The following is a 57,671-nucleotide window of genomic DNA, read 5'->3' as shown; positions in this document are numbered from 1 at the left end:
TCAAAGTGTTGGGCGTGGAATGATGAAAAATTTTAAAGGGGATAGCAATTTTGGCCCAGGTATGATGGGAAACTTTAATAGTAATAGTAATTATAGCTCAGGAATGATGGGTAATTTTAATGGATTATCACAGAAATAGAAATGCTAAGCTATTATCCGAAGAGAATCCTAATTTGAAAAATAAAGAAGTTTTATATTGTAGGAGGTATAAATATGTTTGGATGTGGAATAGGATCAGGATGGTCATCATGGATGATAATACCCATGATGTTTAGATTTCTAATAATAATAGCGGTGATATACTTTGGAGTGAAACTATTTAGAAGTCACTTTACTAATAATAACTATGCTATAAAATTATTAGATGAAAAGTTTGCTATAGGAGAAATCAATGAAGAAGAATATGTAAAAAGAAAAAGTATTTTACGTAGATAATATGAGGTAGTAAAGTAGCTAGAGAGTTATCTCTAGCTACTTTAATGTAATAAAGAACATACTAGTTAACAGATATAAGGTTAATTATTTTCGTTGTATAATGATTAAAAAGAAAATAATTTTAAAAGATATATGAGGACTTAATTAATTGCAATTAAGTTATGAACACAAAGCAAATCGAAGGGAACTTAATTTGTAAATATGAAAAATTCCTATGTAATAATTTGGAGGAAACTATGAAAGAAAAGTTTAAAATATTAATTGTTGATGATGAGGAAAGAATATTGGAGGTTGTAAGGGCCTATCTCGAAAAAGAAAATTATGAAGTGACAACAGCATCAGATGGCGAAGAAGCTCTTAGAGTGTTTAAGATAGATACATTTCATTTAGTAATATTAGATTTGATGCTTCCCAAAATATCGGGAGAACAAGTTTGTTTTAAAATAAGAGAAACTTCACATGTGCCAATTATTATGCTTACAGCAAAAGTGGAGGAAGAGGATAAGCTAGAAGGGTTAGCAATTGGCGCTGATGATTACCTAACAAAGCCTTTTAGTGCAAGAGAACTTGTAGGAAGGGTAAAAGCACTTCTTAGAAGAGCATATAGGGAAGAAAGTCCTTTAGCTGAGCACTTAGTCTTCAATGATGGTGACTTAGAAGTAGATGTTCCCAAAATGAGGGTATTTAAAAAGGGAAATGAGGTTACTCTAACTCCTTATGAATTTAAGGTCTTAATATCATTATTAACTAATCCAGGACAAGTGTTCTCTAGGGAGCGGTTGGTGGAAAGGGCTTTTGGATATGATTATGAAGGTTTTGATAGGACTATAGATACCTATGTAAAAAACATAAGACAAAAAATTGAAAACAATCCCAAATGTCCTGATTATATCACCACTGTATATGGAGTTGGATATAGATTTGGAGGAAAACATTAATGAACATGTCTTTAAAGAGAAAACTTTCTTTAGGATTTTTAGCTGTAGTTATTTGTTCTTTAATAATTACAAGTTTAATTTCTAATTTAATGATAACTAAGAGATTTAACGAATATTTAGTTGAAGAGCATAGGGTGAAAATAAATGAAGTTGTAGCAGCAATTGAAGACATGTATTCTAAGAAAAATAAGTTTCAAGGATTTAAATATGATGAAATCAGAAGGTACGCTGAATTAAATGAATTATATATTGAAATAGTAGATATTAATGATAATAAAGTATATACCTCTGGAGATGCTCATCTGAGGCACAGGAATATGATGGAAACTATGATGGGTAGAGGAATGGGTCAGATGATGGGGAATATGGGGAGTTTAAACTTAGGAGACTATAAAGAAGAAAAGTTGATTATAAAAAAAGATAATGAAGCTTTTGGAAAAGTTACCATCGGATACTTTGGAACTTCTTACTTAAGTAATGCCGCTATAACTTTTAAAATGACACTAGGTCAATCCTTTATTGTATCAATGGTAATAACTCTTATTTTAGGTCTGGCAGTGAGCTTCGTTTTATCTAGACAGATATCAAAACCATTAGTGAAAATTAAAGAAATAGCAAATACCATGAGAACAGGAAATTTAACAGTGAGATCTAGCGTAAACACTAATACAACAGAGATACAAGAACTATCAAGTTCTATAAATTATCTTGCAGAAACCCTGCAGCAGCAGGAAGCACTTCGAAAAAGATTAACCTCAGATATGGCACATGAAATCAGAACGCCGCTTACTACTTTAAAAACGCATGTGGAGGCATTAATTGATGGTGTATGGGAGCCAACTAAAGAAAGGTTAGAGGTATTTTATGAGGAATTAGAAAGACTAACAAAGCTTGTTGATAATTTAAGAAACCTCTCTAAATTAGAAAAGCCAGAAATTACTATAAATAAAACAAGGCAAAATATTACTAAGGAAATAACGAAAGTTGTAGAAACCTTTATCCCTTTATATGAAAAGAATGAATTTCAAATTATAACCAATCTTCAAAATGACGTATATGCTTTAATGGATGTAGATAAATTCAAACAAATTCTTTATAATCTTTTATCTAATGCTTTTAAGTATCTTAGTATAGGAGGGCTAGTAAAAATTTCTCTATCAAAAATTAAAAATAAAGTAATTATTGTAGTAGAAGACAATGGAGAAGGCATTCCTGAAAAAGATTTACCTCATATATTTGAAAGATTTTATAGAAGTGATGTATCAAGAAATAAAACTACAGGTGGAACAGGTCTAGGGCTTACTATAACAAAGAACTTAGTGGAGGCTCATGGTGGTAATATTAGAGTTGAAAGTAAGGTTGGAACTTTTACCCGATTTATTATTGAGCTTCCAACATAAAGGTAATATTTTTAAAAAGCTAAAAAGTAGTCAAATTTATCATCTGACTACTCCTTAACACAATGTGAATTATTATTAACTTAGTGAAATGTTAACCAATTTTGGGATGGGGTATTGATTAACTTTACTATACTTATATTGTAATACAAACATATGTAGATGCTATGAAGATGAAGTGAATTATAATATATTTCTTTACTAAATTTAATATTTTCAGAAAAGTCTATAGAAAATGAAATTAAAAGGAATCTGGTTGGCTTACAGATTCCTTTTAATTATAAATATGAAAGTTTTATTTAATATATGTTTTACGGATTTCCTCTAAGTCAGCATTGTCTAGGTTATCTACCACTTGTATTATACCTAAAATAGAATCATCTTTAACTATCATATAAAATCCAGACTTATTAGGACTAAGTTCTATTTCATTAATACCTTTTTTCCCATCAAAAGAAGTAACTTCTTCAGTTGTAGTACCATCTAAAATATTAAATTCACTTTCTGCCTCATCAAAGTTACTTAAAACAAAGGTAACCTTTGTTTTTAAATTGCTCTCAGTGACAGCTATTAATGGCTGAAATTCATAACCAATACCATTGAATTTTGCAACTTGAGACTCATTAGCTTTAACAGCTTTATTTACTAAAAGTTCAGTTTTAGCTTTACTAATATCAGTGCCATAAATGCTTCGTTTTACTTCAGAGCCTGAGTTTGAACTAGAGGATGATTCTACACTGTCTAGGTTGTCTACAACTTTTATTTTTCCTCTTATCATTCCCATCCAACAGCTAAAGTTTATGTCTTTATCTCCCGGAGTAAACTCAATTATATTTTCACCACTCTTTAGTTTTTTTTCAACTTTTATAGATTGAGCTACAATAGCATTGTTACAAGAATTTATTTGTTGTCCATCAATTACCCATTTAACTGGAACTCCCTTTTGTACATATAATACGTTAGGGGTATAACCTCTGTTGCTAGCTGTCATATTAAGGGTTTGAACTCCATCTTTTATAATAGCCTTAGAACCATTATCACTAGGTGATTTGGTAGAATTACTTGAGCTGCTAGCATTGCTTGAAGTTCTGCTAGATAATCCTTCTGTTATATTTTCAACGGCTGTTAAGGGATTAAGGTTTATCCCTGCTAAGGTAAAGCCTCTGTTTCCCATAATAAGACCAAGGACTATAATTAAAACTCCACTAAACTTAAGAACTTTCTTTGTGTAACCTTTACTTAAAAGCCCCGATACTGCACCAAAAGTTAACATGAGAGGTACTGTTCCTAGGGAGAACATAAACATTGATAAAGCACCTTTTGTAGCACTGCCTGTCCCTAAAGCGAATAATTGCATGGTTTGAAGCGGACCACAAGGCATTAGTCCATTTAATAAACCTACTAAGAATGGGGTTCTAGGTTTATTTTTCACCTTACAAGAAGAAAAAGGTAACTTAATATTAAGTTTTCTAAAAGCACTAAAGCCAGTCATATTAAGGCCCATTATAATCATAAATGCACCAGCAAATATTTGTAGAGCAGATTGGGTGGCAATTGAAAGAGAGAATACTGAGCCAAGAGCACCAATTATTCCTCCCAAGACTGTGTAGGATACAACTCTACCTAAGTTATACATAAGTGCCGGTTCTATAGCTTCAAATTTATTCTTGCTTACTTTTGTTAAACTTTGAGAAAGCATTATTCCACCACACATGCCTACACAGTGAATGGAGGTGAGAACTCCAACTAGGAATAAAACAGCATATGATGCATTGGCAAGTTTAGCCTCCATATCAAATCCACTAGTTTTCATTCCAAGTAATACTATAGCAGCTACAACAATGAGTATTCCCATAAATTTGTAGTCATTTGAGTCTTCTGTATTATATCCAGCTTTTTTAACCGATGCTTTAATTTTGTCTAATTTACATTTGGTATCATCATACTCTATAACTGCATATTGGCCACTGTAACTAGCCTTAGCATAAATTACACCATCAATATGCTTAATGGCTTTTTCAACTCTGCTTTCGCATGAGTTACAGGTCATGTCGTAGACTTTAATTTTCTCTTTTTTAATACTCATAAATTCCCTCCTAGAAAGATATTTACACAGATAAAAACACTTTTTTACCTATGTGAATAAAAATAACTTGCTTTTTTATAAACTTTATAATGAGTGCTATATGGATTTTAATCTGCATTATTCAAAGGTTAAGTATTACTTTCCTTTTTATAGCACTTGACTAGTTGATCATCATTTTTTCAGAATTTAACTTAATAATAATGAAAGTATACAAAAATAATATGTTGATTATATGAAGAAATAAAAATAATTGAAATTTATGGAAGAGTTTTAGGTGATGATTTTCATTAGGGAATTTTAGACTTAGATAAAAAGGCATACTTCAACTGCGATTTACAATTTAATTAACAGGTACATTATCAACTACTTTCATATAAAAAATGTGCCCACATGGGATACTTTAAGTTAAAACCCAGCTAAGGTTTTAAGGAACAAGACTAAACTTCTTAACATAGTATATATTAGGGAGTAAAATCTCTAATAAAAATAAAAGGTGACAAATATGAAGAGTTTAAATTCTATTAAGAGCACTTCAAAAGATTATTTTCAAGGCAGGCAAGAAAAAATACAAGCTTTAACTGTTAACACTTGCACAGGTAATGAAACTGTGCTATTAATTCAAGATAATCCTTCTTGGGGATACAATTCTGTGACTAATGAACTTCAAGCACAAGGAGTAAATTTTTGCACCATAAGCTCAGACCAAATTGGCTCTATTAATTTATCTAGATTTAAAGAAATAATAATTCCATCTGCACAATTTGATAACTACTATGCGAATATAATGCCAAATGGAGTAATTCTAGCTTCTATTGAGGATTTTGTAAGAAATGGTGGTGTATTATCTGCAAATTTAGCTTGGGCTGAGTCTAGTGCTGCAGGTGCTACCTTTGTAGGGGGACTTAGGTATCAAGGAGATTACACTGATTACAACAATATAGCTAATAGCTCCCACCCTATAATTACCGCTGCACTTCCTTGCTTTGGTGGTAATTGTGGACAAATCCTAGATCAGGGTTACAGAAATGATTTAGATGGATGGAACTCATCATCCCACGGATATTTTACTAACTTGCCAGCAGGAACTGGAGTAATTCTTGTTGATGGGCAGAATAGACCAGTTATGATAGAATATCCTTACGGTAAAGGGACGGTTGTTGTAACCTTTTCAACTGTTGAGTGGCAATATGGATATGGTGGAAGAAAACTATTAGCAAATGAACTTGCTTATCAAAGTTATCTAGTAAGAAGATCATCTAGAGGACTCCTTGTTGAAGTAGAATAGAGTGTGATGCTATAGAGTATTAATTTAGAAAATCAACGTCTGGCTAATACAGACGTTGATTTTGATTATATAGGACATTCAACTTTTTTGCCTAAAAAAGTATCTGGGATGCCTTGTAATTGCTAGGTATTTAAAAGAACGTGTAAAAACAGGCATTTGTTGTTTAATTAACCTAAGGGTAATTAACAAATTATGGGAATAGCCTATTTTCTATCGTGAGTTTTTTTAGTTACATGTTTAGTAAAGTAATTTGAAGCAATTAGAGGTTCAAAGTATTGTTCAAATAGGGTAAGCTTGTATTAAAAATAAAATTGATAAACAGACTTTAATAGATATAATGCTAAAGGATCAATGAACCTTATGCTTCACAGTTTAGATAACCCAAATGTTAGATAAATGGATGCTCAATCAAAGATGTATGAAGAAGAAAATAAATATACCCTAATCCTTGTTAATCCTCCTTGATATTATATGATGTCACAAGAAGTTGTTGATTTAGTTGGAAATAAGTATGTATCAGTTGTAGCATTAAAAAGAGTTATTTTAAATCGGATAATACAAATTCCAGTAATGATACCGCCATTAGACATTCAATATCAATTTGCTTTTTTTGTAAACAACTCGATAAATTGAAATTTGAAATGGAAAAGAGCCTTCAAGAAATACAGAATAACTTTAATCCACTAATGCAAAAAGCTTTATTAGCTGTAAATAAAGAGCTTTTAATCCTATATTGGAATATAGGAAATATAGTACTAAAATATCAAGATAAAAAAGGTTGGGGAGCTAATGTAATTGATAATATTGCAAAAGAAATAAAAGCTGAGTTTCCAGACCAGAAAGGGTTTTCATCTAGAAACTTAAAGTATATGAGAAAGATTTCAGAGCAATATAAGGATATCAAATTTGTGCAAGAGTTACTTGCACAAATTACGTGGTATCACAACATTACTTTGCTTGAGTAAGTTAAAATATAGATAAGAGACTATGGTATATTGAAAAAACTATGAAGAATGGTTGGAGCAGAAATACTTTAGCACATCAGATTGAAAGTAATTTTTTTGAGAGACAAAATAATGACATAAAGATAATTAATTTTATGGAAAAGCTAGAAACACCCTATAACGTGGGAAGAAATAAGGGAGTTGTAAAGGTAATTATGCTGATAGGGGTGTTTAGCATTTAAAAGATTGATATAAAATTTATAATATATATGTAAAATATGGAAAGTAAAAAGGTATATTGAAATGAGAGCGTATCAAAAATATTGATGTCCTTGTTGTTGCTACTATACAGTTAAAGAACGTAAAGGGAAATTAACTAGTGAAACAAAGGATATGTTTGATATAGATTTGTTTTTTAGGATTATAGAAAAGGTAACTGTGTTTGATTTACATAAGATTGAAGTAACTTTGATTGATAGAACAGAGATTGAATGCGAAATTAAATAGTAATATGGATGCTGGCTAGGGTAATTATATATTACTTTTAACCAGCTTTATTTTATATTTTAAAAACACAAATTTATTGGTGATGAAATTGTTTTGAAATTTGGTAGTGCCAATACTTAGATACTAATTTCTTATATTAAATTTGAAAAGTTAAGTGTAGTTTGACATGAATACATTATTTATGATAAAATGATATAAATTTGTTGAATTGAAGGAGGACATATATCTATGTATTCAGTACGTTTAAGATAAGCAGGCAATAAAAAAGTGTTAAAAACATCCACAATGGTGGGCTTTTTTTGTTGTGTTTATTTTACGTATTATGACATGGATAGGGGGGAGTGTAGCTATTTGATGCTATGCGTTTTTTCTCTATGTCTTTTTAACGTTGGTATGCAGACTAAAGATTCCATTGCGGATTTTAGTCTGCATTTTTTATTGCCTAAAACTAATATGAAACCAACAATAAAAATGCAAGGAGAAATTTGATATGATAAAAGAAAATTTAAAATGGAAACGGTATTTTTTTACTATATGGACAGGACAGGTGATTTCACTTATTACTAGTGCTATCCTGCAAATGGCTATAATTTTTTACCTTACAGAAAAAACAGGATCAGCCATGGTACGTCAATTGCTTCATTAGTAGGGTTTTTGCCTTATGCAGTATTTGGTACTGTGATAGGTGTATTAGTGGATCGTTATGATAGAAAAAAGATAATGATTGGTGCTGATTTAATTATTGCTGCAGCTGGAGCAGTACTGGCTATTATTGCTTTGTATATGGAGATACCAGTTTGGATGGTTATGGTAGTATTATTTATCCGCAGTATTGGAACGGCTTTTCATTCCCCAGCGCTAAGTGCAGTTACTCCTCTTTTAGTACCAGAAGAACAACTAACTAAATGTGCTGGTTACAGTAAATCCCTGCAGTCTATAAGCTATATTATTAGTCCTGTTGCTGCGGCATTTTTATATTCTGTTTGGGAATTAAATGCAATTATAGCTGTTGACGTCTTGGGTGCTGTTATAGCATGTGTTATGGTTGCAATTGTACGCATTCCCAAGCTAAGTATAGAGCAGCAAAGTTTGAATCTAAATATTATCAAAGATATGAAAGAAGGATTTGCTGTTTTGAAAGAAAACAAAGGATTATTTGCATTACTACTTATAGGCACACTATATATGTTTGTTTATATGCCAATCAATGCGCTTTATCCTTTAATCACCATGGAATATTTTTCTGGAACACCTATGCATGTATCTATTACCGAAATTGCCTATGCCTCCGGGATGCTGGCAGGTAGCTTGTTGTTGGGGTTAATTGGTAAATTTAAAAAGAGAATCATATTAATGACTGCATCTGTTTTTATGATGGGAGCGAGTTTGACCATTTCGGGGTTACTACCCTCAAATGGATTTGTGTTTTTTGTTGTGTGCTGTGCAATCATGGGGCTTTCAGTTCCATTTTATAGCGGTGTTCAAACGGCTCTTTTTCAAGAAAAAATTAAACCTGAATATTTAGGACGTGTATTCTCTCTGACAGGAAGCATTATATCTTTAGCTATGCCACTTGGTTTAATCCTCTCTGGATTGTTTGCTGATAGAGTGGGTGTAAACCATTGGTTTCTAATATCAGGTGTTTTAATAATAGTTATTGCTATAATTTATTCTCTGGTGACTGATATTAAGAAATTAGATTAAATAGAAAATGAAAAATTTTGACGAGGTGGAACATTTATGTATTATATTTTCATATAGTCCTTCCTGCTTAAATCGCAGGATTTTCCCTGCGAACCAGTAAATGGAAATATACGATTTTAGACAGGAGGAAAAAAGATTTTGCACTTATGGAAAAACTTGGTGTTAATTAATTAGATGTGCAGACCATGAGCGGTGGTGAAGAAACAAGACTGTAAAATACTAACAGTTCGTTGCAGAACGCGAACCATTAGATCAGGCTGCTGAGGAAAAGCGAAAACAAGCACAAAAAATAAATCAGAAAGCTAAAGGTGCTGTTAAGAAAAACAATTCTGAATCTTGATAATGTGGCTGATATAATTTATGAAATCAAAGATAAGGGATTGAACTTAGTCTAATAATCATTGCATACTTTGTGTTTATAGACCAAAGGTATGACTGTGAAAGAGATTATTAGTTTTGTCTAACCTACTAAGTAGGTTAGACTCCTAATGTGAAAAATGAGGCCTTCAAGATAAACTTTGAAGGCTCATTTCCAGAGGGATAATGTAAAACATAAGTAATATATTGCAAAAATGCATAACCCGACATAAAATGTAGCTTTTGATATTGAAAAAAGGAGTGTGTTCGTATGGTAGATAATATTATTCAATTAGTAATAGAGAAAGTATCCTCTTTGCCTTGTATAGAAGGTATTGTCTTAGGGGGATCACGGGCAAGAGGCACCAATACAGAGGATTCAGATATAGATATCGGAATCTATTACAATTCAGAATCATTTGACCTAACTACTATCAATCAACTTGCTACAGAGTTGGATGATGAGCATAGAAGTAACCTTGTTGTACCTCTCGGAGAATGGGGTGATTGGGTTAATGGCGGTGGATGGTTAGTCATAAATGGGTATCATGTTGACTTAATTTTACGTGATAAAAAACGGGTGGAAAAAATAATTAAAGATACAGAGCAAGGAATTGTTACTGCCAATTATCAGACAGGGCATCCTCATGGATATATTAGCGCCATGTATCGTGGAGAATTGGCAATCAGCAGGGTGCAATACACTAATGATGAAAACTTTTATCAATTAAAAAAGCAAGCAGAACGTTATCCAACCGCTTTGCAGAAAGGGTTAGCCGAATTCTTTATGTTTGAAGCAGATTTCTCCTTAATGTTTGCTGAGAACAATATAGATAAAGACGATGTATCCTATGTTTGCGGGCATTGCTTTCGAAGCATATCTTCACTTAATCAAGTCTTATTTGCAGTAAACAGAGAATACTGCATAAATGAGAAAAAGGCGGTTAAGATGATTGAAGATTTTAAGATCAAACCAAACGATTACAAGGGAAGGGTCGATAAGGTTATTTCCTTAATATCAACAGATGTAGATTGTACAAGAAAAGGAATAGAGATTCTTCAAAGACTAGTAAATGAGGTTGAACATCTGAAAGGAGCCAATATTCAATAACGGGACCAGATAAAAAAAGCTATATCCAAATGAAAATATAAAGACGGTTTGCGATATAAGTAACCTGCCTAAAAGACCTAATGTTGAGATTGGCGAATACACTTATTATAGTGATAATAAGAAATCTCCAGAAAAGTTTTATGATAACTTAGAGCACCACTACGAATTTCTAGGGGATAAACTGATAATAGGCAAGTTTTGTGCAATTGCAAAGGGTTTTAAGCTTATCACGAATGGAGCAAACCACAGAATGGACAGTAGCTGTTTTACTAATGAAATAGGCTTAGAGATAAGAATTTTATGATTTTTGGAGTGAGATATATGGCAGTTAAAACAAATGTAATGAGATTATTAGATAAGGCGAAAGTTGAATATAAAAGTCATTGTTATGCAAATACAGATGCTGTTAGTGGCATTGAGGTAGCAAATATTTTGAATCAGAATCCTAAGCAAGTGTTTAAAACACTTGTAACTGTAGGTGAGACTAATAAATACTATGTATTTCTAGTTCCTGTAGCGGATGAATTAGATTTTAAAAAAGCTGCTAATAGTGTTAAGGAGAAAGCAGTTAGAATGATTAAATCAAAGGATTTACTGGAGGTTACAGGATATATACATGGGGGATGCTCACCCATTGGCATGAAAAAGAGTTTTGTAACTATCATTGATGAATCAGCAGGTAACTTTGATACTATCATATTTAGTGCTGGGAAAATTGGATATCAAGTGGAAGTAAGTCTTGAAGAATTGAGAAAGGTTACTACATTCAGTTTAACAGACATTATTCGATGAGAATAAAGAATAATGTTCATAAAATGTAAAGAATTTCATTAATTCATATAAGGAGTTAACTAAAAATTTAGTTAACCCATGGTAAAATATAATTAACTGAAAAGACGTAGGTATAAATAATTATAAACGAGTAATGAGGTTTTCAAATTAGTAAAAAAGTGGAGGTATTTGTATGTGGGTTAATTGTTTAGATAGAAATATCTTTATAAAAAGTTTATATAGTGAAGTACCTCATTTGAGTAATGCACAAATTAAGGCATTGTGTATCAGTGATGAAGGGAATAGAGTGACATTAGGCTTTGACATGCCTTATTATGCAGAGTTTCCACCTCAAAAGTGGTTAGGGCTAGGGTAAACTCGATTTTTGTTGAAGTAGATTTGTTTGGAATTAAGGAATTAGTAGTTAAGTCCTCTAAGAATACATTTTGAGGAGACATTTCAATTGAGAAAGATAATAACAATATACTGAATGTTAAAATCGAAGGATCTGTAAACGCAACAATACAAGCTGAGTGCGGACTTATTCAAAGAGTCAGTGCTTATTTAAAGTGAAACTAAGCTTAAGATATAATAGTTTAATCAAAAGTAATTTTAAAGTTACTTAGGTGGAGGAGAAGGGTGAGTTTTTCCAAGGACTTTATTATAATACTCTGTTATAGCTTCATCCAAAATTGTACTTAGATAAACATTTACATCTTCATGAGTAGCTTTAAGTTCATTAAGTTTTCTTATTGTAGATTTTCGGAAAGCATAAGTTCTCTTCAAATCAAAGGCATCCCCATTTATAGGAGGGGTTATGCCATTTGGGACAGCCTTACCTTTTCGGTTATCAGTAATACTTTGTAATTAACTTAGAAATAAAAAGATTATGTTTTAAAACTAGTATAATAATATAAATAGTAACAAAGCTTTTTATAGTTAATTCTAGCAAATCCAATACCACCCCCTAACTATAATGATGTATTCACCAATAGTCCAAGGGGGATAAAACGCTCAAGACCCCCGTAGCCATCCACTACGGAATTTTAATTTGAACTTTAGAATTATACCATAATTATGTAGAATATATACACAAGAATAAAATGGAAAAATCTCATTTGGAGTAGTTAAGGAGAACCGCGCACTATAAGGTACGTCGACTTTGGGTAGATAAGTGATAAGTGTCGGGGGTGACATTTGATAACTTTTGTAACTTAGATTCTCGGAATTTATGTAAAAAACAATTAGGAATTGTTTTTTACATATTTAATAATTTTTTGGCATGCTATAATTTATTATGAAATGTAAATTCAATTGGGGGGATAGAAATGAACAAGTGTAAATTCAAATCAATTACAGTTGATGATATACCTGCAATGGCTGACTTGCTAATAGAAAGACAAAATTTTGAGAGTAAGTTATATTCATTTCTTAAAAATAGCTGTCTTAACATAAAGTATATTACAGATATGTTTGAGGATTTGTTCGTTAATAGTAAAGTGATAGGGATAGGGGCATTTTCTAATGGGGAACTAGTAGGTTATATAATAGGAGAGATAAAGATTGATAGTAGAAGAGGTAGGTATGCATGGGTGCCCTATGAGGGAATGGCAATTAGAAGGGGTCAATCATCTGAACTTATAAGGAATCTCTATGCAAAGGTTTCAGTTATTTGGCTTGAACAAGGTTGTTTCAATCAATATACTTTAGTACCCCTTGGAAGTCAAGAGTACTATGAGGCCTTCCTGAGATTAAGCTTCTCTATTCAGCAAGTACACTCCATAATGAACATGGAGGAGTACAAGCCTTTTGAAAATGTAGCTGATATAGATATTAGACTTGCCAATAAAATGGATAGTGAGGCTATGGGCAGGATGTCCCAAATAATCCAGTACTATCAAAGTTCGTCACCAACTTTTGAACCTTTATTACCTGAAGTTGTAGCACAAATAAAAGCTGGGTATAGGGGTATAGTAGAGGATGATGATGCAACGGTTGTCATTGCGACAAAGGACATGAAAGAAGTAGGATTTCAAGTATATGGGACTATTAATTCAGATTTGATGTCACCCGATGATGGAGTAGAGCTAAGTATTGCGGGCACTTATTCTTCCGAAATGAGAAGTGGTATCGGTAAGAAATTAATGAATGAAGGCTATAAGATTATGAAAGAAAAGGGATATAACAATATAATTACAGATTGGAGAATAACTAATCTTGCTTCTTCAACATTTTGGCCCAAATGTGGATTTAAACCTATAGCTTACAGAATGTTTAGATGTATAGACAGGAATGTAGCATGGGCAAACATTTACAACCCAAGTATTAAACAGTTGTAGTGAATTCAGTTAAGGAATTTTATCATTTGTCGCTGTTACCCAGAGCTATGGATGACAGTGATATCAGTTAGATTGTAATGGTCTTATGTATACTGGGATATTCCTTGGGAGGGACTAAAAGAACTCCATCTAACCACAAGGTTTACGGTTCCACTATGCTACACCCAAATTCATTGGGCAAGGGTTAGTAGATTTTAAACCCTAAGCTTATTAGAAAATTTAAGCAGCCACTAAGAAAATTCTCCAAGGAACTAGTATCCTTTGGAGTAATGTTCTCAGTGGCTGTTTTTCTGTGTCTTAAAATTAAAATTCAATTAATAGGTAGACAAATTACAGCTAAAGTTTTCAAGATTTTTTAGTCTTAATTGTAAATTGCTTTTGTTTAAATTGTAGGAAGATTACGGAAAGTTACAGGTATATTATTACAGTAATTACATGGTAGAAAGGAATTAATTAGATTGTAAGTTATAGTAAAATCGGACATACTAATCAATTGTCAGCTAGATAAATATTATTCTATATCAAGAGCTGGAATACAGGTAAGAATAAGATATCTATAAGTTAAATAGTAAAAAACATTAATTCCATAATAAAACTATAAAACTGGTAGAAGTAGCTAAACACAAAGTTAGTTAACATCATATAATATAACGTGGAAAATTATTATGGAGAATGAATATGAAACAAAATGAAATAACTTTAAATAACTCTACAAATTACAATACAATTGAAGATAATTTTAGACATGGACATCATGGCTGGTATTCTTATCGACATCCATTTTTATATGAATATTGCTATCATATAAATGATGAAATGATACAAGAACCTTATTATAAATCTCGAAGTAATAAGTTACACCTTGTTATAAATTCTGATAATGCAAAAAAGTTACCTGACAACTTTCGCAATACTATTGATTTAGCTAATTTTAAAGATAATAAAGTTATAAACTTAAATGGATTAGCTAATTTAAACGCATCTGCTAGTTCTCAATTTTCTGAAAGTGGCCTTGCATTTGTTAAACAATCCATAGGCCATGCTATGCCAATAATTATAGTTGATTTAAGGCAAGAATCACATGGATTCATCAACGGTGTAGCGATAAGTTGGGCAGATAACCATAACAAGGCCAATAAAGGCTTGACTAAAGAAGCAGTTTTAACTGATGAAAATACAAGATTACATGGCATCTTATTAAACAAGCCAATATATATTGGTGATATAACATTAATACCTAAAAAACTTGAAAATGAAAAAAGCTTAGTTCAAAGCTATGATATGTCATATATGCGTATACCTGTAACAGATAATGAAATGCCTAATAATGGAATGGTTGATTATTTTATAAAATTCGTTAATTCATTGCTTCCAAATACCTGGCTACATTTTCATTGCAAAGCTGGGTTAGGAAGAACAACTACTTTTATTGTAATGTATGATATGATGAAAAACGCTAAAAATGTCAGTCTCCAAGATATAATGAATAGGCAGGTCTTACTAGGCGGAAAGAACCTACTTAGGGATGAGCAGCTCTTGATGAATCGCTCCGAACAAAGAGTTAAATTAATAAAGAGATTTTATAGGTATTGTGTTGAAAATAATGACAATTTTAAAACTACATGGTCTCAATGGATTAGACAACATAGAAATTAAACATTACCATATAAAGTTTTAAAACATATAAATGAATATAAATAAATGTGACTGAACTAAATTACCTTTGATTCAAACTTTAGGAAGATTACGGAAAGTTACAGGTATATTATTACAGTAACTTTGTGGTAAAGTTAATTTGATAGAGTTATATAAGGATTTAATCTAAAGTGAAACTAGTAATTAAATGTGTAGGACAAAATTAGTTATTTTAAGAGGAGGAATGTAAATGGATTTATTGCATTTCTTAGATTTATTTTTTAATCATTCATTTATTGGATTGCTGTTATTAATTTTGGGTATAGTATATAAACTTTTTCCACCTAAGAATGTAAATTCATTTTATGGCTTTAGGACTGGAAAATCACAAAAAAGTAAGGAAGTATGGGATAAAGCAAATATATACTGTGCAAAAAAAATTATAGAAATAGGAATCTTTTTAACTATATTAGGTGCTATTAATTTAATAGTACTTCCTAATATGTACTCATTATTTTCAATCATTACTGTAGGTCCGCTACTAATATGGGTAATAGTGAAAACAGACAAACACATAAGCTAAAAAGAGTATTCTCTTAAATCCTATATAACATTACAGGAGTCAAATAAATCAAAATTCATTGAAGGTATCCAAGCAACTATATTGAGCTATGGTAATAAAATTGTGCTTCTTGCTGATATAACCTTGTATTTACCAAAGAAACTATAGCTTCATAATAGTTATAAAATATACCTTAACCAAAGAATTATGATTAATGTAAATCCGAAAGGTAGTAAGATTATATAGTTTGTGTATGGACTTTTTAACAATAAATAGAGCATCTTTAAGTCTTCAATATAAGCTTAAAGATTTACTCTATTAATCTAAGAGAGTAATAAAGAAATCATATAGTTAAAGATAAATAGGAATTCAAATCGTGGGTTATTTGCATAAAATTATGTTAAGGCATTAGAAGTGGAGAGTGAACAAAATGAAAAATGTTAAATTAGAAAAAATGACACTGGAAGATTATAACGACTACATTTATCCTGCTGTAACCAACTATGAAGATCAACTTCTACTAAGCGGACGTTTTGATAATAAGCAGGAGGCACATGAATTTGCAGTATGGGAATATAACGATATATTCAAAGATGGATTTTATACCCCTGAAACATATTTATATAATATTACTGTAAATGAACAAAAGGTTGGAATAATTTGGTTTATAAATGAGGATAATCAGGGTGTTCCAGGTGAGGCTTTTATTGGTGATTTCTTAATTTACGAAGCTTATAGAAATCAAGGATATGGTTATAAAGCATTGCGTATAGTAGAAGATGTAGCAAAAGCTCAAGGTCTCACTGAAATAAGGCTAGGGGTATTGAATCACAATGCAAGTGCTAAAAAGCTTTATATAAGTGTTGGTTATACCGTTTTTAAAGAAAGAGAAAATGACTGTATTATGCGTAAGCTTTTGTTTTAATATTGATTATGACTACTTTGCCTGTTTCTTGGTTAGTAAGTTAGAAGAAGTTTACTATAAAGATAATATGGATATACGATTCTTTGGCTCAAAAATGTACTCAATATGGCAGTGTTACCGTCTGAAATTCAAAATAAAGAACCATTTTGCATATCTTTAGATAGCTATAAATTAGAGAGTAAAAAAATCTATGAAATAGGTGGAAGAAAATTTGTTAGAGGTATATGGAGGAAGTAAATATAATTTAAATGGACTAACAAATTCCAGTTTATAGAGTTGAAGTTACATAGCTTTAGTTTTGGAATTTTGCATTTTTCAAATATCTATTTGCTTACATAGCATAACATAAAGAGCTTAATATATACTCTAAGTTTATAAAAGGTTTAAGTAGATACTAAAAAGATTATTGAAGGAGATAGTATCCTCTGGAGTAATTTTCTTAGTATCTTATTTTTATGCGTCTTTAAATCAAAATTCAACTAGTAGGTAGACGCTTTACAGCTAAAGATTTCAAGAGTTTCAAGTCTTAGATGTAAATTACCTTTGATTTAAATTTTACGAAGGTAATGAAAAGGTACAGGTATATTATTACAGTAATTATATGGTAGAATAAGTATTGTAGTTCGTTGTAGTAAACAAGGCTGAGGGAATGGAAAGGGGTTAAGAAATGATTCTAGCAGAGAATAAAAGTGGACAACAGTTATTTGAGTACATAGAAGTATCCGAAAAAGATTTACTAGAAAGTGATATATTTAAACCTGTTACAGGTTCATTTGCATTTATAAAATGTAGAGATAGGTATTTGATTGCATATAACAAATGGAGAAGACAGTGGGAATTTCCTGCTGGAAAAATTGAAAAAGGTGAAACATATAAAGAATGTGCAATTAGAGAATTATTTGAAGAGACAAATCAGAATGTTACTAATCTTGAATATAGAGGTCTATTTAAAATATATGATAAAAATAAAAGTCAAGTAAGATATAGAACAGTGTATTTTGCAGAAATTGATAAAATTACTGGATTCAAAGAGAATAATGAAATGACTGAAATTATGCTATGGGATTTGGAAAGCGATATAGGGTATTTCGATGAAGTAGACAAAAAAATGCTACAGCTATGTGTTAGATAAAAGGTGACATATTAAAAAATCAAGACGCACTTTTCTTAAATTCATCTTAATAATAGAATTGTGATTATTTTATTATATAGAAAATTCAACTGTTTTTTGCCTAATAAAGGTACATGAAGGCTTTGAGATTAGTGCCTTTGAGAGTTTATGTAGAAAACGCTATAAACATTTAAGATAAAGTTTTGTAGAATTTGTTTAAAAAGCAAGGTTAATATCCTAAGGTAATACTAAAATAAAGGCTAATAAAAAATAATTACTGAATGAGTTCCATTCAGTGAGATATGAGATTTATTTAATAAGGAGAACACTTATGAAAGTAGGAAGAGTAACAAGAGTCTTAATTGATAAAGATAGAACAGAAAGCTTTTTATCAATTAATGAAAAAGGGAAAATAGTTATCAGTATATTCTACCAAGCAGATCATGAGTTTAATACATCAGAAAAACCATATTACAAGGGCTTATATGAACCAAATAGTGAAGAGTTTATTAAGAGATTTGGAGACAATAATGAAGAGAAAAAGGAATACTTAAGAAATATAAAGATAAATACATTTAATAATGCTCCAATTACAAAAGAAGACAAAAAGTTTCCAGTTATCTTATTTTCAGGTGGACTAGGTATGGGAAGAGACTTTTATATGTTTAATATTGAAGAGATGGTAGCGAAAGGGTATATAGTGGTAACAATTGGACATATTTATGATACAGAATTTACTATTTTGCCTGATGGAACAATAGTTGAACAAGATGAAGCTGTTAAAGATCATACTAAAGCAGCAAGAGAAAAATTAATTAGTATTAGGAAGAAAGATGTTTTATTTATTTTAGATGAACTTAGTAATTTAAATATAGAAGATGAAATAATTAAAAATAAAATGAATTTGAATAAAATAGGTGCTGTTGGTCATTCCATCGGTGCATATACATTATTTGAGAGTTTTAAAGAAGATAAAAGAATTAAAGTTTTAGTTATGCTAGATGGAAGCTTACAGTATATTAATTTAAACAAAGAAATAGCAGAAGGTAAAAAACTTAATAAACCATTACTTAACTTTAGGAAGGGATTAAATAAATATGATGAAAGAATGAAATCCTTTATTGAAAAAAATAAGGACAAGTTTGATGGTGAATTATTTAAAGATTTTTTATTAAGAGAGCACTATACTATAATAAATCAAGAAGAAGGACAAGAACAGTTAATGAAATATTTAGATAAGTACCAATCATCAATTAAATTATGTAACACAGAGCATATGACTTTTTCAGATTGGTTTATAGTTAAAAAAGAATTAAAAAATAATGAAATGATACCAGTAGAAGAAGCTCACAATATTATTAATTATGTTATAGTTTCATTTTTCGATGAATTTTTATGTGAGATAAACCAAGAATATACTGATATTCTGAAGAGTGAGAGATATAGTAATCTTAAGTTATTAGGGAACTAATTATATTTATGATTATAGGTTTTCGAGTAAATTTGACCTACTTTTTCAATTAAGACTAATAGATTAAGCAACCAGAAATCAGAGAAAAATATGACTATCAAATAACTTTTGTATTGAAGGAGGCAAGACTCATGACTATGGGACAGCTAATATTATTTTTGATATTAATCTTTTATATAGGATGGCTTAATACCTCAATTAGGGAGATAAAACAAAAACTCTCTAACATTGAAAAAATGCTAGATAGATAAAGCTTAGTGGAATTTATAATGTACTCTGAAAAACTTGTTCTCGTAATCTAAGAGAGCAATACAAAAGTCATATGTAAAAGATAAAGAGTTATTTAGCTAATAGAATACTTGCATTTTTAGAGGGAGATGAGTAGGAGTGTGTGCATATGATTTTAAGACCAGGATACAGATTACAAAGGGATGGTCAAAAGATAAAAAATATTGCGTTACAGCCCATGATGGGAAAAAATGTTTGTTACGTATTTCAAAAACAGAGCAACAAGAACGTAAGAGGGTAGAATTTGAAATGATGCAGCGTGTGGAGTCTCTTGGTGTGCCTATGTGTAAGCCGATAGCATTTGGCACTTGTGAGGAAGGTGTATATTTTTTACAAAGTTGGATTGAAGGAAAGGATTTTGAAGAGGTTCTTACGAGGATAACTTATAAAGAACAGTATGCTTATGGAATTGAGGCGGGGCAAATATTAAAGCATATTAATTCTATTGAAGCTCCTGATACGCAGGAGGAGTGGGAGGTACGATTTAATAGTAAAATTGATCAAAAAATCAAAATGTATAAAGATTGCTCCATAAAATATGAATATGGACAAGCTTTTATTGACTATATAAATGCGAACCGCTATTTGCTGCAAAATCGTCCACAATGCTATCAGCATGGGGATTATCATGTGGGCAATATGATGATTGATTCTGAGGGCAAACTGCAAATTATTGACTTTGATAGAGCTGATTTTGGTGATCCATGGGAAGAATTTAATCGAATTGTTTGGAGTGCACAAAGATCTCCTCTTTTTGCTTCTGGCATGGTAAATGGCTATTTTAATGATAATGTACCAATGGATTTTTGGCGACTGCTTGCACTATACATTTCAAACAATACTTTGTCATCTATAACTTGGGCAATTCCATTTGGGCAAAGTGAAGTTGATACCATGATAAATCAAGCCAAAGAAGTTCTAAAGTGGTATGATAATATGCAAAATACCATTCCTACTTGGTATAAAAGGTGTATAAAATGAGTGTAAAAAAGAAGTTGATAAATTTTAATTTGGAGGTAAATCATGAAAAAATGGTATGATGAGGAGTACAAATTTCAAATTGAGGTAACTGGGTTTCTTCGTAGTGACCATACAGAGCGGTACTGTAGAAACGGCGAGGAAGTTGGGGATAAGTATACCTGTACCTATGGCTGCCCCGTAAATACAGACGGACAGGGTATCTGTTCCAAGGTTATGATGATCATGTTCCCAATCATGGAGGCGGTGAGAAGTGGCGGAGATTTAGAGAACATTGGTGGCAATGATAAATATAGCAAGGATATTGTATGCCCAGATGGCTGCGTCATGTTCAGGCTGACTGCAAAGAAACTTGACAATGAGAATTTTTATAAGGGGAAGTTTTTTGATTAATCTTGACGTTTATTATGCTTAGTTTGAAGACAACTAAAATATATAAACTCCAATTTCTAGAGTTGAGGTAACATAATTTTAGTTTCAGTGTTCTAGTACCTTCCTAATACCTATTTAATTGCATCATATAATAAAAGAGCTCAATATAAACCATAAGTTTACTAGAAAATTTAAGTAGCCTTTAAGAAAAGTCTCCAAGGAGCTAGGAAGCTCTGGAGTAATTTTCTCAGTGGCTTATTTCATATTTTATAAAATTTAAACGCAACTAAAGCTAGCTAGACAATCTCTAGCTAAAGCTTTTATCACCTTCAAGCCTTAGCTGCAAATTGTCTTTGACTTAATTTTTATGCAGGCAATGAAAAGATGCAGTCATATTATTACAGTAATTATATGGTAGAATAAGTATAATAGTTCGATATAGTAATTTATTGTACATTATTTATAATCGGAGGGAGTTCCATGAAATACATAGAAACAGGAATTGAAGGATTTAAGCTTCGCTTTGCTGAGAGAGGTGATGCTGCGATTATTTTAAAATTTATTAGGGATTTAGCTACTTATGAAAATGAATTAGACCAAGTTAAAGGGACAGAAGAAATGTTAGATTATTCTTTATTTGATCGAAACGGTGCCGAAGTAATTATTGGAGAATACAATAACAATCCAGTTGGTTTCGCCTTGTTTTTTCAAAGTTTTTCTACATTTTTGGCAAGACCGGGTATTAATCTGGTGGATTTGTACATAGAACCTGAGATGAGGGGAAAAGGATTTGGGAAAAAAATATTGTCGTATCTGGCTAAACTTACTGAAGATAGGGATTGCGGAAGATTAGAGTGGTGGTGCCATGATTGGAATGATTCTGCAATTAAGTTATACAAAAAATGGGGAGCATTTCCAATAAACAATATTAGAGTGTATCGCCTGTGTGAAAATGCATTAACTGAGCTTTCTAAAGAGCTTAAATAGTGTAAGATAACAGCAATTTTATTTTTTAGAAATTAAAGACACTTTTTCTTAAACCATTGCTTAATCATATAATTACGATTAATTTAAACTCGCAACAGTAGAATCTAATAGCTTTGATATAAATAGTAATTTCATGTATAGGTTATTTATATAATCTTTTAGACAAGACAAAACATAGCACAAAAAGTCGGGAACCACCACTTGAAAAAAGGTAAGATATATATACAGACAGGGGGGATGATTATGAGGTGGCTTGAAGGAATTGGCGAAGCTATTAACTATATTGAAGAGAACATTACTGCAGAAATTTCAATAGAAAATATTGCAAAAAAAGCATTTATGTCTCCGTTTTACTTTCAAAAGGGATTTGGAATGCTCTGTGGTTTTACCATTGGAGAGTATATCAGACAACGCAGGCTTACCCTTGCCGGCAGTGAGCTTGTTTCAACTGATGAGAAAGTTATTGATATTGCACTGAAGTATGGCTACGATTCACCAGATAGTTTCACAAAAGCTTTTATTCGATTTCATGGTGTCACACCTACTGCTGTTCGAAAAGATGGAGCAATGATTAAATCCTTTGCTCCGCTGAAAATCAAATTTTCATTGGAAGGTGGTTATATTATGGATTACAAAATTGTAGAAAAAGATTCGTTCACTATCATGGGAGCATCAAAGGTATTTGAATATGATAATGCAAATACAAAAGTTCCACAGTTTTGGAGAGAGCATTATGAGACAGGAAATGGAGACTTTGTATGTGGTATGTACGGAGTAAGCATAGATGAGAGCATGGGTTCAGATGAGTTTGAATATTTAATTGCAGATAATTACAATCCATCTATAGAAATACCTAAAGGGTTTGTTACAAAGATCATTCCTAAACACACCTGGGCAGTTTTTGCTTGTAAGGGCCCAATGCCGAAAGCTATACAAGGTGAGAACGAAAAAATCTTCTCAGAATGGTTACCTAATTGTAGGGATTATGAAATTGCAGCTGGTTACAATATTGAAATGTACACCAACATCGCTGATTATCCTAAAGGCAACCAAGATGAAAATTACTACAGCGAAATTTGGATTCCTGTTAAGAAAAAATAACTATTTGAAACAGCATAATTCGGGGTTTATTAAATATTTGAATTTGTAGAGTTAAAGTAAGATAATTGTAGTTTGTGAATCTTTCAAATATCTATTTAGTTGAATTCTATAATATGAAAGGTTCAATTATAAACCCTAGATTTATAAGAAAATTTAAGTAGCCACTAAGAAAAGTCTCCAAAGACTTATTAAGTTTGGAGTAACTTTCTTAGTGGCTTATTTCATATCTTATAAAGTTTAAACGCAACTAAATCTAGTTAGACAATCTCTAGCTAAAGCTTTTGCCACCCTCAAGTCCTAGCTGCAAATTAGCTTTGACTTAATTTTAGGTAAGTAATGAAAAGGTATAGGTATATTATTACAGTAATTATATGGTAGAATAGAGTTAGTTAGATAGTACGTTATAGTAAATTATGGGGAACTATAACTGACTTATGAAGGATTACAAGGGGGATTGTTATGTATAAAGTGTATGAAACTGAAAGACTTATTTTAAGAGTTATTGATGGCACATTTGCTCAATCAGTATTAGATTATTTTAATAGGAACAGAGAACATTTAAAAGAGTTTGACCCATTAAGAAGTGAGAATTTTTATAAAGTAGAAAGTCGTAAGAAAGCAATAGAGCAGGAATTAATTGATATAGAGAATGAAAAACAATTAAGACTATGGATTTTCAAAAAATCAGATGCAAATTTTGAGAAAATAATTGGGACAATTTGCTTTAGTCACATAATTAAGGGATTTTTCTTATCATGCTATGTTGGATATAGTATTGATTTTGAAGAAATAAATAAAGGATACATAACAGAGTCATTAGAGAAAGGAATAGAAATTATGTTTGATGAATATAAACTTCATCGAATTGAGGCTACAGTAATGCCTAAAAATATTCCTTCATTAAAAGTATTGGAAAAACTTAATTTTAAAAACGAAGGGTTATCTGAAAAATATCAAAGAATTAATGGAAAATGGGAAGATCATATTCATATGGCTTTATTAAATCCAATGGTTGAGTAAAAATTATACTTTTTTATAATATCTAATTCACAATTTGCTTATAACATTTGTTAACTATATTAGTTTATGGGAGAAGAGAGTTAATATAGCTTTTATTTTTAATCGAAAAGAGAAATAGAAGGATCATATAGTTAAAGATAAATAGGAATTTGTATGGAAGATTATTTGAATTTAGTGAGGTGAAAAGTAATGAAGAGTCTAGACTATACAGAGATGAAGGCTAAAATAATTGAGCGATTAAAAGAACAAAAAAATATTGTATTAGCAACCTGCGAAAATAGAAAAGTTACTGCTAGAACTGTTTACTGTACATCAAATGAATTGAAAATATATTTTATGACTTCGAAAGCCTATGAGAAATATAAACAAATTATTAAAAATCCTTTAGTTGCAATGTGTTTTAACAATGTACAAATACAAGGAAGAGCAGTCATATTAGGACATCCATCAAGTGATGAAAATAAAGAAATTTTAGAGAGATGTGAGTATCTTGATAAGGAATTTATGTATTGGGCTAAATATAAAAATACGGTACTCATTGAAGTAGATATTACTGAAGTTGAGTGTTGGAATAATAATGGGCGCGAATATATAGATGTACTAAATAAAAAGAGTTATAGAATTGGATGATATTAGATTTTTAAGAAGGGTGATGAGTGAATTGTATATTAAATTAGCGAGTCCAGAAGAAATCAAAATAGTAACCAATATTTCTAAGAAAGCTTTCGATACAGACGTAATGGTAGGTGCCGATGAGGTAGGAGGGCCACCCAATTATGATTCTGAAAAATGGCATAAAAAATGATGTTAAGTCATAATTTATACACTATAAAGCAGGAGGAGCATCTCATTGGCGGAGCTGTTTTATTCCAAGATAAAAAAAATAAGGAAATTATGTATGTGGGAAGAATATTCATAGATCCAAATGAGTATAAAAAAGGTTTTGGATTAGAATCAATGAAATATATTGAAAAGATGTTTCCCAAGATTACAAAATGGCGCTTAGAAACTCCGGTTTGGAATATAAGAACAAATTCATTTTATAAAAAACTTGGATATTTGGAAATGTATAGAGATAAGGAATCTGTTTATTATCAAAAAGAGGTATGAGTATAATGGGAAATTCATCAAATTCAAATTTCTAGAGTTGAAGTAATAGAACTTTAGTTTTTATGTAAGTAATGAAAAGACATAGGCATATTATTACAGCAATTATATGGGGAAATAAAATTGGTTTAATAGTTGGTGTAGTAAATTATTACAAATTAAGTTAGGAGATTATAATATGAAATGTAAGATGTGTGAACATCAAAAGAATATTACAAATGATCCATATTTTATTATGGAACTTGAAACTGGATATGTTATCTTAGGATGGTTTCAGAGATTCAAGGGATATACAGTTTTTAACTGTAAAGAACATGGCCCAGAATTACATAATTTAGACCATGATTTTAAAATTAAACACCTTGAAGAAATGTCTATAGTTGCAGAAGCTGTCTCAAATGTGTTTAAGCCAGATAAAATGAATTATGAGCTCCTTGGAAATGGCTGCCCTCATATTCATTGGCATTTATACCCTAGAGTGAAGGGCGATACTCCTATAGTAAGCTCGGTTTATCAACTACCTAATAGCGAGTTATTTGATGAATCTAGAAGACCAAGCGATGAAGTAAGAAAAGATTATATAAATAAAATTAAGAATGAAATTGAAAGATTGCTGTCATTACAAGAATAATCTACAATTAAGTAATCTAGGGTCCTTCTTATTAAATCACTAAAAATAAAATCAAATAATTATTATTGATATCGTATTATTTAGCAATGAATTCTACGGTATTTAGTATCACAATTTTCTTGAAAAGCAGCTTAATTACAGTGTTTGGATGGTTTAAAGATTAACATACTCACTAAAAGATAAAGCCACTAAGAAAAATACCAAGGAGCTATTCATTAAGCTTTGAAGGAGTTTTCTTAGTGGATTATTTTTATGTGGCATGAAATTTAAATTTAGCTAATAGGAAGAGAAGCAATAGCTAAAGCTTTCACTTTGGTGAAGGCTTAGGGGTAAAATGTCTTTAAATTTATTTTAGGAGCAAGTAAATGTAATAGGTATATTATTACAGTTAAAATGTGGTAGAATAAAATAACAAAGATAGTACGCTATAGTAATTAATTACAGAGATTATTTTTAAATTTGTAGTGGGAAATGTAATGAAAATATGGCAAAGACGTTTAATAGGAATATCTATAGTTCCGATTATTTGGGGGGTATTGGTTGATTTAAGATTTGGTAAAGTTTCTTCATTTATTACAAGAGTAATTGTTGTGACTTCAATTGGATTTTTAGTAGGATCTGTTTATGAAAAAATAAAATCAAGTATTACTTCGTAATTTTCTTCTGTTACGGGGCAATGTTAAGAAAAAGATTGGAGGCATTATATGGACATAAAATATCCAGACTATAGAAATTCAATTGTAAATTTATCTTGCTCAGTGTTGAAACATTACGGAGCAAAAAACCACCATGAAACATTAGAAATATTTGATAACTATTTAAAGAAAAATTATAAAAATGTAGTGGTCATGTTATTAGATGGATTAGGCATAAATGCATTAGAAAACCATCTTGATAAAGGAAGTTTTCTTAGAAGACATCTCGTGGCAGAAATATCTACAGTGTTTCCACCTACTACAACTGCGGCAACAACTTCTATTGAAAGTGGATTAACACCTAAGGAACATGGGTGGCTTGGTTGGAGTTTATACTTTAGTGAAATAGACAAGATTGTTAATGCTTTTATTAATAAAGTAGAAGATAGTGAGGAAGAAGCTGCTGATTATCATGTGGCTGGAAAAATAATTCCTTATAAAAATATATATAGTATTATCAATGAAACTGGTAATGCTACTGCCTATAGTGTGTCACCCTTTGGCACTAATAAAGTTACGTCACATATTGAAATGTTCAAAGAGGTAGAGAGACTTTGTAATCTTTCTGGAGACAAGTATATCTATGCTTACTTTCCTCAGCCTGACGCAGCTATGCATAAATATGGTTGCTATAGTAGTGAGGTGACTTCATGGGTGAAAGAATTAAATGAAGGCATAGAAGAAATGTGCCAGAGGATAAAGGATACTATTGTTATTGTAACTGCTGACCATGGGCATATTAATTTGAATTATAAGTTTGTTAGCGATTATCCCCAGCTTTTAAAGATGCTAGTAAGACCAATTTCTATTGAAAGTAGAGCCACTTGCTTTTATGTAAAAGAAGAGTATAGACTGCAGTTTAGAGAAGAATTTCACAAAGCCTTTGGCAATGGTTTTTTATTATTTTCAAAAGCGGAAGTCATAGAAGGGAATTTATTTGGAGAGGGTCAAGCCCATAGGAAATTTGAGGAGTTTATTGGAGATTTTTTGGCAGTTGCCATTGGAGACAAGGGCATTGCCTATAGCACTAAATCCAAACAGTTCCTATCGAATCATGCAGGAATGACCAAGCAGGAGATGATGGTACCATTTATTGTCTTTGAGAGTTGAGTCTGAAATGAAGTATATTGATAATGAATTTTTTAAGGTGAATTAAAAGGAGGATTATTAACATGAATTACTTGATCAAAAGTATTTCATCCAAACAAGTTAATATGTTTTCTGTTTATATAAATTTAATTTGTAAATTTGAAGCTAGGGGTGAGAGTTAAGGATATGAATCATATAATACAAGTAATATTCACAGTTATAGTGGTATGTACAATTATTGTTACAATGATAAAAGTGATGAAGAAAAATGACAAGAAAAATTATAAATCTGAAGGTATGATGATTGGATTTGTAATAGGTTCAATTACCAGTTATTATATACTGAATGCACTTATATGTGCGCCTAAAGGAATGTTTTTGGGTATTGAAATTGGAAGGAATATAAAAAGAAATAGTTAAACTTTATAATATTGTACAATCTGAATTAGTTTGTATAGACGATTTTGGTGCTAAATCAATTCATCAAAAGACTGGTGTTTGAAAAATGTTATGCAATTAAATCGATTTGTAATGAATGTAAAAAGCAGGGATGGAAATCAATTGGACTAAGTGTTTACTTGAAAAATTGGAAAGGACTCCGTTTTTGGACAAATAATGGATTTGATAAAATAATAGGGATTTTTGGAGATAAAAAATATAGTGAAACAACATTTTCAATTATTGGACTTCAAAAGGAACTAAATTAAATGGAAAGTTTTAAAAAAATAATAGAGTTGTTTAAAACTTATAACACTATGAAATAATGAAAAGTGACCTTAAAATATGTCTTAATCATAGAAATATGATTAATTTAAATTCTCAAAAATATAAAGAGTATATGGGGTTTGCATAGCCTTTTGCCAATACATAGAGCATATTTAAGCTTCATAACATACTCTAAAAACTTTCCTTTTTAATAAAAAGAGAAATAGAAGGATTATATAGTTAAAGATAAATAGGAATTTAGAAGGGAGTTTAATAAATGAATAATGATAGAAACTGGACAGTTTTATTTATAGGTGGAGCTTCAGGAATAGGAAAATCAAGCATAGCTTATGAAATTGCTCGATTCTATGGTGTAAATGTTTTGGAAGTAGATGATGTTCATCTATCTGTAAAAACGGTTACAACAAAAGATAGTTTTCCTGCAATACATTATTGGGATACTGGTTTAAATTGGAATAATGTGGGGGTTGAAGGCAATGTAAACTGGTTGATTGATGTAAGCAAAGAAATGATTCCGATATTGAAACAGCTTGTAAACAGGCATATTGAAGATAAATTACCTATTATTATTGAGGGCGATTTTATTTATCCCGAGCTTACAATAGCTTTCGATAATCCAGAGGTAAAATCAATTTTTGTGAATGAATCAGACATAAATCAAATATTGCAGAATTATTTATCACGAGAAGGTGGGGATTTACAACATTACAGAGCCGAAATAAGTATTGCATACGGAAAGTGGATAGCAGATACTTGTAATCAGAATGGTATTAGAGTGATTGAGTCAAGACCTTGGGATACTGCTTTAACGAGAGTCATAAAAAGTTTACTATGATGCAAATGCTTTTATTTTGCTATCTAGAGTTAGAGAATTAAGTAAAGTACTAAGCTCACAAATCCAATTTCTATAGTTAAAGTAATACAACTTTAGTTTTTATGTAAGTGATGAAAAAGTATAGTCATTTTATTACAGCAATTATACTGTAGAACAAGTATAATAATTGGTAGTAGTAAAATAAGGGGAACTACCAATTATTTATGTAATTTACAAAGATTTAAAAATATCTATTGACTCTTGGGTCACCCAAAGGTGTATTCTATTTACAGACGGCAGGGGTGCACACCTGTAGAGTCTGTTAGGAGATGATATTTTGTTCAAAATTGGTGAGTTTTCAAAGCTATGCGGCTTATCGGTTGATACTCTATACCATTATGAAAAACTTAAAATTCTTGTACCAATGACGGTTGATAAACTCACTGGTTATCGTTATTATGATGCTTCGCAGATAGTAATCGTGAATAAAATATTAGCATTAAAGGATGCCGGGTTTGTATTGGAAGAAGTCGCCAATATCTTGAATAATGGTATTTCTGTGCCTATGCTAATTGAAATGCTCGAGAGTAAAGCAGCTCTTCTTGAGACAACTTTGGCTAATGAATATAACAGACTTGAACGTCTCCATACAAATATCTTTTTAATAAAGAATGGAGGCATTTCACACATGAATGAAATAAGTATAAAAAAGGTTGAGCCAATTCTTGTTGCATCAATACGCAAGGTTTTTGACAAAAAGGATTTCGATGAAAACTTAGAGAAAATGTGGCCTACTGTAAATGAGTACATTGATAAAAAAGGTGTAAAACGAACAATTCCATGCCTTATGCTTTACCACTCAGGGTGGTGGGATTTAAGGAAATGGAACGTCATGTATGATGAACAAAACCTTGATGTTGAGATAGCTGAACCAATTACAAAGTCCTTTGAGGGCAATGAAGAAGTAAATGTCTACGAGCTTCCGAGAGTTGAAAAAATGGCGTGTATTGTTCACAACGGTCCATTTGCAACTATTGGCAAAACTTTTGATATCCTCTTTGAATGGATAAAGCACAATAACTATCTTGCTGATGGTGCGGTGAGAGAGATATATCATAAAGGTGAATGGGCTACAGAAAATCCAGATGAGTATATAACTGAACTCCAGATACCTATAAAGTAACGAACAGTACAAGCGTAATCTATAGGAAGTTTTTTCTACAATATTTTTAAAGTATGTCTTAACCATAGAGTTATGATTAATTAAATATATAAAAATATGAAGGTTATGCAGTTTCAGCATAGCCTTTTTACCAATAAATAAAGCTTATTCAAGCGTTCTAAAACACTCTGAAAAACCTGCTCTCCGAATTTAAGAGAGCAAAAGAAAAATAATATATATTAAAGATAAATAGTAATTTGACGGAGGTGCGTTATGCAATATGAAGTATCGAGTGGAGCTGTAGTATTTACACGCAAAGACAATGCTATCTATTTCGTTATTGTGAAATCCTTAGAAGGATTTTATGGATTTCCAAAGGGTCATATTGAAGGAAATGAAACTGAAGAAGAGGCTGCATTAAGAGAGATATATGAAGAAGTAGGTATAAAAACACAAATTCTTCCTGGGTTTAGGACAACTGATGAATATCCAATTTCAAATGAGAAAGATGTGATTAAAAAAATAATATATTTCGTTTCAGAATATGATAACCAGCAACTATGTTGCCAAGAAAAGGAATTAGAAGGTGTTTATTTAATGACATATGAGGAAGCAATGAATGTTTTTCAATTTGAGAGCTCGAAAAGAATACTAAATGAAGCGAAGGAGTTCATTAAATAAATTCTAACATTTGTATAATTGAAGTATCATAATTTTAGGTATAGCTTTTTCATATCTTTCAAATATCTATTTAACTACACGGAAAAATATAAAGAGTTGGATATAAACCCCAGGTTTACGAGAAAGTTTAAGTAGCCACTAAGAAAAGTCACCAAGGAGCTAGAATCCTCTGGCATAATTTTCTCGGTGGCTTATTTTTATATCTCTTAAAATTTTAACTCACTAAATAGGCGGATAACCTTTAGCTAAAGCGTTCGCAACCTTTAAGTCTTAGCTGTAAATTGTCTGTGACTTAATTTTTATGCAAGTTATGAAAAATACAGGTATAATATTACAGTAATTATATGGTAGAATAGAAGTAAAATAACATTTGTTTGTAGAAACAATGCACTCAAATTCACTTTGGTTAGTAGTGGTCAAGCATTTGAGACTTCAACCCATATTCCCTAATGAGGTAGAGTCTGGATAGGGAAGGAATTTATTGCGTGCTAGATTTTGGCAGAACAACTAGTTCATAAATTTAGATTGAGAAAAAGGGGAAGAAAATGATAAAATTAAATACTTTTGGAAAAGAAATAAAGGGTGATTTTAGAGAAAGAAATAGAGCTGCTGGTATTGTATTAAATGATAAAAAAGAAATAATTCTAATGAATTTAACAAACATGTATTTTCATATGTTGCCAGGTGGTGGAGTGGATGCAAATGAAAATATGGAAGAAGCTTTATATCGAGAGTTAAAAGAGGAAACAGGAGCAAATGTTGAAATCATTAGTGAATTAGGGATAGTTAATGAAAATTTAGAGCAAAGAAAAATGAAGCAAATTACATATTTTTACCTTACAAAAGTTGTTGGAGAAATACAAGAGCCAAATTTCATGCCAGATGAGTTGGAACAAGGGTATCAGGTGGAATGGTATTCCATAGATGACGCTATTAAAATTCTTGAGGAAGAAACTGAGTATGAAGAGTACATAAAACAAAGAGAGTTAGTGGCAATTAAAGAAGCAAAAAAATATTTACAACAAAATGATTTATAATTTAAGCTTGCAAGATTATGAAGGTTATGTAGTTTCAACACAGAAATTCTACCAACAAATAAAGCATATTCAAGCATAGTAATTTAATTTAAGAAACTTGCTTTCATAATTTTAGAGTGAAAAAAATTTATATATTAAAGATAATAGCAATTTTACGGGTTATATACTGTAAAGGAGGTTCTATACATGGCAAGCCATAACAAAAATATGGATTTTTATGGCTTATTAATTCAAGGTAAATTACATGACGCAGTGAAGTATCTTCAGGAATTAGATAATAAGCAAATAGAAATTAAGCGGTATTATAAAGTATTTAAAAATAGAATATTTAAAAATAAGACGAATAATAGTTTATTAAATAATGTACTTAATGCGTACTCAAATTATTATGCTGATTATTTTTGGGATGGAATAAGTGAGATTGATGCTAGAAATTCACTACAGGACAAGCTGTTGGAAATATTGAAAATTGTTGCCGTTGATGATTTTGAGCAATGTGAAGAATTAATCGGAAAAATAGTAGAGCAACAAGGGTATTGCTTCCTTGGTGGTATGACAGGAATATTATATGGACCATATATTTGGAAAAACACTGAAAAGGTTATCCATGAAGTTGAGATACCTTGTGCAGTTCAAAAGGTCACTATAAATATGATGGATGGATTTATTTCAAGAAGTTGGCTAGATTTTATATCATTTGGAAAAATTGGTACAGGTGGTTGGTCATCAAGAGATGGTGAACTATTTTGTGTAAGAAGCTCTTATAAAAACAAAATCAATACTTCAGCATTTCAGGTTTCATATTTAAAACATGAAGCTCAACATATTTTAGATTACCAACAATATGGGAAAATAGATAGTATTGATTTAGAATATCGTGCTAAACTCACTGAATTAATTTATTATCCCAATCTTAGATTGCTAAACTCATTTATAAAGCAATCCAATGACAAAGATAAAAAAAATACACATTCATACGCATCTTATCTAGTTGTCAGCAATTTATCAAAAAAAATATTTAATGAGGAGTATGTGAATTTATGGTCGCGATGGAACAACAAAGGGAAAGTTGTGAGGAAATGTTCTTTAAAGTTATTAGAGGAACATAATCAGTTTCTTGATAAATACGAAAACTCCCCTTAATCTTCACTCAAAAAATAGAAGTTAATTTATGCTTTTCTTAAAGAGTAACTTAATTACAGTATTTGAATGGTCTAAAGATTAATATACCTACTAAAAAATAAAGCTACTAAGATAAGTAACCAAGGAGCTATTAAGCTCTGGAGTAACTTTCTTAGTGGCTTATTTTAAATCCTCATAAAATTAAAAACTAACTAGTAAGTAGACACGTAATAGCTAAAGCTTTCACTTTGGCGAAGTCTTAGAGGTAAAATGCCTTTGAATTTATTGTAGTAGGAAGTAAGTGTTATAGGTATATTATTACAGTGAAAATATGGTAGAATGGAATTACAAAGATAGTACGGTAAAGTGAAAAAATCAATTAATGAAGATGTAATCATGGAAATGAGTCCGCATTTTATGATTATATCAAGGAAATAAACATTATATTTAAGTTAGCATATGACATAAAGGTAAGATTTTGAGTTGTAAATATATTTGATATTTGGAGGGAAATAACTATGGTTATTTTAATTGGTGGAGTTAGTTGCACTGGGAAAACATTGATGGCTCAAAAATTACTAGAAAAATATAAGATTCCATATTTGTCTATAGACCATGTGAAAATGGGTTTGATTCGTGGAAGTAAATATTGTGATTTTTCGGCAACTGATGATGATCTTGAACTTTCATATAAACTGTGGCCAATAGTAAAAGGTATTGTAATGACTAATATTGAAAATAGACAACACATCATTATTGAAGGGTGCTATTTACCTCCCGAGCTTATTAGGGATTTTGAACCTGAATATTTAGAACAAATAATCCCTCTCTATATAGGCTTTTCAAGGGAGTATCTTGAGAAACATTTTGATTCAGGAATTATTGAACATAGAAGTGAGATAGAACAAAAAGACTGTGATGATTATATGAACCAAGATAATTTTATTAAACTCCATTCTCGAATGAAAGAACTGTGTAAAAAAGATAATGCGAAGTTTTTTGAGATTAATAATGATTATGAAGGAGAAATGAACAATGTATACAAATGGATTGATGAACAAGTACAAGCAATGCGGTAGTCATAATAACCTTATTGGAACATAATAAAATTCAAGTATATAATTCACAATATTCTTAAGATATGTCTTAATCATATAAATATAATTAACTTAAAACTACAAAATATTAAGGTTATGTAGCTTCTGCATGGACTTTCTATCAATAAGCAGAGTATATATAAGTTTTCTAATATACATCTGAAGACTTGCTTTTTTAATCTAAAAGAGAAATAAAAGAATCATATAATTAAAGATAACTGGTGATTTATGAGGGGGAAGTATTGTATGGAAATGATTGATATTTATGATGAATTAGGCCAAAAATGTGGTAAGACCGAGGAAAAATACGAGACTCATATAAAAGGACTTATTCATAAAGGTGTCTGTGTATGGATTATTAATTCTAATGATGAGATATTACTACAAACTAGAAACAGTCAAGTTATGTTCCCAAATATGATGGATATTTCGTTTTCAGGACATATTAAAGCAGGTGAAACATCTTTAGAAGCAGCTATACGAGAAGGAAAAGAAGAACTTGGCATTGATTTAGAAATAGATAAACTCCAATATCTCTTTTCGTGTCGAGAGTATGGAGAGGTTAATGGATATATTGAAAATGAAATAGAGGATGTGTTCCTTTATAGAAAGGATATTCTTTTAGAGGAGTACTCCTTCTACGATAATGAAGTGAAAGAGGTATCCTATATTTCACTTGAGAAATTCAAGATAATGGTAGAAACACACTCCACTATGCTTATGCCTTACAAAACACATTATATTTTTTTACTGACAGCCTTGGGTAGGTGGTAATTTTAGTGGAGGTATGTATGTTTCAGTTTTTAGAATTTAATGACTTAAAAGATGACGAAATCAAATTAGTTTTGAAAAGTCAAGACTTGCCAGATTATGAAAAAGGAATTTTACCAAGATACGGGTTTTCAATAATACATATCAGCGATAATACAGATATAGGTGCAATTTATTTTGCAGTAGACAGTACACGCAGACAATATTTAAGAGGCCATCTTAGTTATGGTGTTTCCCCTGATTATTCTGGGCATAATTACGCAATGAAAGCATGTAAACTTATTAAAAAAGTGGCATTGGCTCATGGGTTTAAGCGTTTGTTTATAGGTTCTGGGTATGATAATATTGCCTCAAGAAAAACAATAGAAAAATTAGGAGCGACGCTTATTACTATAAATGATGTTCCTGATGATGAGATTATGAAAAACTTGAATACAGAGAAAATTCATATGTATGTTTGGGATATTGTAGTATAAGCATTATTTTTATTTCAGCTCATTCTTATAGTGGGAATCAACCATATATAACAATTCTAAGTAAGAAAGGTGGCGAAAGTAATGACATTTATTTATTTAATGAACAATAAGAAACCATTAAATAATGAAATTATAAAGAAGCATGTTGAGTATTTAAAAGGATTAAAATCACAAGGTAAACTTATGCTCTGTGGACCTTTTACAGATTATCCAGGTGGTATGGTTATTTTCTTAGCAGAAGATTTAAATGAAGCAATTAAAATTGCAGAGACTGACCCATTTATTGCATTGGGGTTCAAATCATATGAAATTAGAACAATAGAACTAGCAAATGAGGAAAACAATTATTTGCTTTAATCTTGAAGAAAAGCATTGTCTTAGGTTTATAATCTTCTTAAGATATGCCTTTATCGTAAAATATAAAACTTGTATAACAATTCTTTGTAGTAAATTATGATGATAAAAATCTTTATATTTAATGGGACAACACTTATGAATTTTAACATATCTATGGGAGAGTTAATTTTCTTTTAATATTGACCTTTATATAGGATGGCTTAATACCTCAATTAGAGAGGTAAAACAAAGACTAACTAACATTGAGAAACTGCTCAATAAATAAAGCGTATTTAAGTTTTCTAACATACTCTTAAATACTTGCTCTTTTTATATAAGAGAATAATGGAAGAATAATATAATTAGTCATAAATACTAATTTACTAAGAAGAAGATTAAAGAATTTATTTTTATCATGGAGGTTATTATGAAAGAATATATAGTAGATAATGAAAACAATAAAATCAGGTATCATGATTTTCCAGGTAAAGATACCCCAATATTATTTATTCATGGTTTAGGCTGTGCGGGGTCTTTTGATTATCCTGAAGTAGCAGCACAAACTGATTTAATTGAACATAGGAGAATATTAATAGATTTACTAGGTAGTGGATTTAGTGATAAACCTGATAATTATTTATATAGTATAAAAGAACATGCAGACTATCTGTATAAGTTTGTACAAGATCTTAAACTTAATAAGGTTATTATTTTTGCACATAGTTTAGGTGGGCCTATTGCACTTGAACTTGCAGATAAATGCAGAGATAAGGTTGAAACAATTATTCTTAGTGAAGCTAATTTAGATAAAAGCAGTGAAGGCTCATATAGTTATGAATTTGGAACTTGTGAAGAAGCAGATTTCGTCAATGGTGTATTTGATGAAGTTGTTAATTCAAATTCAATTGAAAATTCTATGTGGTCAGCTACATTATCAGTTTGTTCTTCTACAGCAATTAGTAGAATTTCAAAGGCTGCAGTTGCTGGCGGAGATCCATCATGGCGTGACATATTATATTCATTACAATGTAAAAGGACGGTTATTTTTGGTGAAGAATCTTTACCAGATGATGATAAAACTGAGTTGGAAAGACAAAGGATAAATATTGAAATTGTCAAATCAGCAGGACATTCTATGGCTTGGGAAAATCCAAAGGGACTAGCAGAAGCAATAAAAAAAGGTATCCTTTATGCAAGAGAGTTTTAGATATTAGAAGAAATGATAAATCTAATTTAAAGAGTAAATTATTATTTTTAGGATTTTCTTATCTTTTCAATTTCTAGCCAGGCAGATTGGCTATTACAAAGAAAGAAGTGGTTAAATGGAAGATATTAAAATTGACTCACTTTTATCATTCGGTGGTTATAATTGGCGTGTGCTTGACATCCAAAAGGGTATGGCTTTGGTTATAACTGAAGAAATTATAGAACAACGCCCTTATCATGATGCATATAAAGATATAACATGGGCTGACTGCGCCTTAAGAAAATATCTTAATGGCGAATTTTATGATAAATTTAACGAAACAGATAAATCAAGAATAATTCCAGTAATAAATAAAAATCTTGATAATCAGTGGTATGGTTCAAAGGGTGGAGCAGATACGAAAGATTGTATATTTTTATTAAGCCTTGAGGAAGTGTGTAAATACTTCGGGGATAGCAGTTCAAAACTTCAAAACCCAGGAAAAAATCAAAGATATTGGTTTGAAAGAAAAGATGAAAACAACAGTAAGAGACTAGCAAGACTTCTAGGTAAAGAAGGAAGTTGGTGGTGGTGGCTTCGGTCCCCTGGCCGCGTTAATGTAAAAGCTGTATACATCTTCGGCACTGACGGTAATATAGGAATCCAAGGCAATAATATATTGAAAGGTAACATCAGCGATGGCAAATGTACAGGCGGTGTTCGCCCAGCTTTGTGGTTGAAACTATAAATATGAATTTCTATGTGAAATATCCTGATTTTCATGGACATAAGGGCATCTATTAATAAAGGTATTTCATTAAAGAACTCTTGAGAATTAATTATCCTTGGAAAGAATCTAAATTTATTCAACACTGAACACTAATTTTCAGGTAAGTAATGAAAAGTACAGGTATGTAATTACAGTAATCATATGTCACAATATAACTAGTAAGAATCTATTACAGCGTATATGAAAGTATGAAAACATAAGGGTTAGCTAAAAGTGATAAAGATTTTCAATTGATAATTATACGAATATATATTTTTTAGGAATATGTATTAAAGGGATTGATATTCCATTGTTTTAGATAATTATTCACAAAACATGTAATATCAATTGACAAAACAACATACATTATAATATAATTACCTTGTAAATTAAATAACTTCGTTAAAAGGGAGTAGCTGCCTTGTAAAAGGTGATAAAGTCAACATACTGACCTTTGGTCTGGCTTTATCGTAACTAATCTTAGTTAAGTGAGACTTTTAGCACAATATTTTCATTGTGCTAGAGGTCTTTTTTGATGCAATAAATGGTGCATTAAGAAAGGCTTTTAGCAGGATGTTCTATTGTGCTGAAAGTCTTTATTTATTTTAAAAACAAAAATGGAAGTTAAACTTAAGGAGGGTAGTTTATTTTAAGCTAAAATTATTTAATTAGGAGGATGACAAATGGCATCATTTATCAAAGCATTATTATTAGTTGTAGTTGCGGAAATGGGAGATAAAACGCAATTACTTGCTATGGCTATGGCTAGCAAATACAAAGTTAAGCACGTAATGATGGGAGTTTTAATTGCAACTGTTTTGAATCATGCAATGGCAGTTGCAGTAGGAAGTTACCTAGGTAATGTAATTCCCATGGACATAGTAAAGATTGTAGCAGCAGTTTCCTTCCTAGCTTTTGGGCTATGGACAATTCGTGGAGACAAACTAGATGATGAGGAAGAGAAAAAAGTAAAATTTGGACCTATAGTAACAGTGGCTATTGCTTTCTTTATGGCTGAAATGGGAGACAAAACCCAGTTAATGACTGTAAGTATAGCAGCAGAAAATTCAAGTCCTATATTAATACTTCTTGGTACAACAGCAGGTATGCTTGTAGCTGATGGTATAGGTGTTGTAGGTGGTGCATGGATGTGTAAACATGTACCAGAATCATACATTAAATGGATAGCAGGAATAATATTTATGTTCTTTGGAACATTAACTTTATATAATGGTCTGCCAACTACATTATTAAGCCCAGTATATATAATTTTATTCTTAGCAGTTATGGGAATACTTATTTATCTTTTTGGAGTAAAATTTGCTTATCATGGTCAATTATGCAATATAGTACTACCAGAGCAGGAAGTTTCAGTAGATAAAGAAAATAACACAAGTGAAAGAGCTTAAAAATTGGAAATGAATATTTAGGTATGAACATATTTTTGTTCTCTTCTATCTTTAATAATTATATTGTAGATTAATTGCATTAAATACAGCATTATTATATGATAGAAAGCATATATAGGTATATCAAAATTATTGAGTAATAAACTATTAGTAAAATATTAATGTTTCGCAATTTACATAAGATATGCTTAAGTAGTTCAAAATTTATAGGAGCCAAAGCATTATGCTAAGGCTCTTTTTTCATGTAGATACGCTACATAAATTCTTTCACACATAGTTTTGACATAATTCGAAGTAATAATGTATTGACTAGTTATTTTTAGAAATTTAGTAGGGAGTTAAGCTTAAAATGCTACAACATAAGGTAACATTTTTCAAATATTTACAATATAATGGAATTAGTATTAATTATATACTAGGAGAAGTTAAATATGCTATCTGGCTGTGAATTTATACGCCAATCATTAGAATTACATCTTTTCTTTGCAAGAATTATGAAGGAACACTCATTTTTTTTAGAGATAAGCTTTACGCCAAGGGATTCAAATTATATTAGTAGGGCAGATGCATTTAGAATGAAATTCGATAAAATTTTAGCTGAAACTATTAGGCTTTCTAATGGAGTTGTTGGTAATAATGTATTAGAGTCTGGTGAAGTAGTTACCCCTTTTACATTAAAAGCTGAAATGGCTTCATCATACTTTACTGGAATCAAAATTCCAACAACTTTGACAGAGGCTGAAACCCAATTAGAGGGTAGCACCTCAATAATAAATAACACTATGCTTGAAGAAAGAGTGTGTATGTTAAATGAAAGAGCTATGGAACTAACTAAAGATTTAGCATTATTTAAGAATAAGTTATTATCAGATGTACTATCTTGTAGAGTATTTACTGCTAATTATCCACTACTTATTGATCATATTATGAGAGAAGCAAGGTTTTATCTTAAACTCGTTAAAAGATTACAAAATCGTGAAGAAATAGATATTGAGAGGGAGGCTTATGAACAAGAAGTATTTTGGAATAGAATTATGGCCGAACATTCAAAGTTTATCCGAGGGCTTCTTGACCCAACTGAAGAAGATTTAATAAATAAAGCAAATAATTTTAGCAATGAATTTGACGAATTAACAAAAGAAGCAATTGAGAAGTCATTGTCTATTTCAGAACTTACAGATGATAGCCTTAAAGCAACTAAAGATATAAGGAAATTTAAGGCTCAGGGTACTGAAGGGTTAGTAGAATGCAAAATCAAATCTATTATAATACCATTATTAGGAGACCATACATTACGTGAAGCAAACCATTTTTTACGCTTATTGAAAATATTTAAGCATAATCTATAAATTAATAATGATTAGAAATAAGATTTAAAAATAAAAATATTTAAAAAGACCTTTGGATAATAAAATATACCAAAGGTCTTTTTATTACTAAATGGTATACCCTTAATGTTGATTTATACTTAAAACTAAATACTAACTATCTTACTAATTAGATTTGAAAAGAATACACCTCTATTTGGTATTTACCAAAATATGCTATAATAGTTAAAGAGTATAATAAATAAGTAGAATTAAGTTAAACAAGAAGATGGTCAAGTAGAACATGGGATCTAGAACTTATGTGAGAAACGTTTAAGAAGGAGTAATAACTATAATTTCTTATAGTGTTTAGTAATGTAAGAATTTTAAAACATACAAAGGGTATTAGCACAGCAATCTAAGGGTAATGCTAGGTATTAATTGAACAATTAAGTATAAAAGGGGAAAATAAAAGTGAGAGGGGTATTAATATGAAACTTGCTAAGACAAAGGGGTTTAATGTGTTTTCAGTAACATATATTATTTTTATTTCTATAATAGGAATATATTTTAATGGCTTTGTAGAATTTGATCCAAGTAACTATAAATTGTTACTTATAGCTATTATATTGTGGCTGCTTTTATATATACCAATTCCAATATCTGTGATGAAAGCTAAATATGAAATTAGTGATTTCGGATTTAAGATTACAAAAGCATTACTAATATTGTTGCCCATATTCTTAATAGTTATTTTGGGAAATACAAGCTATGATATATCAGCAAGCACATTTTACTGGGCAATATTGTTTTCTTTCGCAAGAGTAGGAGAAGAAGTGTTCTATAGAGGATTTGTTTATACTTTATGTTTAAAGTTATTTCAAAATAGAGAGAGGCCCTGGATCTGGGCTATAGTTTTATCTAGTTTTGCATTTGCTGTGATGCACACTCAATATGATTTAAATACTATGGTGAGTACTTTTGTTTTAGTTATATTTGTAGCATTATTTAGACATATTACAGATTCAATATTAATTCCAATTATAATTCATTGTGCCTTAGCTGGTGGCATATTAACTATACTAATGGGAATATTTATATACTTTACATTTGTACTAATAGCATTTTTAAGAAAGGAAAAAGTATTAGAGTTAGTTAAATTCAGATAAAGTTTCAATTCATATAATAATGCTGAATCAGGTAAGATGTGAGTTAAATATCTTTTCAAAGTCCTCATTAAAAATGAACTTGTACATTATTTAATATAACAAAACAAGTCTTAATCGATTGAGGAGTTTGTTTAAGTTCAAGTAACCTATCATACGGCAGAAAAACTGAAAAGTCAAACTGCATTTTATTTGCAAATGCAGCTTTTCAGTTACAACACTCGCATTTGGGTTTCAAAAGTTGCGTTTCGCTTATAAATATTCAGTTATCACTTACAAACACTGCATCTCGATTTAAAAAGTGGCATCTCGTCTTGCTATTAACTCGTGGAAAAATCAATAAATATATACTAAAATATAATAATAATTTATTGAATAACAATAAATGATATGCTATCATAATCCTATAAATCAATTCAACCTTCATTGTTACCAAGAACTATTGTTGGCTAGGGAATTTTTAAATCATAAGAGGGATTGAGTAAAAAGTTTATGAGGAGATGTAAATTATGGGGCAAATTATTTTTATGTTCGTTTTACTAATATTATTTGGACTTCCTATTTTCTTAACTATAGTAAATATAATAGGAGTGATTTTTTCTTTTATAAACAAGGCTATAAAACAGAGGTTTTATAATGTTACTGACTTTTTCACTTTTATCTGTGGCATATTTTACTTATGTATTTTAATTGGGATAATGGAATTTAAGGATTATGATAAGGCACTAGAAATACCAGGAGATGCTTTGGCCTCACAGTTTCACTCTCCCATATCTTCTTGGCACTCTCTAACTATCATAACTTTATTTATCATTGGAATTATAGGATATACTGTGTTAAGGATGGAGAAAACTTTACTACCACCTCTTTTAAATGTATTGATGTTTTCTTTTATGTTTGTGGGGATACTTGTAAGCTTGTTATGGATTATTCAGCTTTCAAATAACCTTTTTAAAAATAGGTTGGTTTTTTATTTAGGTTTATTTCCATTTAATTTTATCCTTTGCTCAATTACACTTATGAATTACACTCTTAAAAATTATATATTAGATATTTCAGGAAAGAATAATCAGTATAAAAACAAAATTTTATACTTAATTTACGATCTTTTATTAAAAAGCAAGAATTGGTTAGGCATAGCTGTGGCTTTAATGCTTCCTGTTCTTATAATATTAATGCTAATCCTTATTCTTCTAGGTCAGCAGCCAGATGCCCTTATAAAGGCCTTTACAGAAACAAGTGATTGGACTTTATCTACAAAAATCTCTCCGCCACCAGTTGAAGTAGATTCACATTATCTTTGTACTGTTTCTTTAAGAGGACATAAAAAACTAGTAAAACCTTTAAGGTATGGTATTCGTAGAGACACTAAGATAGTTGTAAACAGGCAGCTTATGGTTGCCAATGCCTTTGAGCAGTTAATTGAGGAAAAGGTTCCAAGAACTCATCGCTTTATACGTTATATTTATGATAAGTATGGCTACCCTTTATCACGACATATAAATACAACTTGGAGTGCCGATATTGTATATATTCTGATGAAACCCTTGGAATGGTTCTTTTTAGTAGTACTTTATGCTTTTGATAAAAATCCAGAGAGCAGGATTGCAAAGCAGTACTTGCCTGGCTACTTAAGTAGATAGTGAAGCTTTTAAGTAACTTAGTATTATTTTATACCATACCGAAAGGCTTGGCGCCATTTAATTTTAGAATTAGAAAAAGATTGTAGCAACATCTATTAAAAATTTATCAATATAATAACGTCTTAATTTTTCTATATAAAATTGGCCAAACACAAGAGTTTTCCCGCTAATTATAGGATATTAATTTCTAAATGTGGAACAATGTACAATTTATTATGAGATATTTCTAACTAAGGCATTTTCAAAAAATAAATAAGTCAGTTTGTTTGTCTATTTTTTACTTATACTGTGTCAGCAGAACCCGAAGATAGCACAACTATCTTAGGAACCTGACTCCTTGTGGGCACAAGCTTGCTTGTGAACTCAAAATATCATTCACACCTTTGACTTGTTATTTATTTTCAACTGCCTAAAGTGAGTTTTAGTAAAAAGAGATAGTTTATTTATAAGGAAAATTTTAAACTAGTAAAATAAGAACTAGATGTGGATCATGAGAAGTCACAAAGAGCATAAAAAGCTATTCCTATATTTCCAAACAAGAAATGATGAATTTATAAAAGAACTCGATAAATTTTTTGAAGATATAAAGAAAAATGAAATTACAAAGCTTGTTATAGATGTACGAAAAAATATTGGTGGAAACATTAAGTGCGTGGAAGGTCTTTTAACTTATTTTAATGTTAAAGAATGCTATTTTTCAGCAGCAGAGGATGAATATGATAAAAAACATGTTCAGAATATCTGGGTAGATAAGAATAGAGTATATTTAGGAGAAACTTATGTCTTAATATCTAATTCAACCTTTAGTGCAGGGAATCAACTTGCAGATATATTTAAGTTTAATAATATTGGGACGTTAATTGGAGAACCTACAGGAAATTCACCAAGTTTTTATGCAAATCCAATATTAATAGAACTTCCGAATTCAAAAATAAAGTGTAGTATTTCAACAAAATATATTATTGGGGTAGATAAAAACAATAATTCAAATACAGTTCTTCCAGATATAAATATGAGTAATACAATAGAAAATATAATGTCTGATAAAGAATCTATTATAGAGTATATAAAGAATTTATAAAAGTAATTTAAAAAGATTATGTTATATCAAAATTCAATTAAAGCAAATGCAGGTAAAGGAAGCCTATCAAAAAGACTTCCTTTATAGCTATTTTGGAAGGGTAATTCTCCCATCCACTTCAGGTGGGGTTTCCTGCTGAAAATTAAACTTTGGTGGAATTGAAATCTCCTTCCAAAGTGACTAATCAAAATGAACTTGTTCATTATTGAATATAAGCAATAAATGTAATTACAAGACCACGGAAAACATATAATTTACAATGAATTTAATTTAGCTTGATTGGGGGTTTAGAGATATGGGGAAAAAACAATATAACATTTTAGACCTAGCAAGAATTCCTTTTAGATGTGCAAAGGGTTATTCCTTTTTAATAGCATTTCAAAGGATATTAGATGGAATTGTTCTAAGCATACAAATATTAATAACGGCAAAGTTTTTAGATGTTGCAATGCAGATAGCAAATGGAAAAAGCAACCTTTCAGAAATAGTATTCCCATTGAGTTTAATAGGGGTTTTCATTGCTTACACTTGGTTATCTAGCCAAATTATTAAGTTCGTGGAGTATAAACTTGAATTTAAACTCAGGGAAAGATTTAGAGTTAGTATTACGGAAAAAGTAGCCAAGCTTCAGTACAAACATATTGAAAATCAAGAAACTTGGGACTTAATTTCTAGAGTTTCAAAGCAGCCTGAGATTGTACTTAAAAAAGCTTATATTAACACTTTATCTTTCTTGTCCATGCTACTAAGAATTGTGGGAGTACTAGCTATTTTAATAACTCAAGTATGGTGGGCAGGACTTACAATTTTACTTATTAGCATACCACTTGTAATTTTAGCTATGAAAAGTGGAAAGGAAACCTATGATGCTAGTAGGGAAATATCCAAGCATAGAAGAAGATACGAATATCTTGGAGAAGTTTTGACTGGTAGAGAGGGAGCTTTAGAGCGAAATCTTTTTGGATTTACTGAAGAAGTTAATAAAAAGTGGAAGGAACAATATGAAATTACAAGAAAAATTGTTTTTAAAGCAGACCTTAAATTCTTTGTAAAGTTAAAACTTGGAAGCATAGTTACAGCAATTATAACTATATTAATGACTACGGTTTTAATAAAACCAGTGCTAGATGAATTAATGTCTGTGGGAATGTTTATTTCTATTGTGAATGGGCTTTTTTCTTTAGTTCAAATGATGTCTTGGCAGTTAAGCGAATATGTAGGGGAGTTAGCAAGGAATAAAGAGTACTTGAGAGATTTAGGAACCTTTGAGAGTTTAGAGGAATTAGGGGGAGCTGTTGATTTGCCATCAGTGAATGACTTAGGAGTTGACACCTTAGAATTTAAGAATGTGTCCTTTAAATACCCAGGCACTGATTTTTATATCTTAAAGAACTTGTCTTTTAAACTTGAAAAGGGAGTTCACTATGCCTTTGTTGGAGCTAATGGAGCTGGAAAAACTACAATTACTAAACTTATTACTGGGCTATATGAGGAATTTGAAGGTGATATTTTAATAAATGGTGAAAGTATTAAAGCTTACAAGTACAGTGAATTGAAATCTTTATTTTCTGTGGTGTATCAAGATTTTGCAAAATATTATGTTTCTATGAAAGATAATATTTCCTTAGGTGATGTGAACCACTTAGGAAAAGAAGGTGAAGAAGAAAGTATAAAAAATTCCATTAATATAATGGGGCTTGAAGCCGCAGTTGAGGCACTTCCTGAAAAGTTAAATACACCACTTGGAAAAATAAAAAGCAATGGGCAAGACTTCTCAGGAGGACAGTGGCAAAGATTAGCCATGGCAAGGTCAATTACAAGTAAGGCTTCTTTAAGGATATTAGACGAACCAACTGCAGCCTTAGATCCCATAAGTGAAAGCAAGATTTATGAGGAGTTTGAGAAAATAAGCAAGGGCGGCACAACCATATTCATAAGTCATAGGCTTGGGTCAACAAAGCTAGCTCAGGAGATTTTTGTCCTTGAAAATGGTGCCATCATAGAAAAAGGTACCCATGAGGAGCTTATGGAGAAAAGAGGGGTCTATGAGAAAATGTATGAAAGCCAAAGGAGTTGGTATTTATGATGGGTGAAAAGAAGGATGAAGTTTCTTTTTATAGAGTATTGAAAACCATGGTTCCTATGATATTTGAAACCTGTCCAGTATATTTCATAGTGGATAATTTGTTATCAATATTACATGGTACATCTCATGTGGTTACTGTTATTATGACTCAAAAGTTTTTTGATTCCATTGCAGATGCAGTGAGTAACAAGGGGAGTTTTAAAGAAGTACTACTAATGGTATTGGCTCTTGGAGCCGCCTTAATAATAAATCAAATACTAAACGGAGTTGCTAATTTTACTCCTGATGATATAGGGGTTAGAGTTCAAGGTAATATTGGAAGAAAACTTAATGAAAAGGCTGGAAGGCTAGATGCATTAACCTTTGAAATTCCCTCAAACTTAGATGCCATAAATAAGGCTAATGAGGGGTTAATTTACAGTATGTATTTAGTCTCTATAGTTTTTAGCCTTTTTACATTTTATGTTCCATACTTTTTAGTAATGGGGATTTATCTTTATAGTTTAAAACCAATACTGGCAATATCACTTTTAATTATATTTATACCAGTAGCACTCACTCAGCTTTTAAGGCTAAAGTTATTTACAAAGCTATCTGATGAATCAGCACCTATAAGAAGAGAGTTTCAGTACTACGAGAAATGCATTATTGATAAGGAATACTTTAAAGAAACAAGACTTCTTGGAGCTTTTAAGTACTTTAAGGATTTATATTTATCAGCTATTGATCTACTAAATAAGAAGATTTGGAAGGCAGAAAAGACCTCTGGAATCATGGAGCTTACAATGAAGGCAATAACACTTTTAGGATATTTGGGTATTATTTATATGCTAGTAATTGCTTTAATCAAGGGAGACATTACTGTAGGAGCCTTTGGTGCGGTGTTTGCATCAATTGGAGATATGTTTCATATCATGGAAGAAATAATTTGTAGACACGTAGGTGCTATTACAGAAAACTTAGGTAATGTAAAAGGGTTAGTAAAATTTTTAGAAATGCCTGAAAGACAAGGGGAAGATATTGAAAGAAATGAGGTTGATGGAATAACTCTCACAGAGGTTTCCTTTAAATATCCAGGAGCAGAAAAGGAAGCGCTAAGTAATATCAACTTAGAAGTTCAGCCTGGAGAAACCATAGCTATTGTTGGTGAAAATGGTGCAGGTAAAAGTACCTTAGTAAAGCTTATGATAGGACTATTTTCTCCAAGCAGTGGAAGTGTCACTTTAGGGAAGGTGGAAACCTCTAAAGCTTCTATGAAATCATTATATAAAAATGTATCTGCAGTATTTCAAAATTACCAAAGATACAAAATGACTTTAGGTGAAAATGTTGCAATAAGCGACTTTAAAGGTAATAGTGGGGTAAATAAAGAAAAACTAAGCAGTGCCCTAAATAAAGCTGATTTAATTATAGATGAGGAAAAGTTTAAAGACTCCTATGATACCATGCTGTCTAGAGAGTTTGATGGGATTGATTTATCTGGTGGCCAATGGCAAAGAATAGCAATTGCAAGGGGATTTTATAGGAGTTACCACACCATTGTTTTAGATGAGCCTACTGCTGCCATAGATCCAATAGAAGAAACTAAAATTTATAATAAATTTGTAGACATGTCTAAAGGTAAAACTGCAATAATTGTAACTCATAGATTAGGCTCTGCCAAAATAGCAGATAGAATTGTGGTGCTAGATAATGGGGGCATTAGTGAAATAGGTACCCATGAAGAACTTATAAGTAAAAATGGGAAATATGCAGAAATGTATAGGGCTCAAAGCAAATGGTATGCTTAGATTATAAAGTAGTTAGAGAAAGAAGTTTGGGATATTGGGGAATGATAAAAAACTTGATGATTTATCATTCTCACATATTTTTGAGTTATTACAATATAATTTACTAAAAGTATTTTAAAGATGGTAATGTAATGGATAAAAGAAAACCTCAAATTATGATATTAGGCACATTCCATATGGCTGGTTCTAGCGATGTCTTTCAATTTGATATTGACAATATTAAATCTGAAAAAAGACAGAAAGAACTAAGAGAAGTTATAGATAAAATAAAGAAGTTTAATCCTACTAAAGTTGCAGTAGAAAGACAGAGCAAGTTTAATGACAATTTAAATGTTGAATTTGAAAGATATATAAGGGATGAAAATATTAATGGAGTAAATGAAATTAAGCAAATTGCCTTTCCAGTAGCAAGGGAACTTGGACATAGTAAAATCTATGGGATAGATTGGATGGAACGAGGAGCAGCAACATGCCCAGCTGGAGAGGTTTATGAATATGCAAAAGAAAAAGAACCAAAACTGTTTAATTCTATAAATCAAGAGGATAACAGAATTACAACAGGTAGAGATATGACAATATTAGAAATTTATCGTAGTTTAAATCATGAAGAACGGCTAAAAGAAGTTCATGAAAAATATATAAATATGGCTAGGATAGGGATAGATGATAACTATAAGGGCATGGGGTGGCTAACTTGGTGGTATCAAAGAAATTTAATAATTTTTGCAAACTTATCTAAACTCATTGAAAGCGATGTGGAGAAGATATTTTTACTTATAGGTTCAAGTCATGTAGGGATACTATCCAATTTTATAAAGGAAAGCCAGTTATTTGAGCTTATTGATATATTTGATTATTTATAAGAGTCTTTAAAAATAAAATATCTTATAATTTAAATTAGTAGAGGTGTAAATATGAGTGTAATAAAAGGGGTTGTTACCGATAAGAATAAATGTAAATTAGATGAGGTTTACGTTGCTTTATTAAATTCAGCATTTGAAGAAGTTTCATCTACTACAACAAATGAACAGGGGGAATATATTCTAGAAGCTAAGGATGGCTATTATCCTTTTATGGTAGCAGTAAAGGATTATGGAGAGAACTTTCTAGAGTTTTGGTGCCAAAATATTAATCTAGAAAGTGATATTACTATCAATGCAGCAATAGATAAATTAGAGATTTATGGGTTGCATTGTTTTAGAGTTAAGGGTGGGTACACTTCAATGATGGTATATTTTAGACCAATGAGCCTGGAAAAATTCAAACAGGGTTCAAGGGATATTTGCCCTAGTATGGAAAGCAACTCTATTAAAATATCTATTAATGGATATGAGCGTGAAGTTTATAAAGTAAACAAAGTTGAAGAATATGGTAGGGATTGCAGTATGACTGCATATCTTATTCAGGTTTCCATGCCAGATGAATTGTTACCTGAAAAAGAAAATATGCTAGATGTTCAAGTGTCAGATTTAGATGGTTTATTTGGGCAAGCAGCTATATTCTTTTAACTATGCTTCCAAGACAGGTTAGTTAAGATATTGAGGAGTAATAACTATATTTACAGGACTCATATAAATATAGTTATCTTTATCTTGAGCTATATGTTCTTACATTTAAAATACAAACATAAAATTTTTTTAAAGAAGGATTTTGGCATAGGACATCGAATATATGTTCTTGAGGTGATAATATGAATATTAATATAAATTTAGATTTAACCTTTGGGGAAGCTATAGATGTGCTAAGGGCAGTCCATGAAAAGTATATGGAAGCAAAACATTACTTTGCAGAATGTGATAATGAAGAGGATACAATAGGGCTTCAAACTCCTGAGGAGATTAAAGCTCTTTACAATAATTTACTTAAACAAATGAAAGAAAAAAGTAGTATGTTTGATTTATTGGATTTTATTAAATAAACCATTATAAAGAAATGATTACATAAAGAAATAAAAACAATTGGTGATTATAGAGAAACCACTTCAACATAAAAGTAATACTTTTATGTTGAAGTGGTTCCTCATAGGAAGTATGCAAACTCAATATGCACCAAACACAAAAATTCTTCCTATTTTTTTATAATAAAATAGCTGAGAAAGCTAATCCTTCACTTAAAAAGGTTTAGATCTACAATTCGACTTTGAAATGTTAATTAGCTTTATAAAAACTCTTCTGGTAACTCATCCACAAATCCAAAGTATTGAGATAAAATATGAGCAATTCTTTCGGAAGCTTTACCATCACCAAATGGGTTTCGAGCTGTAGCCATTTGATTGTAAAAGTTAGAATCTGTTAGTAGCTTCATAGAAACATCATAAATGACAGATTCATCTGTACCAGCAAGATAAACTGCTCCTGCTTCGATTGCCTCAGGTCGTTCAGTGGTGTCTCTCATTAAAACAAGGGGTTTATGAAATACAACACATTCTTCTTGTAGCCCACCAGAATCACTCATAATAAAGTGAGACCTTGCCTGTAAGTTAAGCATATCAACAAAATCAATTGGTTCCAAAAGTAGTATGCGCTCATGTCCTGATAAAGTGCTGTATGCCATTTCTCTTACAGTAGGACTTAAATGAACTGGATAAACAATTAAAACATCAGGATTATTATCTGCTATTCTTCTTATTGCAGTAAACATTTGTCTCATAGGCTCACCATAATTTTCTCTTCTATGTGCAGTCATTGTAATCACACGGCTATTCTCAAAGTCTATTTTGTTTAACTCTGGTTCATTAAATAAATACTCTTCTTTATAGGTAGCCATAGCTGCGTCAATAGCTGTTTGACCAGTTATGTAAATTTGCTCTTTTTTATAACCTTCCTTTATAAGATTTTCACAACTTAGCGCGGTCGGCGCAAAAAGTATGTCAGCCACCACATCTACTAGTCTTCGATTAACTTCTTCAGGCCATGGAGAATATTTTTCATAAGAACGTAAGCCCGCTTCAATATGTCCAACAGGTATTTTATGATAAAAGCCAACCAAAGCACCACAAAATGATGTGGTAGTATCACCATGAACTAATATAAAGTCGGGTTTGTCCTCTTGTATAACACTATCAAGCCCTGAAATTGCTGATGAAGTTACATAAGAAAGGCTTTGATTTTCTTTCATTATGCCTAAATCAATATCAGGTTTTAAATTGAAATTCTGCAATACCTGATATAGCTGTTCTTTATGTTGACCAGTTACAACTACTTTAACATCGAATCGTTCAGGATATTTGTTTAAAGCATTAACAACTGTACACATCTTTGTAGCTTCTGGTCTAGTCCCAAATATCACCATGATTTTTTTTGATTGCATATTATAACCCTCCAGCATTTATGTATTAAATTTTTTCTATTGTACTGATTTTTACAAGTAAGTTCTTACAATTGTTGTTGTTTTGAGAATAATTATAACATATGACCCAGTTTATTACACTAATTTCCATGATTATGGCGAAGCTTTAACTTTTAAGTACAGTATTGTGTAGTAGTAAAAGAACAAAATTCATCATTTAAACTTTAATGGTTAGTTTGCTTTTTTGAATTGTAACGTAAAAATACCGCAAAACTCAATTATGAATAATGCGGCATTATGAAGTTACTAGATTTTTAATTTAGTTATTAAATAAGAATAATTTGAATTATCATGTTTATTTTATATGAATAACTTTACCAAGTTTCATAATGTACTATATCTTCAAGATTCCTTCTTGGACGAGGTTTTGGAGTTTCAGCAGGATAGCCAATTGTTATAACTCCAACTACATACTTGTCAGAAGGTATATTTAAAACTGGCCTAATCTCTTCTTGTGTAAACTCAGCAACCCAGCAGGCTCCTAATCCTAAATTATTAGCTTGTAGCAACATATATCCTGCTGAAATGGAAGTATCTCTAATAATTCGTTTCACCTCATCCTCGGGACTATTATCATCTAAATAAACAGCTACATCTTCTTTTATTCTACAACGTATATCTGCAACGCATACAATAAAAATAGGAGCTGTAAGCATCCATTTTTGATTATGAGAAGCCTCCATTACTTTTTGTCTCATTTCTTCAGATTTTACTACGATATAGCGCCAAGGCTGTGTGTTATTGCCCGATGGCGCAAGTCTTCCACTTTCAAGTACCTCAGTTATTTTTTCATTTTCAACTGGCTGGTCAGCATATTTTCTTATGCTCCTACGTATTTCAATTTCCTTAATCATTTATTGTTTTCACTTCTTTCAATTATACTTTAGCATTTTTTATCTTACTATTTTGGCTCAGTTACTTATAATAATATCATTTAAGAATAATTTATTCCATACAACTAATAGATTACAGAGAATTTTTGTGTTATTTTTCGCAACCCATCATTCAATTTTAAAAGAACATTATCCGTATTAAACTTCAGTAGTCATATGTCTTTTTTATCAAGATATGTCTTTGAGATTTTACTACTGTTCTTATGCAATGGAGTAGGGGAGTTGAATATAACTTTTAATGCTTTAGGACACATTGTATAGATAATATTTGCTTTTAAAAGTATGTAGTAGGCAAAGACGTGTTTTATTTTTATTGTTAAAAATATATTCAGAAGCTATATATACATTATCACAGTAATTATATGGTAAAATGGAGTTTATAATATAGTATTTTCTATGTTAGATTATTTTTGTAGAAATAGTAAAGGGGTATTGATTATGGGGGTAAAAAATTTAGAAACAAGTAGACTAATTATTAGAAGTACTAGGAAAGAAGATACGGATTTTTGCTTGGATATATGGCTAGATGAGGAAATGGGGAAATACTTATCAGACCCACCTCGTGAAAAAGCAAATGATACTTATTTGGAATGGAAAGAGAATGTAGAAATTTATGATGGTTGTTATTATTTTGTTGCGGTTTCAAAGGAAACTGGAAACTATATTGGAACCTGTAGTGCTATTCCAAGCCAAGACAAAAGTCTGTGGGACTTAGGCTATGCAATTCATAAGAACTACTGGCGTCAAGGATATGCTACAGAAATGATAAAAGCGCTAATTGACTTTTGTCATGGTAATGGTGCTAAAAAAATAACGGCTCCTGTGGCGCAAGAAAATATAGGTTCAAATGCAGTGTTAAAAAAGCTTAACTTTTATATTGAAAAGGAAGGCACTTTCAAAAAATCTGGTACTGATATTATATATGATGAGTATGTATACACACTTATTTTAGAATAATACTTGCTTTGGTAAGATTAATAATATTTTTAGGGTAGTATAGGGCAATTGAGAAACTAACAAAAGTTAGAGGTATATTATTACAGTAATTATACGGAAAAATAGTGATGAGTTAAATTAAGGGGTGATTACATATGTTGATATTATCAGGTGGGGGAGATGCAGAAAGAGTTAAGCCTATTGATAGTTTTTTTGCTAGTAAAATAAATAAAGAAAAAGTGTTAATATATATTCCTGTTGCTATGGAGAAATCCAGTTTTACTTATGAGGAATGCTACGATTGGTTTTCAAAAACTTATAGGGAATATGGAATTCATAAAATTCAAATGTGGACTGATTTGAAGGGAAGGAAGCTATCTAGTGAACATGCAGGAGTGTTCATTGGAGGAGGAAATACCTATAAGCTACTAAAGATTCTGAAAGATACAAACTTTGATAAAGCGCTTATTAAATTTTTAAGTTATGATGGTGTTGTTTATGGAGGTTCCGCTGGGGCTATTATATTTGGAAAAACAATTGATTCAGCAAAATACTCAGATAAGAACATAGTTAATTTAATGGATACAAATGGGTTAAATCTTTTAAATAATAAAGATGTTTGGTGTCATTATAAAGAAGATGATGATAAACTAATTGAATCTTATGATAATGGCTTATACATTTTATATGAAGAATCAGGGATTATTATTGAGAAACAAGATGTTAAAGGAATTGGAAAAAAGCATAAAGTTAAGTCATTGTAATTTAAAGCACAAGGATCACTGGTTAATTTCAAAGTTTCATGAAGTTTGGTGATAGCATAATGGAGGTTGCATATGAAAAATAATAATAAAATAGTAGAAAACATCCCTTTTATAATTTTTATCTTATTACCAAGTATAATGATAATTTTTAGAAGAAATGGAATCACCCTTATGAATAATACCTATGGAAACTTATATGTAATTATTTATGCAGCAATTTCAATAAAGTTCATTTTCGGAACTAATAAAAACTCTAAGTTGTTAGGGTTATTTGTGCTTACTTATGTACTATTTGAATTTTGTGCTTACACTGGTTCATATGAGTCATACAAATCTCCAAACAATAAAAATACAGTAATTGTTGAATATATGGATGTATTTCCCAATGATGTAAAATTAAAGGTTTCTAAAAGAACTTGTATTATATTTAAAAAGGAACTAGTAGAAACTCCTACTGCTAATTCAGGACACTACAAAGTATTATGGAAAGGTGATAACTCTGTAATAGTAACTGGAACTCCTATAGCAAGTTTTAGAAATTCTTATGAGAATGGTAGTCTTGATAATCATTATAAAAATATGATAAAAAAAGGTAAATTTGAATTATTTTCTTCTGAAGGAATGATAATAAAAATTGAATAATGTAAAGCTAGTTATTTATTCAATGCACTTGGAGGTTTTAGAGGGTTTGGCACTGATTTAATAGCAGATATCATTTCACTAATTGGATTAGTATTTGTGGTGTATTTTAGTGCGTTACTAATTATTGATACAATAAAAACATTATGGAAGAAGTAAAGATACGTTTCTAAAGAATAAGAAGAATAATATTATAAAAATAAATTAACTTCCTATATAATAGCAAAAATCTAAGTAGAGCTATTGAGCCTAAAGTTATAAATTTTAGAAACAGCACTAGAGGCACTGGCATTATGCTTAGGCTTAAAATATAATAAAAATAAATACCTATAAAACTATTTAAAGTAAGGATAGTAATGAATTATTTGTTTATTACCATCCTTTATTTTTATCTTTGATAGAAACAGCAAAAATTTAACGAAGTAATAAGTGAATGGAAAAACACTTAAAAGTGAGCTTGTATAGAAAAGAGGTTAACTATGGAGATTTCTGAAGAAAACTTTATTCATCAATTAAATCTGCAAAATGAAGAAGCTTTAAGTTATATATTGGAGCAATATGGATGGATTATTAAATCCACTGTAAAAAAACACTTGTATAACTTAGAAAGTCTTCAAGGTGAATGTATAAATGACATACTTATGGCAGTTTGGTACAACATCCATAGCTTTGATGAGAGTAGAAGTGAGTTTAAAAACTGGCTAGCTGGTGTAGCTAAATATAAATGTATAGATTATAAAAGAAAGTATTTGAAAAATTTAAGCCATGAAGACGTTGACAATTTGGACATTAGTGTAGAAGATAATGCATTGAATGGAATTCTTAGTAATGAGCTTAATAAAGAGTTAGACTCCATGCTTAACTGCTTAAAAAAAGAGGACAAGGATTTATTTCTAAAGTTATATTTAGAGGAAAAAGATATGGAGCAGGTATGTTTTGAAACGGGTATGAAGAGAGAGGTTATTTACAACAGGCTATCAAGAGCAAAAAAGAAGATTAAAAGCGTACTGAGTATAAAAGAAAGCAGGGTGTAATCTGATGGGTAACAATATTTATGATATGTTAAATGATAACAGTATTGATTTAGAGGGGTTAGATAGAGACGGATTTAACCTTGTTGAAAAAAAAGAAATAGAAGCTAGATTTAATAAATCTATTAATAAAAATGAGAAAAAGAGCATGAAGAAGGGGATAATGGCAGCTTCTATTGTACTTGCTATTGCAGTAGGAACGGTTGGAAGTGGTTTTGGAACTTCTGTAACTGCTGCAATTAAGTTAGTAACTACAGATATTGGATTGTTTTTAGGTATTAATAAGGATTTAGGTAGATATAAGACTGTAGTTGATCAAAGTAAAAGTAATGAGGCAATAAGCGTCCAATTAAATGAAGTTATACTAAATGGAGATGAATTAGTAGTGTCAACCACCTTTAAGAATGAGAAGGGTGATTTAAAAATCGAAAGCATTAATGCGGTGGGGGAAGTATTTATAAATGGAGTAGAGCTATCAGAATCCTCCAGTGGGGTAGGAAAACTTGCTGAGGATTCTACATTTCAGCAAGTTATGACTTATAGTCTTAAGGATAATGAACTAAAAGGGGATTTAGCAATAAAAATAGTTTACCCATCAGTATTGTTAAATGGAGAAGTAACTAATATAAAGCCCTATGTATTTGAATTTAATACTAATGGGGATAAATTAGCTGCAGACACAATAAAACTTTCAATAAATCATAGTTTTACTTTGGAAAATGGTAGTATAGTAACACTGAAAGATTATGTAAGTAATAAAGTTAGTACAAAGTTATTTTTAGATATTGATAATGTAAATAAATCTGAAGTTGTTTATGATATACAGTTAAGGGGCCATGATAATTGTGGAAATAAAGTTGTGTTTAAACCAAGAATTATAGGTGAAGACCAAGGTATCCTTGAACTATCAACAGCATTAGGTGAAGAAATCAGCGATGAAGCAACAGAGATAACCTTAACACCATATGCAGCAGCTTTTCCAGAGGGCAATGGTATTTTCAATAGTGACTTGAAGCAAGTTGAGAAAAAAGTAGCCTTTCCAGGTAAAAATCAAAAGTTAGCTAATGGTTATAGGCAGGTAGGTAAAGAGTTTACTATAAAAATAAAGTAAGGTATGTATTCTACTTATTAATGGATAAATTATTTTAAAACTAAAAACTTTCAACAATTTGCATTGTTCAATTTGTCCAATGCAAATTTTAAAAAAGTAATAGGTTGGTAATTCATTTAAGAGAAATATAACTAATTCTATAGAAGAAATAATAGATTTAAAATTACTTTTGAAAATGTTGGAAATAAACGTGTATTTAAAGTATAATAGAAATATACACCTAGATAAATGGTTTTAATAATTTATAGTGAATAAACAGAAGTTAAGAGATATTACAAAATTATAAACATTTAATGGTAAAAGCAGACTAAATAATTTGTTGGAGAACTATGCTACGCTATAAAAGTTTAAGACCAGCTAGTAATAGTCAATAGTTTTTTTAAAAGATTTCTTAGTTTAAAAAAGGGCATCACAAAAAGTACTGTCCGATATACGAACAATACA

Annotated in this window: 58 protein-coding genes, 2 pseudogenes and 1 riboswitch (1 of these 61 running past the window's edge); of the genes and pseudogenes, 56 read left to right on the top strand and 4 right to left on the bottom strand. The window is 30.7% G+C overall.

Annotation, left to right across the window (positions count from 1 at the left end):
* The 4 genes from J2Z44_RS13230 to J2Z44_RS13215 all read left to right on the top strand — a co-directional run.
* A protein-coding gene (locus J2Z44_RS13230) for a DUF2680 domain-containing protein (RefSeq protein ID WP_021285357.1) crosses the window boundary here: on the top strand, window positions 1-139 show its 3' end. It extends 281 nt beyond the left edge of the window; 139 of the gene's 420 nt are visible here — the last part of the coding sequence; the start codon falls outside the window, past its left edge; its stop codon occupies window positions 137-139.
* Window positions 140-213: 74 nt separating this feature from the next.
* Window positions 214-435, top strand: a complete 222-nt coding sequence (locus J2Z44_RS13225) for an SHOCT domain-containing protein (protein ID WP_021285358.1) — start codon at window positions 214-216, stop codon at window positions 433-435.
* A 236-nt stretch (window positions 436-671) separates the two neighbouring features.
* Window positions 672-1,373 (top strand): response regulator transcription factor, encoded by a 702-nt coding sequence (locus tag J2Z44_RS13220; protein WP_021285359.1) that lies wholly within the window; start codon window positions 672-674, stop codon window positions 1,371-1,373.
* Window positions 1,373-2,773, top strand: a complete 1,401-nt coding sequence (locus J2Z44_RS13215) for a sensor histidine kinase (RefSeq protein ID WP_209649653.1) — start codon at window positions 1,373-1,375, stop codon at window positions 2,771-2,773. Before J2Z44_RS13220 ends, J2Z44_RS13215 begins: the two co-directional genes overlap by 1 nt.
* A gap of 292 nt (window positions 2,774-3,065) precedes the next feature.
* Here the strand turns inward: J2Z44_RS13215 and J2Z44_RS13210 are convergent, their stop codons facing one another.
* A complete protein-coding gene (locus tag J2Z44_RS13210; RefSeq protein WP_209649652.1) occupies window positions 3,066-4,856 on the bottom strand; it encodes an urease accessory protein UreH domain-containing protein in 1,791 nt (596 codons plus the stop codon).
* A 502-nt stretch (window positions 4,857-5,358) separates the two neighbouring features.
* Between J2Z44_RS13210 and J2Z44_RS13205 the strand changes: the two genes are divergently transcribed.
* The 7 genes and pseudogenes from J2Z44_RS13205 to J2Z44_RS13180 all read left to right on the top strand — a co-directional run bounded on the left by J2Z44_RS13205 (window position 5,359) and on the right by J2Z44_RS13180 (window position 11,911).
* Window positions 5,359-6,141, top strand: a complete 783-nt coding sequence (locus J2Z44_RS13205; RefSeq protein WP_021285364.1) for a hypothetical protein — start codon at window positions 5,359-5,361, stop codon at window positions 6,139-6,141.
* Window positions 6,142-6,782: 641 nt separating this feature from the next.
* A complete protein-coding gene (locus J2Z44_RS21585; RefSeq protein ID WP_021285365.1) occupies window positions 6,783-7,106 on the top strand; it encodes a DUF1016 N-terminal domain-containing protein in 324 nt (107 codons plus the stop codon).
* Window positions 7,107-8,085: 979 nt separating this feature from the next.
* A pseudogene (mef(A), locus tag J2Z44_RS13195) lies at window positions 8,086-9,296 on the top strand (macrolide efflux MFS transporter Mef(A)).
* 628 nt (window positions 9,297-9,924) lie between these two features.
* Entirely contained in the window at window positions 9,925-10,764 is an 840-nt protein-coding gene (locus tag J2Z44_RS13190; RefSeq protein WP_021285370.1) for a nucleotidyltransferase domain-containing protein, read from the top strand.
* A 37-nt stretch (window positions 10,765-10,801) separates the two neighbouring features.
* Window positions 10,802-11,023, top strand: a pseudogene (locus J2Z44_RS21575) (acetyltransferase); the annotation flags it as partial.
* A gap of 62 nt (window positions 11,024-11,085) precedes the next feature.
* Window positions 11,086-11,556 carry a Cys-tRNA(Pro) deacylase gene (gene ybaK, locus J2Z44_RS13185; RefSeq protein WP_021285371.1) on the top strand — a complete coding sequence of 157 codons (471 nt, stop codon included), beginning with the start codon at window positions 11,086-11,088 and terminating at the stop codon, window positions 11,554-11,556.
* 172 nt (window positions 11,557-11,728) lie between these two features.
* Window positions 11,729-11,911: a hypothetical protein gene (locus J2Z44_RS13180; RefSeq protein WP_021285372.1), complete on the top strand. Its 183-nt coding sequence runs from the start codon at window positions 11,729-11,731 to the stop codon at window positions 11,909-11,911.
* Between the two features lie 242 nt (window positions 11,912-12,153).
* On the opposite strand, the gene J2Z44_RS13175 is transcribed toward J2Z44_RS13180, so the two are convergent.
* Window positions 12,154-12,321, bottom strand: a complete 168-nt coding sequence (locus tag J2Z44_RS13175; RefSeq protein ID WP_021285373.1) for a hypothetical protein — start codon at window positions 12,319-12,321, stop codon at window positions 12,154-12,156.
* Window positions 12,322-12,863: 542 nt separating this feature from the next.
* Here J2Z44_RS13175 and J2Z44_RS13170 point away from each other — a divergent pair.
* From J2Z44_RS13170 to J2Z44_RS12980, 40 genes are all read left to right on the top strand, one after another.
* Window positions 12,864-13,874: a GNAT family N-acetyltransferase gene (locus J2Z44_RS13170; RefSeq protein WP_021285375.1), complete on the top strand. Its 1,011-nt coding sequence runs from the start codon at window positions 12,864-12,866 to the stop codon at window positions 13,872-13,874.
* A 678-nt stretch (window positions 13,875-14,552) separates the two neighbouring features.
* Window positions 14,553-15,530 carry a phosphatase domain-containing putative toxin gene (locus J2Z44_RS13165; RefSeq protein WP_021285376.1) on the top strand — a complete coding sequence of 326 codons (978 nt, stop codon included), beginning with the start codon at window positions 14,553-14,555 and terminating at the stop codon, window positions 15,528-15,530.
* Between the two features lie 229 nt (window positions 15,531-15,759).
* Window positions 15,760-16,092 carry an SdpI family protein gene (locus J2Z44_RS13160; RefSeq protein WP_021285377.1) on the top strand — a complete coding sequence of 111 codons (333 nt, stop codon included), beginning with the start codon at window positions 15,760-15,762 and terminating at the stop codon, window positions 16,090-16,092.
* 409 nt (window positions 16,093-16,501) lie between these two features.
* The gene (locus J2Z44_RS13155) at window positions 16,502-16,996 is read left to right on the top strand and encodes a GNAT family N-acetyltransferase (protein WP_021285378.1); all 495 of its coding nucleotides are present in this window, start codon (window positions 16,502-16,504) and stop codon (window positions 16,994-16,996) included.
* A gap of 667 nt (window positions 16,997-17,663) precedes the next feature.
* Complete coding sequence (locus J2Z44_RS13150; RefSeq protein ID WP_209649650.1) at window positions 17,664-18,128, top strand: NUDIX hydrolase; 465 nt, start codon at window positions 17,664-17,666, stop codon at window positions 18,126-18,128.
* A 310-nt stretch (window positions 18,129-18,438) separates the two neighbouring features.
* Window positions 18,439-19,578: an alpha/beta hydrolase gene (locus J2Z44_RS13145; protein WP_021285380.1), complete on the top strand. Its 1,140-nt coding sequence runs from the start codon at window positions 18,439-18,441 to the stop codon at window positions 19,576-19,578.
* A gap of 387 nt (window positions 19,579-19,965) precedes the next feature.
* Window positions 19,966-20,847, top strand: coding sequence for an aminoglycoside phosphotransferase family protein (locus J2Z44_RS13140; protein ID WP_021285382.1), 882 nt, complete (start codon window positions 19,966-19,968; stop codon window positions 20,845-20,847).
* Between the two features lie 42 nt (window positions 20,848-20,889).
* Window positions 20,890-21,237, top strand: coding sequence for a TIGR04076 family protein (locus tag J2Z44_RS13135; RefSeq protein WP_021285383.1), 348 nt, complete (start codon window positions 20,890-20,892; stop codon window positions 21,235-21,237).
* 459 nt (window positions 21,238-21,696) lie between these two features.
* Window positions 21,697-22,203: a GNAT family N-acetyltransferase gene (locus J2Z44_RS13130; protein WP_021285384.1), complete on the top strand. Its 507-nt coding sequence runs from the start codon at window positions 21,697-21,699 to the stop codon at window positions 22,201-22,203.
* 243 nt (window positions 22,204-22,446) lie between these two features.
* Window positions 22,447-23,304 carry an AraC family transcriptional regulator gene (locus tag J2Z44_RS13125; RefSeq protein WP_021285385.1) on the top strand — a complete coding sequence of 286 codons (858 nt, stop codon included), beginning with the start codon at window positions 22,447-22,449 and terminating at the stop codon, window positions 23,302-23,304.
* A gap of 459 nt (window positions 23,305-23,763) precedes the next feature.
* Window positions 23,764-24,324 carry a GNAT family N-acetyltransferase gene (locus tag J2Z44_RS13120; protein WP_021285386.1) on the top strand — a complete coding sequence of 187 codons (561 nt, stop codon included), beginning with the start codon at window positions 23,764-23,766 and terminating at the stop codon, window positions 24,322-24,324.
* Between the two features lie 189 nt (window positions 24,325-24,513).
* Complete coding sequence (locus tag J2Z44_RS13115) at window positions 24,514-24,954, top strand: pyridoxamine 5'-phosphate oxidase family protein (protein ID WP_021285387.1); 441 nt, start codon at window positions 24,514-24,516, stop codon at window positions 24,952-24,954.
* Between the two features lie 22 nt (window positions 24,955-24,976).
* Complete coding sequence (locus J2Z44_RS13110; protein ID WP_161624489.1) at window positions 24,977-25,129, top strand: hypothetical protein; 153 nt, start codon at window positions 24,977-24,979, stop codon at window positions 25,127-25,129.
* Window positions 25,126-25,434 (top strand): GNAT family N-acetyltransferase, encoded by a 309-nt coding sequence (locus J2Z44_RS13105; protein WP_209649648.1) that lies wholly within the window; start codon window positions 25,126-25,128, stop codon window positions 25,432-25,434. Before J2Z44_RS13110 ends, J2Z44_RS13105 begins: the two co-directional genes overlap by 4 nt.
* A gap of 175 nt (window positions 25,435-25,609) precedes the next feature.
* On the top strand, window positions 25,610-26,062 hold the full coding sequence (locus J2Z44_RS13100) for an HIT family protein (protein ID WP_021285390.1): 453 nt from the start codon (window positions 25,610-25,612) through the stop codon (window positions 26,060-26,062).
* 476 nt (window positions 26,063-26,538) lie between these two features.
* Window positions 26,539-26,718 carry a hypothetical protein gene (locus J2Z44_RS13095; RefSeq protein ID WP_021285391.1) on the top strand — a complete coding sequence of 60 codons (180 nt, stop codon included), beginning with the start codon at window positions 26,539-26,541 and terminating at the stop codon, window positions 26,716-26,718.
* A gap of 48 nt (window positions 26,719-26,766) precedes the next feature.
* A complete protein-coding gene (locus tag J2Z44_RS13090; protein ID WP_021285392.1) occupies window positions 26,767-27,867 on the top strand; it encodes an alkaline phosphatase family protein in 1,101 nt (366 codons plus the stop codon).
* 165 nt (window positions 27,868-28,032) lie between these two features.
* Complete coding sequence (locus J2Z44_RS13085) at window positions 28,033-28,266, top strand: hypothetical protein (RefSeq protein ID WP_021285394.1); 234 nt, start codon at window positions 28,033-28,035, stop codon at window positions 28,264-28,266.
* Window positions 28,267-28,424: 158 nt separating this feature from the next.
* Entirely contained in the window at window positions 28,425-28,553 is a 129-nt protein-coding gene (locus J2Z44_RS21845; protein ID WP_278245315.1) for a hypothetical protein, read from the top strand.
* Window positions 28,554-28,828: 275 nt separating this feature from the next.
* On the top strand, window positions 28,829-29,407 hold the full coding sequence (locus J2Z44_RS13080) for a hypothetical protein (RefSeq protein WP_021285396.1): 579 nt from the start codon (window positions 28,829-28,831) through the stop codon (window positions 29,405-29,407).
* Window positions 29,408-29,723: 316 nt separating this feature from the next.
* Entirely contained in the window at window positions 29,724-30,569 is an 846-nt protein-coding gene (locus J2Z44_RS13075) for a MerR family transcriptional regulator (RefSeq protein ID WP_021285397.1), read from the top strand.
* Between the two features lie 252 nt (window positions 30,570-30,821).
* Window positions 30,822-31,229 carry a bis(5'-nucleosyl)-tetraphosphatase gene (locus J2Z44_RS13070; protein WP_021285398.1) on the top strand — a complete coding sequence of 136 codons (408 nt, stop codon included), beginning with the start codon at window positions 30,822-30,824 and terminating at the stop codon, window positions 31,227-31,229.
* A 545-nt stretch (window positions 31,230-31,774) separates the two neighbouring features.
* Window positions 31,775-32,266 carry an NUDIX domain-containing protein gene (locus J2Z44_RS13065; RefSeq protein WP_021285399.1) on the top strand — a complete coding sequence of 164 codons (492 nt, stop codon included), beginning with the start codon at window positions 31,775-31,777 and terminating at the stop codon, window positions 32,264-32,266.
* Window positions 32,267-32,452: 186 nt separating this feature from the next.
* Window positions 32,453-33,409 carry a hypothetical protein gene (locus tag J2Z44_RS13060; RefSeq protein ID WP_021285400.1) on the top strand — a complete coding sequence of 319 codons (957 nt, stop codon included), beginning with the start codon at window positions 32,453-32,455 and terminating at the stop codon, window positions 33,407-33,409.
* Window positions 33,410-33,906: 497 nt separating this feature from the next.
* Complete coding sequence (locus tag J2Z44_RS13055) at window positions 33,907-34,467, top strand: hypothetical protein (RefSeq protein ID WP_021285401.1); 561 nt, start codon at window positions 33,907-33,909, stop codon at window positions 34,465-34,467.
* 264 nt (window positions 34,468-34,731) lie between these two features.
* A complete protein-coding gene (locus J2Z44_RS13050; protein WP_021285402.1) occupies window positions 34,732-35,259 on the top strand; it encodes an NUDIX hydrolase in 528 nt (175 codons plus the stop codon).
* A 5-nt stretch (window positions 35,260-35,264) separates the two neighbouring features.
* On the top strand, window positions 35,265-35,732 hold the full coding sequence (locus J2Z44_RS13045) for a GNAT family N-acetyltransferase (RefSeq protein WP_209649645.1): 468 nt from the start codon (window positions 35,265-35,267) through the stop codon (window positions 35,730-35,732).
* Window positions 35,733-35,813: 81 nt separating this feature from the next.
* The gene (locus tag J2Z44_RS13040; protein WP_021285404.1) at window positions 35,814-36,089 is read left to right on the top strand and encodes a YciI family protein; all 276 of its coding nucleotides are present in this window, start codon (window positions 35,814-35,816) and stop codon (window positions 36,087-36,089) included.
* Between the two features lie 406 nt (window positions 36,090-36,495).
* A complete protein-coding gene (locus J2Z44_RS13035; protein ID WP_021285405.1) occupies window positions 36,496-37,275 on the top strand; it encodes an alpha/beta fold hydrolase in 780 nt (259 codons plus the stop codon).
* A 115-nt stretch (window positions 37,276-37,390) separates the two neighbouring features.
* Window positions 37,391-38,002 carry a DUF6273 domain-containing protein gene (locus J2Z44_RS13030; RefSeq protein WP_021285406.1) on the top strand — a complete coding sequence of 204 codons (612 nt, stop codon included), beginning with the start codon at window positions 37,391-37,393 and terminating at the stop codon, window positions 38,000-38,002.
* 416 nt (window positions 38,003-38,418) lie between these two features.
* A riboswitch (yybP-ykoY riboswitch) is annotated at window positions 38,419-38,510 on the top strand.
* A 196-nt stretch (window positions 38,511-38,706) separates the two neighbouring features.
* Window positions 38,707-39,432 carry a TMEM165/GDT1 family protein gene (locus tag J2Z44_RS13025; RefSeq protein WP_021285407.1) on the top strand — a complete coding sequence of 242 codons (726 nt, stop codon included), beginning with the start codon at window positions 38,707-38,709 and terminating at the stop codon, window positions 39,430-39,432.
* 431 nt (window positions 39,433-39,863) lie between these two features.
* Entirely contained in the window at window positions 39,864-40,781 is a 918-nt protein-coding gene (locus J2Z44_RS13020; RefSeq protein ID WP_021285408.1) for a DUF2935 domain-containing protein, read from the top strand.
* Window positions 40,782-41,230: 449 nt separating this feature from the next.
* The gene (locus tag J2Z44_RS13015) at window positions 41,231-41,908 is read left to right on the top strand and encodes a CPBP family intramembrane glutamic endopeptidase (protein ID WP_021285409.1); all 678 of its coding nucleotides are present in this window, start codon (window positions 41,231-41,233) and stop codon (window positions 41,906-41,908) included.
* A 506-nt stretch (window positions 41,909-42,414) separates the two neighbouring features.
* Window positions 42,415-43,548 carry a DUF6688 domain-containing protein gene (locus tag J2Z44_RS13010; protein ID WP_209649643.1) on the top strand — a complete coding sequence of 378 codons (1,134 nt, stop codon included), beginning with the start codon at window positions 42,415-42,417 and terminating at the stop codon, window positions 43,546-43,548.
* A 490-nt stretch (window positions 43,549-44,038) separates the two neighbouring features.
* Entirely contained in the window at window positions 44,039-44,629 is a 591-nt protein-coding gene (locus tag J2Z44_RS13005) for a S41 family peptidase (RefSeq protein WP_209649641.1), read from the top strand.
* Window positions 44,630-44,924: 295 nt separating this feature from the next.
* On the top strand, window positions 44,925-46,715 hold the full coding sequence (locus J2Z44_RS13000) for an ABC transporter ATP-binding protein (RefSeq protein ID WP_021285412.1): 1,791 nt from the start codon (window positions 44,925-44,927) through the stop codon (window positions 46,713-46,715).
* The gene (locus J2Z44_RS12995) at window positions 46,712-48,505 is read left to right on the top strand and encodes an ABC transporter ATP-binding protein (protein WP_021285413.1); all 1,794 of its coding nucleotides are present in this window, start codon (window positions 46,712-46,714) and stop codon (window positions 48,503-48,505) included. The genes J2Z44_RS13000 and J2Z44_RS12995 overlap by 4 nt, the downstream gene beginning before the upstream one ends.
* Window positions 48,506-48,636: 131 nt before the next feature.
* Window positions 48,637-49,368: a DUF5694 domain-containing protein gene (locus J2Z44_RS12990; RefSeq protein ID WP_021285414.1), complete on the top strand. Its 732-nt coding sequence runs from the start codon at window positions 48,637-48,639 to the stop codon at window positions 49,366-49,368.
* A gap of 51 nt (window positions 49,369-49,419) precedes the next feature.
* Entirely contained in the window at window positions 49,420-50,013 is a 594-nt protein-coding gene (locus tag J2Z44_RS12985) for a carboxypeptidase-like regulatory domain-containing protein (protein WP_021285415.1), read from the top strand.
* Window positions 50,014-50,195: 182 nt separating this feature from the next.
* Complete coding sequence (locus tag J2Z44_RS12980) at window positions 50,196-50,423, top strand: hypothetical protein (protein WP_021285416.1); 228 nt, start codon at window positions 50,196-50,198, stop codon at window positions 50,421-50,423.
* Between the two features lie 239 nt (window positions 50,424-50,662).
* Here the strand turns inward: J2Z44_RS12980 and wecB are convergent, their stop codons facing one another.
* Both wecB and J2Z44_RS12970 read right to left on the bottom strand, forming a co-directional pair.
* A complete protein-coding gene (wecB, locus tag J2Z44_RS12975) occupies window positions 50,663-51,814 on the bottom strand; it encodes a non-hydrolyzing UDP-N-acetylglucosamine 2-epimerase (RefSeq protein WP_021285417.1) in 1,152 nt (383 codons plus the stop codon).
* 353 nt (window positions 51,815-52,167) lie between these two features.
* Window positions 52,168-52,707 (bottom strand): nitroreductase family protein, encoded by a 540-nt coding sequence (locus J2Z44_RS12970; protein ID WP_021285418.1) that lies wholly within the window; start codon window positions 52,705-52,707, stop codon window positions 52,168-52,170.
* Window positions 52,708-53,184: 477 nt separating this feature from the next.
* Here J2Z44_RS12970 and J2Z44_RS12965 point away from each other — a divergent pair, with 477 nt between their 5' ends.
* The 5 genes from J2Z44_RS12965 (at window position 53,185) to J2Z44_RS12945 (ending at window position 57,227) form a co-directional block, all read left to right on the top strand.
* Window positions 53,185-53,703, top strand: coding sequence for a GNAT family N-acetyltransferase (locus J2Z44_RS12965; RefSeq protein WP_021285419.1), 519 nt, complete (start codon window positions 53,185-53,187; stop codon window positions 53,701-53,703).
* A gap of 134 nt (window positions 53,704-53,837) precedes the next feature.
* Window positions 53,838-54,446 carry a Type 1 glutamine amidotransferase-like domain-containing protein gene (locus tag J2Z44_RS12960; protein ID WP_021285420.1) on the top strand — a complete coding sequence of 203 codons (609 nt, stop codon included), beginning with the start codon at window positions 53,838-53,840 and terminating at the stop codon, window positions 54,444-54,446.
* A 72-nt stretch (window positions 54,447-54,518) separates the two neighbouring features.
* Window positions 54,519-55,088: a hypothetical protein gene (locus J2Z44_RS12955; RefSeq protein WP_021285421.1), complete on the top strand. Its 570-nt coding sequence runs from the start codon at window positions 54,519-54,521 to the stop codon at window positions 55,086-55,088.
* A 476-nt stretch (window positions 55,089-55,564) separates the two neighbouring features.
* Window positions 55,565-56,119 (top strand): sigma-70 family RNA polymerase sigma factor, encoded by a 555-nt coding sequence (locus tag J2Z44_RS12950; RefSeq protein WP_021285422.1) that lies wholly within the window; start codon window positions 55,565-55,567, stop codon window positions 56,117-56,119.
* A gap of 4 nt (window positions 56,120-56,123) precedes the next feature.
* On the top strand, window positions 56,124-57,227 hold the full coding sequence (locus J2Z44_RS12945; RefSeq protein ID WP_209649639.1) for a DUF4179 domain-containing protein: 1,104 nt from the start codon (window positions 56,124-56,126) through the stop codon (window positions 57,225-57,227).
* Window positions 57,228-57,671 lie beyond the last annotated feature (444 nt).

This window comes from Clostridium punense, from assembly GCF_017874425.1.
GTDB classification, from domain to species: domain Bacteria; phylum Bacillota; class Clostridia; order Clostridiales; family Clostridiaceae; genus Clostridium_J; species Clostridium_J punense.
This window is presented reverse-complemented; position numbering and strand designations above follow the sequence as displayed.

Coding starts and splice junctions, on each gene's coding strand:
- J2Z44_RS13225 (WP_021285358.1), top strand. CDS start 214: ATGTTTGGATGTGGAATAGGATCAGGATGGTCATCATGGATGATAATA.
- J2Z44_RS13220 (WP_021285359.1), top strand. CDS start 672: ATGAAAGAAAAGTTTAAAATATTAATTGTTGATGATGAGGAAAGAATA.
- J2Z44_RS13215 (WP_209649653.1), top strand. CDS start 1,373: ATGAACATGTCTTTAAAGAGAAAACTTTCTTTAGGATTTTTAGCTGTA.
- J2Z44_RS13210 (WP_209649652.1), bottom strand. CDS start 4,856: ATGAGTATTAAAAAAGAGAAAATTAAAGTCTACGACATGACCTGTAAC.
- J2Z44_RS13205 (WP_021285364.1), top strand. CDS start 5,359: ATGAAGAGTTTAAATTCTATTAAGAGCACTTCAAAAGATTATTTTCAA.
- J2Z44_RS21585 (WP_021285365.1), top strand. CDS start 6,783: ATGGAAAAGAGCCTTCAAGAAATACAGAATAACTTTAATCCACTAATG.
- J2Z44_RS13190 (WP_021285370.1), top strand. CDS start 9,925: ATGGTAGATAATATTATTCAATTAGTAATAGAGAAAGTATCCTCTTTG.
- ybaK (WP_021285371.1), top strand. CDS start 11,086: ATGGCAGTTAAAACAAATGTAATGAGATTATTAGATAAGGCGAAAGTT.
- J2Z44_RS13180 (WP_021285372.1), top strand. CDS start 11,729: ATGTGGGTTAATTGTTTAGATAGAAATATCTTTATAAAAAGTTTATAT.
- J2Z44_RS13170 (WP_021285375.1), top strand. CDS start 12,864: ATGAACAAGTGTAAATTCAAATCAATTACAGTTGATGATATACCTGCA.
- J2Z44_RS13165 (WP_021285376.1), top strand. CDS start 14,553: ATGAAACAAAATGAAATAACTTTAAATAACTCTACAAATTACAATACA.
- J2Z44_RS13160 (WP_021285377.1), top strand. CDS start 15,760: ATGGATTTATTGCATTTCTTAGATTTATTTTTTAATCATTCATTTATT.
- J2Z44_RS13155 (WP_021285378.1), top strand. CDS start 16,502: ATGAAAAATGTTAAATTAGAAAAAATGACACTGGAAGATTATAACGAC.
- J2Z44_RS13150 (WP_209649650.1), top strand. CDS start 17,664: ATGATTCTAGCAGAGAATAAAAGTGGACAACAGTTATTTGAGTACATA.
- J2Z44_RS13145 (WP_021285380.1), top strand. CDS start 18,439: ATGAAAGTAGGAAGAGTAACAAGAGTCTTAATTGATAAAGATAGAACA.
- J2Z44_RS13135 (WP_021285383.1), top strand. CDS start 20,890: ATGAAAAAATGGTATGATGAGGAGTACAAATTTCAAATTGAGGTAACT.
- J2Z44_RS13130 (WP_021285384.1), top strand. CDS start 21,697: ATGAAATACATAGAAACAGGAATTGAAGGATTTAAGCTTCGCTTTGCT.
- J2Z44_RS13125 (WP_021285385.1), top strand. CDS start 22,447: ATGAGGTGGCTTGAAGGAATTGGCGAAGCTATTAACTATATTGAAGAG.
- J2Z44_RS13120 (WP_021285386.1), top strand. CDS start 23,764: ATGTATAAAGTGTATGAAACTGAAAGACTTATTTTAAGAGTTATTGAT.
- J2Z44_RS13115 (WP_021285387.1), top strand. CDS start 24,514: ATGAAGAGTCTAGACTATACAGAGATGAAGGCTAAAATAATTGAGCGA.
- J2Z44_RS13110 (WP_161624489.1), top strand. CDS start 24,977: ATGAGTGAATTGTATATTAAATTAGCGAGTCCAGAAGAAATCAAAATA.
- J2Z44_RS13105 (WP_209649648.1), top strand. CDS start 25,126: ATGATGTTAAGTCATAATTTATACACTATAAAGCAGGAGGAGCATCTC.
- J2Z44_RS13100 (WP_021285390.1), top strand. CDS start 25,610: ATGAAATGTAAGATGTGTGAACATCAAAAGAATATTACAAATGATCCA.
- J2Z44_RS13095 (WP_021285391.1), top strand. CDS start 26,539: ATGAAAATATGGCAAAGACGTTTAATAGGAATATCTATAGTTCCGATT.
- J2Z44_RS13090 (WP_021285392.1), top strand. CDS start 26,767: ATGGACATAAAATATCCAGACTATAGAAATTCAATTGTAAATTTATCT.
- J2Z44_RS13085 (WP_021285394.1), top strand. CDS start 28,033: ATGAATCATATAATACAAGTAATATTCACAGTTATAGTGGTATGTACA.
- J2Z44_RS13080 (WP_021285396.1), top strand. CDS start 28,829: ATGAATAATGATAGAAACTGGACAGTTTTATTTATAGGTGGAGCTTCA.
- J2Z44_RS13070 (WP_021285398.1), top strand. CDS start 30,822: ATGCAATATGAAGTATCGAGTGGAGCTGTAGTATTTACACGCAAAGAC.
- J2Z44_RS13065 (WP_021285399.1), top strand. CDS start 31,775: ATGATAAAATTAAATACTTTTGGAAAAGAAATAAAGGGTGATTTTAGA.
- J2Z44_RS13060 (WP_021285400.1), top strand. CDS start 32,453: ATGGCAAGCCATAACAAAAATATGGATTTTTATGGCTTATTAATTCAA.
- J2Z44_RS13055 (WP_021285401.1), top strand. CDS start 33,907: ATGGTTATTTTAATTGGTGGAGTTAGTTGCACTGGGAAAACATTGATG.
- J2Z44_RS13050 (WP_021285402.1), top strand. CDS start 34,732: ATGGAAATGATTGATATTTATGATGAATTAGGCCAAAAATGTGGTAAG.
- J2Z44_RS13040 (WP_021285404.1), top strand. CDS start 35,814: ATGACATTTATTTATTTAATGAACAATAAGAAACCATTAAATAATGAA.
- J2Z44_RS13035 (WP_021285405.1), top strand. CDS start 36,496: ATGAAAGAATATATAGTAGATAATGAAAACAATAAAATCAGGTATCAT.
- J2Z44_RS13030 (WP_021285406.1), top strand. CDS start 37,391: ATGGAAGATATTAAAATTGACTCACTTTTATCATTCGGTGGTTATAAT.
- J2Z44_RS13025 (WP_021285407.1), top strand. CDS start 38,707: ATGGCATCATTTATCAAAGCATTATTATTAGTTGTAGTTGCGGAAATG.
- J2Z44_RS13020 (WP_021285408.1), top strand. CDS start 39,864: ATGCTATCTGGCTGTGAATTTATACGCCAATCATTAGAATTACATCTT.
- J2Z44_RS13015 (WP_021285409.1), top strand. CDS start 41,231: ATGAAACTTGCTAAGACAAAGGGGTTTAATGTGTTTTCAGTAACATAT.
- J2Z44_RS13010 (WP_209649643.1), top strand. CDS start 42,415: ATGGGGCAAATTATTTTTATGTTCGTTTTACTAATATTATTTGGACTT.
- J2Z44_RS13005 (WP_209649641.1), top strand. CDS start 44,039: ATGAGAAGTCACAAAGAGCATAAAAAGCTATTCCTATATTTCCAAACA.
- J2Z44_RS13000 (WP_021285412.1), top strand. CDS start 44,925: ATGGGGAAAAAACAATATAACATTTTAGACCTAGCAAGAATTCCTTTT.
- J2Z44_RS12995 (WP_021285413.1), top strand. CDS start 46,712: ATGATGGGTGAAAAGAAGGATGAAGTTTCTTTTTATAGAGTATTGAAA.
- J2Z44_RS12990 (WP_021285414.1), top strand. CDS start 48,637: ATGGATAAAAGAAAACCTCAAATTATGATATTAGGCACATTCCATATG.
- J2Z44_RS12985 (WP_021285415.1), top strand. CDS start 49,420: ATGAGTGTAATAAAAGGGGTTGTTACCGATAAGAATAAATGTAAATTA.
- J2Z44_RS12980 (WP_021285416.1), top strand. CDS start 50,196: ATGAATATTAATATAAATTTAGATTTAACCTTTGGGGAAGCTATAGAT.
- wecB (WP_021285417.1), bottom strand. CDS start 51,814: ATGCAATCAAAAAAAATCATGGTGATATTTGGGACTAGACCAGAAGCT.
- J2Z44_RS12970 (WP_021285418.1), bottom strand. CDS start 52,707: ATGATTAAGGAAATTGAAATACGTAGGAGCATAAGAAAATATGCTGAC.
- J2Z44_RS12965 (WP_021285419.1), top strand. CDS start 53,185: ATGGGGGTAAAAAATTTAGAAACAAGTAGACTAATTATTAGAAGTACT.
- J2Z44_RS12960 (WP_021285420.1), top strand. CDS start 53,838: ATGTTGATATTATCAGGTGGGGGAGATGCAGAAAGAGTTAAGCCTATT.
- J2Z44_RS12955 (WP_021285421.1), top strand. CDS start 54,519: ATGAAAAATAATAATAAAATAGTAGAAAACATCCCTTTTATAATTTTT.
- J2Z44_RS12950 (WP_021285422.1), top strand. CDS start 55,565: ATGGAGATTTCTGAAGAAAACTTTATTCATCAATTAAATCTGCAAAAT.
- J2Z44_RS12945 (WP_209649639.1), top strand. CDS start 56,124: ATGGGTAACAATATTTATGATATGTTAAATGATAACAGTATTGATTTA.